Here is a 57,671-nt window from a genome sequence, read left to right on the forward strand (position 1 = left end):
AGATAATGCACTCCACTGTGTGCTTCGCACGCCCTTGAATGACACACTGGATAGTGATGATCGTCTACTGGTAAAAATGATAGGTTGACGCGAATCGACTATGAGCTGGGCTCCTTATAAAGCTCCGAGAAACCCGCTCACCCTGCCTCACCCTCCGGTCATGCGCGGTCTGGGTAGGAGCAGCCTTGTGCTGCGAAGAGGCCGGTAGCAGCCCTGAAGATTCCCGGTTTGGTCACGGGACTCTTCGCAGCACAAGGCTGCTCCTACACCGAAATGCGTATGCCGCTTACAGGTCATCCACGAACGGCAGCGGTAGTTCGGCCATTTGCAGGCACTGCAAACGGTACTCAAAACGCAACCACAGGTGGTCAAAGAAGTACGCCGCCGTTTGGCGTTTGCGCCGGTAGAACGGTTGCTCCACTTGCATCAACGCCAAGCGTGCCGCTCGGGCCCAGGCATGGCCGAGCAACACCATCGCTAACGCTTGCAGGAAGTCACCCGCTGCCCGGTAGGCATATTCCCTGTCATCATGCCGCACAAGCCCACGCACCCAAGCGCGTAATCCTTCACTGGCGACGTGCAACTGCTGCGCCCAACGCCTGCCTTCGGCGTCACTCGCCAAGCCCGCATCTTCCAGCACGTGGTCGAGCAGCGCTTCCAGCGCCTCGCCACGGTCGCCCAACACCTTGCGCACGAGCAGGTCGTTGGCCTGAATCTCGTTGGTGCCCTCGTAAATCATGGCCACGCGGCTGTCGCGCACGGTCTGCTCGATGCCCGATTCGGTGACGTAGCCGTAGCCGCCAAACACCTGCAACGCGTCACTGGCCAGCTGGAACCCTTGCTCGGTGAAAAAGGCTTTGACCACGGGCGTGAGCAAGCCGATGCGGGCCTCCAGGGTGTGACGGGCCGCCCCTTGCGACTGCTCGGCAAGGTCGAGCAGATGGGCACTCCAATAGCCGATGGCGCGCATGCCTTCGGTCAGCGCCCGAGACTGCCACAACACCTGACGCACGGCCGGTTGGAAGGCCACCGGGTCCGCTGCGGCAGCTTGAGCACCTTCAGGGCGCACCACCGCACGCATTTGCACACGCGCCTGTGCATAGGCCATGGCACGCTGCCCGGCGCTTTCGGCGTGGGCCAAGCCCTGCAGCCCGACGTAGGTACGGGCACTGTTCATCATCACGAACAACGCAGCCAAGCCGCAATGGGGCTCGCCGATGAGCCAGCCTTGAGCCTGGTCGAAGCTGAGGCTGCAAGTGGCGCTGGCGTGAATGCCCATCTTGTGTTCGATGCCGGTGCAATGAACGCCGTTGGGCTGGCCGTGCTCAGTCAACTTGGGGACCAGGAACAACGACAGCCCGCGGCTGCCCGCAGGCGCATCGGGCAGCCGGGCCAGCACCAGGTGCACGATATTGTCAGTGAGGTCGTGCTCGCCCCCCGAAATGAACACTTTGTTGCCCGTCAGCCGATAAGCCCCCGCTTCAGCCACCCGCGCCTGCGTGCGTAGCAGCCCCACATCGCTGCCTGCCTGGGGTTCGGTCAGGCACATGGTGGGTAGGCATTCACCGCTGACGATCTTGCCCAGCCAGGCCTGGCGCAGCTCGGCAGAGCCAAACGTGCGCAGGCACTCGTAGGCGCCATGGGCGATGCCGCTGTACATGGCCCAGCCATGGTTACAGGCGTAGATCACTTCGTGCAGCGCAGCCCCGAGCAGCAGCGGCAGGCCCTGGCCGCCGTCCTCCACTGCGCAGGTCAACCCTGGCCAGCCGCCCTCCACGTAACGCTGGTAGGCCTGGCGGAAACCTTTCGGGGTGGTCACTTTGCCGGCGTGAAAGCTACAGCCTTCGCGGTCTCCACTCATGTTCAACGGCAGCAACTGGTGTTCTGCAAAGCGCGCGCCCTCCTCCAACAGTTGGTGAGCCAGCGCGCTGTCGACGCCGGCGAATCGCTCGGATTCAGCCCAGGCCGCAGGCGCTTGCAGCCAGTGATCGATCACGAAACGGATGTCTTGCAGCGGAGCACGATAGGTAGACACGTGAACCTCCTTTTCAGGTCTTGGCCAGTGGGTTTTCCAACAGCAAGGCCATGCCCTGGCCACCGCCGACGCAGGCCGATACCACGCCATAGCGCTGGCCACTGGCGCGCAATTGCCGCGCAACGCTGATCACCAGGCGCAGGCCGGTTGCGGCCAGCGGGTGGCCAAGGGCGATAGCGCCGCCACAGGCATTCAGCCGCTCCGGCGCGATGCCCAGCGATTGCTGCACCGCTACAATCTGCGCGCCCTGGGCTTCGTTGATTTCAAAGCAGGCGATGGCGTCCAGCGCCAGGCCTGCACGCTCCAGCAGCAAGCGAATGGCCGGCACCGGCCCCAGCCCCATCACCTCAGGCGCGACGCCCACCACGCTGCTGGCCCGCAACCAGGCCATAGGCGTGCGCCCAGCCAGCTGGTCTGCCGAACACATCAGCACCGCCGCTGCGCCATCCACCACCGCACAGCTATTGCCCGCGGTTTGCACCCCCTGCGGGTAAATTGTGGGCAGTTGCTGCAAACGCTCGAACGCGGTCGCACGCGGGTGGCTGTCTTCGGAGACGGCTTCAACGCCACGCGGCAGGCGAATGCCGCGTGGCTGCAAGCCGGGCGCTTCGAACACTTCATTGCCAACGCTGACGCACTCGTCGGCAAACCACCCTCGCGCCCGCGCAGCCATGGCCCGCGCGAAGCTCTGGGCCGCCCAGGCGTCTACTGCCGCCCGGGGGATGTGACAGTGCCGGGCGATGTTCTCAGCGGTCTGGATCATGCTGATGCCAACAGCGGGGTCGAACAGGGCTTCCCAGAGAAAGTCTTTGAAGCCGACTTCGCCGCCCAAGCGAAAACCGCCACGGTGGGTGTAGGCCACGATCGGATTGCGTGACATCGACTCGGCCGCCACACACAGTACGGTGCCCGCCTCCCCCGCCTGGATTTGCTCACCCGCCTGGCGCAGCAGTTCAAAACCGGTCGCGCAGATGCGTTGCACCATCAGCGCCGGCACCGCCTGGTCGACGCCACAGTACAGCCCGATATGCCGGGGCAGCATGTAGGCGTCGAAGTCGGCCTGGGCCATGGAGCCGGCCAGTACGCTGTCGACGTCGCGCCCCTCCAGCCCGGCGCGCTGCAACACTGCGCGGCCGGCCTTGATGCCCAGGTCGGTCGGCGAGACCAACCCGAATGCGCCATTGAGGTCGACCCACGGCGTGCGGATACCATCGAGCAACGCGGTCGCCGCAAACGCGCGGAATTGCCCCCGGGCCGTCATTGCGCGTCTACACGTAACGGCCCCTGCCCGGCGTACAGGCTGTCGATCAGGCCCTGGCGCAGTTGCAGAACCGCACGCTGGTTGATCGAGCCTTTGTCGGTGATCTCGCCGCGGTCGATGGACGGCGCTTCGTCGGCCAGGCCCGCGAACTGGATAAAGCTGGCGTTGCCCGTGGCGCCTCGGTTGAGGCTGGCCAACAGGCTCGACAGCCAGTCCCGCACGGCAGGCGATGCCAGCACCTGGGCATCACTGGCGTGGTCGCCAAGCCCGGCCAACTGCCGGCACTCCGGCAACCGCGGGAAGATCAGCAAGCCCAGGCACTCGCGGTCCGGGCCCAGTACCACGACGTCCAGCACATACGGGGCACCCTGCAGGATCACCTGGGTGCGCATGGGCCCGACGCTGACGAACACCCCGGAGGACAACTTGAAGTCCTCGGCAATACGCCCGTCGAACATCAGCCCAAGCTGCGGGTTGTCGGGGTCGCACAGGCGCACGGCATCACCGCTGCGGTAGAACCCTTCGTCGTCGAACGCCGCTTCGGTTTGCTGGGATGAGCGCCAGTACCCCGGCATCACATGCGGCCCGCGAAACCTCGCTTCGAGTTTGCCGTCCACCGGCACCAGCTTGACCTCGCAGCCCGGAGCCGGCAGGCCGATGTAGCCGGCGACCGACAGCGGCCCCGTGGTGAACGTGCACGACGGCGAGGTCTCGGTCATGCCCAACCCCGCCATCATGCGGATGCGTTCGCCACAATGGGCCACGGCCACCGCGTCAAGCCGGTCCCAGATGGCCTGTGACAACCCGGCGCCGGCAAAAAAGAACAGCTTCATGCGTTGGAAAAAACGTTCGCACAGGCTGCTGTCCTGCTCCAGCGCCTTGACCAGTTCTTCCCAGCCCTTGGGCACGGTCAGGTACGCCGTGGGGGAAATGTCCTTGAGGTTGTGCAGCGTCTGGGCAAAGCCTTGCGGCGTCGGCTTGCCATCGTCGATATACAGCGTGCCGCCGTTGTACAGCACGATGCCCACATTATGGCTGCCGCCGAAGGTGTGGTTCCACGGCAGCCAGTCGACCAGCACCGGCGGCACTTCGGCGAATTCCGGAAAGGTCTGCAACAGCATCTGCTGGTTGGCGCAGAGCATGCCTTGAGTGGTTACCACGGCCTTGGGCAGCTTGGTGGAGCCGGACGTGAACAGGAACTTGGCCAGGCTTTGTGGGCGCAACGCGGCAAACGCTTGGTCGGCGCAAGGGTGTGCGGCGGTGGCCAGCAGTTCGGCGAACGGCGTGCTCGCCCGGCCTGGCAGTTCGCCCTCGCCCAGCACCAGTGTCACCGAGGGCTCGAACACCGCATCAATGGCTCTGCCATAGGCTGCGTCGGCCGCGAACACCAGGCCCGGTTGCAGGGTCTGGACGATATGGCGCAGCTTGCCAAAATCTTGGGACAGCAGTGAATAGGCCGGCGATACCGGGCAATACGGGATGCCGGCATACAGTGCGGCCGAGGCCAGTTGCACATGCTCAAGGTCATTGCCCGAGAGGATCACCAGCGGGCGTTCGGCGCTCAGGCCTTGATCCAGCAACCAGGTGGCGATGCATCGAACACGCTGCAACATGGCAGCGTAAGTAATGTGCTGCCACTCGCCATCGGCACCACGGCGGGCAACGAACGTTTGCTCGCCGCGCTGTTCGGCCCAATGCAGCAAGCGCTCCATCAGCCGTGCCGGGTAAGCAGCAAGGGGTTCCACTGGGTCGAGGTAGAGGATGTCGCCTTGCTGGCGCACCTGTACCTGAGGCTGCCCGATCTTGACGGCGCGCAAGGGCGCACGCTGGGCAACGGAGAGGGTTTCGCAAACCATGAAGGCTACCTCTGCCTTAGTGCGCCCGAGGGCCGAGAGGCCCCCAGGTGCATTCGCTATTGTTGTTGTGAGTGCGTGGGTTAGATCGGGTAGTGCCGGGCGCCCTGCTGCACGGTGACCCAGCGCAGCTGGGTAAAGGCGTCGATCGCCGCCGTGCTGCCGAAGCTGCCGTAACCACTGGCCTTGACCCCGCCAAAAGGCATCTGCGCCTCGTCATGCACGGTCGGGCCATTGATATGGCAGATGCCCGACTCCAGGCGCTGGGCAAGGGCCAGGGCGCGCTGGGTGTCACGGCTGAAAATCGCCGCGCTCAGGCCAAACTCGGAGTCGTTGGCCAGGGCCAGCAGCGCTTCGTCACCGCTGGCGCGCAGCACCACCGCGACGGGGCCGAACGACTCTTCGCGGTACAGCTTCATGTCGGCGTTGACCTGGTCGAGCAGCACCGGCTGCATAACGCTGCCCGTGCGCTCACCGCCCGCCACCAGGGTCGCGCCCTTGCTGACGGCGTCATCAACCAGCGCCTGTATGCGCTCACCGGCCCCGGCATCGATCAATGAACCCAGCGGCGCATCGGTTTGCGCAGGGTCCGCTGCGCGCAGGCTGCGGACTTTTTCACCGAGCTTGGCGACGAACACATCGGCCACGGCCTGGTCGACGATCAGCCGCTCGGTGGACATGCAGATCTGGCCCTGGTTGAAGTAGGCACCAAACGCTGCGGCATCGACCGCGGCATCCAGGTCGGCATCGGCCAGCACCAAGAACGGCGCCTTGCCGCCCAGTTCGAGCACCGCGGGCTTCAAGTGACGCGCCGCCAATTGCCCAACGATGCGCCCTACATGGGTAGACCCGGTGAAGTTCACCCGGCGCACCGCCGGGTTCGCGATCAGCCGCTCGACCACCGCCGGCGCATCGTGCGGGGCGTTGCTGATCACGTTGACCACGCCATCCCCCAAACCGGCCGCCTGCAACACCTGGCCGATCAGGCCATGCACCGCCGGGCTGGCTTCGGAGGCCTTGAGTACCACGGTGTTACCGCACGCCAAGGGCATGGCGATGGCCCGTGTGGCCAAAATCACCGGTGCATTCCACGGCGCGATGCCCAGCACCACGCCGCAAGGTTGACGCAGGGCCATGGCAAAGCTGCCGGGCACGTCGGAGGGGATAACGCTGCCCTGGATCTGGGTGGTCATCGACGCTGCTTCGCGCAGGATGTTGGCCGCCAGCATCACGTTGAAGCCGTACCAGTTGGCCTTGGCCCCTGTTTCCCCGGCCATGGCCAGGAATTCGTCACGCCGGGCGTCCAGCGCATCGGCCGCCCTCAGCAAGCGCGCGCGGCGCTCGCCTGGCCCCAGCGCAGCCCACGCGGGGAACGCCGCCTGGGCTGCTTCGACCGCCGCATCGGCGTCGGCCAGGGTGGCCGCAGCCACCACCGACACCACCTCGCCGCTGACAGGATGGCGACGCTCGAACGTGCCGCCGTCGCTCGCCGCACGGGCCTTACCGCCAATTAACAATGGCACCTCGAACATCGGGCATTCCTCTTTTCTGATTATTCGGGAATGAACGTCAAGATCACTCAGCGCTTGTAGGCTTGCAGGCCAGGCTTGATGCTCTTGTCGTCAAGGAACTGCTTCAAGCCCTGCGCACGCCCGTGCTCCGGGTCACGCAGTTGCGCCTGGTCGAGCTTGGCGTACAGGTAGTCTTCGTTCTGCTCCCAGGTCAACTCGCGGCAGCGCTTGAAGCCGTTTTTGGCGGCGCGCAGTACCACCGGGTTTTTGTCCAGCAGGTCCTGGGCCAGCAGTACCACCTCATCACGCAGTTGCGCCAACGGCACGCTTTTGTTGACCAGGCCCATTTGCGCGGCTTTCTGCCCGTCGAAGGTCTTGCCGGTCATGATGTAGTACAGCGATTCACGGTGGCCCACGGTGTCGGCCATGGCTTTGCTGACCAGGTTGCCCGGTGGGATGCCCCAGTTGATTTCAGACAGGCCGAAGGTGGCCTCATCGGCGCAGATGGCCAAGTCGCAGGCGACCAGCGGGCTGAAGCCGCCGCCGAAGCACCAGCCGTTGACCATGGCGATGGTTGGCTTGCTGTAGAAGCGCAGCAGCTTCCACTGCCATTCGGAGGCATCGCGGCGGATGCGCTCTTGAAGAATCTCCGGGCCGGCGTCCACCTCGCGGAAGTACTCCTTGAGGTCCATGCCGGCGGTCCAGGCGCTGCCTTCGCCGGTCAATACCAGCACACGGGCGTCGGCGTCCTGCTCGACGGTTTCCAGCACATCGCGCATTTCACGGTTGAGCGTAGGGCTCATGGCATTGCGCTTTTCAGGACGGTTGAAGCTGACCCAGGCGATGCCTTGCTCGACGGTGACTTTCACGGTCTGCCAGCGGTTGTCGTATTGGCCCATCACACACCTCTTGTACTGATTGTTCGTTGTGGTTGGCCGAACATTAGCCCGGCCATTTAGTTAAGTCAATTAACCATTAACAAAATTATCTATTTAACTTCGAAGGCGTCGTAGACGACGGCATTGCCCAGGCGCATGGCACTGCCGACGCCCACCGTGCGGTTGAGCCAGGCGTACTGAGGGGCCGAGGTTTCAAAGTGCATCGTGATGCGGAACTGGTACAGGCTGGGGTCGACATCCTCGCCGGCGGCGACTTTTTTCATCACCTCGGGCGGGCCGAAGCGATAGCCCTCGGTACGCAGGTAGATCAACGCGCCGTCGTCGGTCTGCAGCAGGTAACGGGTGTCGATGATCGCGACGCCCTCGGGGGTGACCACCTGCCAGTCCGCGCCATTGTTGAGGATGTTGCCCTTGAGCCGGGGGCCCTCGAAATGCCCACCCGTGATGGGGATGATTCGCCGTTTGCCTTGTCCGCTGGTGGCGCCCAATTCCCAGATCGGTGCCACCAGGTCAACGCTGAAGCGCGCCAGCGGCTCGAGCTTGAGCCGCGGCGGTTCATAGCTCGCGGCCTGGGCAAGTGCGGCGCAGCTGCTCAAGCACAGGGCGATAAGCCCTTTACGCAGGCTCATGGCGCCACCCCTTGCGAAGCCGCAGCCTCGGTGGGCGGTGCACGCCGCCCCAGCAGCGCCATCGCCGCCACAGCCGCTACCACCAAGCCCGGCGAGGCCGCCAGCAACAAGCCCCCTACCCCGGCGCCAGCGGCGAGAATCTGCCCTGCCGCCAAGGGCCCGGCCATCGACCCCAGCCGGCCCACGGCCACCGACGCGCCCACCCCCGTGGCACGCACGTGTGTCGGGTACAGCGTGGGGGCCAGTGCATACAGCACCAACTGGCCGCCGATGGCGCAATAGCCGGCGGTAAAACCGGCCAACAGGATCAAACCGAAGGTGGTGGACAGGCCCAGCCCCGCCAGGGAGGCGAGCATACCGGCGTAGGCGATCAACACCGCACGCCCAGCGTGCCCACGGTCCATCATGCGCCCGGTCAAAAATGACCCCGCCGCGCCGCCCAGGTTGAACAGGATTTGCACCGCGCCGGCCTGCGGCCGCGAATAGCCCTGGCCGATCAGCAACGAGGGCAGCCAGTTCAGCAGCATGTACAGCACGGTCAGGGTGAAGAAGCATGCCAGCCACAGCAACAGCGTGCGGCTCGCACGGCCGGGGCCGAACAGTTGCGCTGCCAGCCCGTTCTGCGTGCCGCTGGCGGCGGCCTGGGCGCGAAACGCCTGGGACTCCGGCAGCCAGACCATCAGCACAAAGGCAATCGCAATGGGCGCAAAACCGCCCACGTAGAACACCGTGCGCCAGCCCTCGCCCAGGCCCGCCATGCCAATCACCGAAGCGATGGCGCCACCTAGCGGCACGCCGCAGTAAGTCAGGCTGACCGCCGTGCTGCGCAGGCGCTCATGGGCGGCCTCACTGGCCATGGCGATAAGGATCGGCAGCGCCGCGCCCAGCCCCAGCCCGGTCATCAGCCGCGCCACCAGCAGCGATGGGTAGTCCCAGGCATGCGCGGTGGCCAACGAGAACCCCCCGAACAGCAACACGGCCAGGATCAGGATGCGTTTACGCCCCATGCGGTCCGCCAGCCAGCCGCCGACGAAGGCGCCTGGCAACAGGCCGAGTAAGCCGGCACTGAACACCCAACCCAGCATGGCGGGGGTCAAGGCGAATTCCTTGGCCATGTGGGGCGCGGCAATGCCGGTGGCTTGCAGGTCGAGCCCTTCGAGCAGCGCGACGAGAAAACACAGGCCGATCGTCAGTACCGGCCGGTGCGATTGTGCGATTGAACCACTCATGTGCAGCCCTCTTGTTGTTATGCGAATAGGAGTCAGAGCCTGAAGGTCGCACGTACCGACACCAGCGAGGCGTCGTCGCCCCCGGCATCGCGGATGGCGGCGCCGATGTCGTAGTACTTCAGGTCCAGGTCGAGCGTCAGGTTAGGCGTCGCCAACCAGCGGGTGTTGACGCGGTAGATGGTGCCCACGTGTCGGCCGGTGTCGCGGGTGTTGGCGAGGATGCTCATGCCGGGCATGTATACGCCGTCATGGGTGTTCTGCTTCCACACCTCGAAGATACCGGGTTCGAAACGCAGGGTGCGCCAGGGTGAAAAGCCAAAGGTCGGGCCAATGACGAGGATGTTGCTCAAGGTGGTCAGGCTGGCCTCGCCGTACACGCCGTTGCGCGGGTACAACGGGTCGAAGGTACCGACTTTGCCATCGCCCAGGTCGCCGTCACCGCTGGCCGCGTCCAGACGCATGGCCAGGCGTGGGGCCCAGGGGTGGTTGAAGGTGTAGCCGGTGTCGCTGGACACCGCCCAGGCACGAATGGAGGCGTTGCCCAAATGCCCACTCTGGCCGGCCAAGTCCCAACTCCAGTCCAGGGCCTGGTAACGGCCGAACAGGCGGGTGCCGAACGTGTAGCGCTGTTCATCACCGGTTTCACCCGCCAGGGCGCGGTCGTCGGTTTCCAGGCCAAAGGCGAACAGGTCGATGTTCCAGGCCTGGGTCAACGGCAGGGTGCCGTACAGGCCATAAAACTTGACCCCGTTGTTACTGCCGTCATCCCAGCTGTCCTCGCCGGTCTTCACCGGCCGTACCGCAAAGGCATCGAGCTTGCGCCCGTCCTTGAGGTTGAGGCTGGCGCGCAGGCCGTCGAAGGTCTGGCGGATGTTGGGGGAGTCGCGGTACGTGACGAACACCTGGTTGCCGAACGCCATCTCCTGGCGGCCGACACGGGCCGTGTAGCGCCCGCCGTCAATGTCATGGTTCAGGTCGATAAAGGCCTGGCGCACTTCGTTGCGGCTTTCGTCGTTCGGTGAGTACAGGTCCTTGCCGAACGCGCGAGTGTTCTCGACTTGCACAAAGGCACGCAGTGCGTCGTCGAACAGGTGCAGGTCGGCGTGGGCTTGCAGGCGCTGCATCAGGTAGGAATCGTCTTTGATCCCGCGCAGGCCGAAGAAGGGTTTGTCCAGTGAATCGGCGCGATAGCGCGCTTCCGCGCCCAGTTGCAGCCATGCGCTTTCGGACAGGCGATGGTAACGCAGGCCATCGAAAGGATCGCGGGCTTTACCTGGGTCATCCAAAAAGCGGTAATCCTCGACCCAGCGCGGCGCGCCAGGCCGCCCTGGGCGGCTGTCTTCCAGGGGGCTCGCCGCTTGTGAAAGCTGGGCGATTGATAACAGCGCCAGGGACAGACATGCCCCCGTCAGCGGCTTCGTCATCAGAATATCCTTTCTTGTTGTTGTGAAAATGGATAACTCTGTTAACGATTATTTTGTTTAACGATGATGGCGTCAATAGCCGTCAGCGCTTATCGCATACAACGAGGCGCGATCACTGTTCGCTGATCGAACAGTTTTTAAACCCGCTATTTAGGCGGTTTGCCTGAATGAGCCCGGACAGAAGCGTTTCAGCCAGTGTCGTCGCCGGCCTTCATTCCTTGACAATATAATTAAATAAAAAAATCATGTAGTGCACCCAACCCACAATAATAAAGAGAAACCCATGATCCCCTCCAAGCCCTTGCTCGCTTTCAGCCTGCTGCTGCTCGGCGCCAGCCAAGCGTTCGCCGCGCCAACCGTTAAACAACCCAACATTTTGCTCGTGGTCGCGGATGACCTGGGGTTTTCCGACCTGTCTGCGCTGGGCAGCGAGATTGCGACCCCGCACCTGGACAAGCTGCTGGCCGACGGGCGCCTGATGCTCGACTTCCATGCCTCACCCAGCTGCTCGCCCACCCGCGCCATGCTGATGTCCGGCAACGACCCGCACCTGTCCGGGGTCGGCATGATGGCCGAGTCGCGTGGGCGCCTGCCGGCGGGCAGCGAGGTGCAACCGGGGTATGAAGGGGTGCTGGGCGCCAATGTGGCCACGCTCGCCGAGTTGTTGCGCGATGCCGGTTATCGCACCTACATTGCCGGCAAGTGGCACCTGGGCATGACGCCCGCGCAGCAGCCGCAAAACCGCGGCTTCGACCAGGCGTACGTGTTGCTGGAGGGCGGCGCGGCGCACTTCAAGCAAACCAACATGGGCCTGCTGCCCAACTACAGCTGGAGCTTCCGCCACAACGGCGAGCCGGTGGAACTGCCCAACGACTTCTACTCGACCCGCTGGTTCACTGACCGCCTGATCGACGTCATCGACCAGGGCAAGGCAAGCCAAAAGCCCTTCTTCGCGTTCGCCGCCTACACCGCACCGCACTGGCCGCTGCAAGCGCCCGACGCGTACCTGGCGCAGTACCGTGGCCGCTATGACCAAGGCTACGAACAGATCGCGCGCGAGCGGCTGCAGCGCCAGCGCAAGGCCGGGCTGGTGCCTGCGGACTTCCCGATGGAGCCACAACTCGAAGGTGTGCCGAGCTGGGCGTCGCTGACCCCGGAGCAACGGCAACAGTCAGCACGCACCATGGAGGTGTATGCCGCGATGGTGGCGGCACTGGACGCCGAGGTGGGCCGCCTGGTGGACCACCTGCGTGAAACCGGCGAGCTGGACAACACCCTGGTGTTGTTCATGTCTGACAATGGCCCGGAAAACGCCAACCGCGTCGATCCGGAATGGATCAAACGCAATTTCGATAACCGCCTGGACAACTACGGCCGGCCTGATTCGTTCCTGATGATCGGCTCGGCATGGGCCCAGGTCAGCGCCCTGCCCAGCCGCCGCTACAAGATGACCACCTACCAGGGTGGCATCCGCGTACCGGCCTTCGTCCACTACCCGGCCACGATAAAACCCGGGCGCAGCGAAGAACTGGCCAGCGTGCGCGACATCATGCCGACCTTGCTGCAACTGGCCGGTGCTTCACTGCCTGGCATCAAGTACCGCGACCGTGACATCGTGCCACCGCAAGGCACCTCGGCCCTGGCTTACCTTGAAGGCCGGGACACGCAGATCCACCCCCGCGACGAGGCCATGGGCTGGGAAATCAACGGGAACGCCTCACTGCGCAAAGGCAACCTCAAACTGCTGTTCGACACCACCGACGCAGCACCGGCGTGGCGCTTGTTCGACTTGAGCAAGGACCCAGGCGAGCACCATGACCTGGGCGCACAACAGCCCCAGCAGGTGGCCGAACTGCTGCGCGACTGGAAAAGCTACGCCCAGCGCAACAACATCGTTATCACGACCGAGGGCCGGCCTGTTTCCCCCGCGCTGGTCAGCAAGCCATGACACCCCGGCTGCTCGGGGGCGCGGCACTCGCCCTCGGCGTGCTTGCCGCCGCCTATGCGGCATGGCCCGCAGCCCCTGCACCGGCGCTGCTGTGCAGCGGTTACAGCGGTGTACCCGCGCCCCGCGAGGGGCCGGGGCGCGACGGCATGGTGCGGCTGCCCGGTGGCACCTTCAGCTTCGGCTCAAGCCGCTTTTACAGTGAAGAAGGCCCACCGCACCCGGCCAAGGTTTCGGCCTTCTGGATCGACGTGCACCCGGTCACCAATGCCCAGTTCGCCCGCTTCGTGCAGGCCACCGGCTACGTGACCCAGGCTGAACAGGGCATCGACGCGCAAGCGGCCCCTGACCTACCTGGCACGCTGCGGGTGCCAGGGGCGATGGTGTTCAAGCAGGGTGCCGAGGTATTACGGCCGGGCTGGCAGTTCGTTGCCGGGGCGAGCTGGCGCCACCCGCTGGGGCCCGATAGCCATTGGCGTGAGCGGGCAAACCACCCGGTCGTGCAAGTGACCCTGCGCGATGCCCAGGCTTACGCCCAATGGGCCGGCCGCACACTGCCCACCGAGGCCCAGCTGGAATACGCCATGCGCGGTGGCCTGCAGGATGCGGATTTCAGTTGGGGCGCTACCGAGCAGCCCACGGGCAAACTCATGGCCAATACCTGGCAGGGCCAGTTCCCGTATCACAATCAAGCGCTTGATGGTTTCACGGGCACCTCCCCCGTCGGATGCTTCGTGGCCAATGGCTTTGGCGTGTTCGACGCGGGGGGCAATGTCTGGGAGTTGACCCGCAGCGGCTATCGCCCTGGGCATGATCAGGCCCGCGATGCCGCACTCGACCCACAAGGCCCGGCGCTGGACGACAGCTACGACCCTGCCCAACCCGGCACGCCAGTGGCGGTGATCAAAGGCGGGTCACACCTGTGCTCGGCGGACGCGTGCATGCGCTATCGGCCTTCCGCACGGCAACCGCAGACGGTGTACCTGGCGACGTCTCATGTCGGGTTTCGGACGGTGCGGCAAGCAGAGGGCGAGTGAAGTTGCCTATAGCGCTGCAGCCTGCGCCAGCCGCTGGGTGGCAAGGCGGATTTCATCCACATCCAACGAGGCAAACCCCAGCCGCAAGGCGTTCTCGCGGTGGCCAAACGGTGAAAACTGGCCGCCGCCACGCACCACCAGGTCCAGCCCCAGCGCGTTGGCCGCTAACTGGTCGACGTCGAGGGTGTCGGCAAACTTCACCCAAAGCGCCAACCCGCCTTCCGGCTCCTGCACCGCTATCTGCTCGCCAAAGGCATCGCGCAGGCAACTCAACAGGGTTTCCCGTCGCCGCCGATACTCCGTGGACACCCGGCGCAGGTGCTTTTTCAGTTCGCCGTCATTGATCAGGTCGGCCAACATCCGTTGCATCACCGCATCGCCCTGCCCCAGGGTCAGCACCGCTGTGCGCTCAAGCACCTCGATCACATTCGGTGGCGCCACGATAAAGCTGCAACGGAAGGTACTGCCCAACGACTTGGACAACGAGCCGATGTAGATCACGTGGCGTTGCGAACGGTCGCTGGCCAGCGGCAGATAAGGGCGCCCGGCAAAGTGGTACTCATGGTCGTAGTCTTCTTCGATCACGCAAAAATCATGCAGCCGCGCCAACTCCAGCAGTTGCTGCCGGCGTGCCGCATGCAGGCTGACCGTGGTAGGGAACTGGTGATGAGGGGTGAGGTACATCATGCGCACGTCGTGCACCCGGCACAGCGCGTCGATCTGATCGACCCGGCAGCCTTCCTCATCCAGGTCAACGGTGACCAACCGCGCGCCTAGCTGGCGGAAAATCTCCCACGCCGGCGGGTAGCTCAGGCGCTCGACCAGCACCACGTCACCCGGCTTGAGCAAAGCGCTTGCCGTGAGGTACAGCGACATCTGCACGCCTTGGGTCAGGCAAATATGCTCGGCCCCCACATTAAGGCTGCGGTTGTGGCGCAGCATGTCGGCCAATGCACTGCGCAGGTACTGGCTGCTGCTTTCGCAGCCATGGCGCACGGTGTTGGTGGTGAAACTGTTGCGCAAGGCCTTGCGGTAATACCGATGCAGCACGGCCTGGGGCAACAGGCGGTGGTCACAGGCGCCGTTATCGAAAAACAGCGCGCCAGGCCGATGTTGCAGCGCCGTCACCTGCTCGCTGTTGGTGAAGTAGGGAACGGCAGGCGCCTCGTGCAGCGCCAGGGCAAATGACGGCGGCGTGCTGTGGGCGGCCAGCGTGCCGGCAGCGAGCCGGGTGCTGACGAAGGTGCCCCGGCGTTGCACGCTCTCCAGCCAGCCTTTGGTAACCGCCTCTTCGTAAGCGAGGATCACCGTCTTGCGGTTGACATCAAGCAGTTGCGCCATTTCCCGCGTGCCGGGCAACAGCGTGCCGGGGCGCAGGCGGCCCTCGACGATCGCGGTCACCAGACCCTCGACGATCTTTCTGTACGAAGCCTGCGGCTGAGCCCCGTCGAGCTTGAGCAACGGCCGCCATTTGCGAAGCTGGACCATGTGAATTATCCAGAACTGGAGGTTCTTATGGTCCTAGTCTAACGCAACAATCAGGCCTCTCTCGCCCCCAATTCAGCCCTGAGGTGTGTATGCAGCAACGCCATGTCATTGAACTGTCGCCCTCGGGCAAACGCTTCGAAGCCGCAGAAGGCTTGCTGCTCGACGCCATGCTCGCCAGCGGCCTGTCGGTGCCCTTCTCGTGCCGCCGCGGGGCCTGCGGGTCGTGCAAGGTCCAGGTGGTGTCGGGCCAGTACCGGGACAAGCAGCGCAGCGCAGACATGCCCGCGCCCTGCTACCCCCTGGCCGCCAACGAGATGCTGTTGTGCCAGAGCCATGCCTGCAGTGACATGCGCCTGGAAATCCCAGGCTGGTCGCTAGACACGCCAACGCTGGCCATCACTGCCCATGTGCTGAGCCAGCGCGCGCTGAGCGTCGACATCAGCGAACTGGTGCTGCAGCCCACCCAGCCTCTCGAAGTGCGCGCCGGCCAATACGTCAGGTTCTGCCTGGACAATGGCGACAGCCGCTGTTTCTCCATCGCCAACCTGCCAGCGCAGGACCAGGGGCGCTTGGTGTTTCATATGCGCAAGGTCAGCGGCGGGCTGTTTACCGAACGCGTGCTGCCCACGCTGCAGGTGGGCGATGCGCTGCAGTTGGAAGGGCCGGTGGGCGCCTGCACCTGGCAGCACGAAGAACAACGCCCGGTCGTGCTGTTCGCCACCGGCACGGGCTATGCCGGCATCAAGCCGTTGTTGCTGACGGCGCTTGCGGGCCATGCCCCGGTTACGCTGTATTGGGGCGGTTCATCGCTGGCCGACTTCTATGACGGCGCGTTCCTCGACCAGGCCAGCCTTGCCCACCCACACTTTCGCTGGCACCGCGTGCTATCGGCCCAAGCCCGCGTGCAGCAGGTCGCGCTGACCCATGCCCACCGGTGGGCCGATACCCAGGTCTATGCCTGCGGCAACAGCGCGATGATCACCAAGGCCCGCGAACAGTGCCTGGCAGCGGGCGTGCAGGCTCACCGCTTTGTCGCCGAGGCTTTCGTTGCCAGCGGCGCATCGGCGCCGGCGGCTGCGTCGCTGAGCACGCTGGACCCGGTGCTGGAAAAAGTCGGCCCACGTTACTCGTTGGACGGCATGCTCGCAGCCCGCGAGCAATCGGTGCGGGCCCTGGCAGCCATTGTCAGCCAACTGAAAGTCGGCATGACCACTGCCGAGGCGTTGCAGATGGCGGCCGAGACGCTGCAGGCGATGGGCGCGTCGCACACCTGGCACCCGACCTATATCCGCTTTGGCGACGACACCATGCGCACACCCCGCCAAGGTATCGACCCACAGCGCCAACTGCGCGCCAGCGACATCGCCGTGGTCGACCTCGGCCCGGTGTGGGATGGCTACGAAGGCGACTACGGCGACACCTTCGTGTTTGGCGAGCACCCGCTGTATCACGCCTGCGTCAAGGCCCTGCACGAAGTGTTCGAAGAAACGCGCCAAGCCTGGTGTGCGGGGTTGACCGGCCGTGAGCTGTACGACTTCGCCGAACACAGCGCCCTCGCCAAAGGCTGGCAGCTGGAGCGCAACCTGGCCGGGCATCGCATTGCCGACTTCCCGCATGCCCTGTTCGGGCAGGACAAACTGGCCGAGTTGGACATCGTGCCGAGTGAGATGGTGTGGGTGCTGGAGATTCAGCTGTGCCACCCCACCGAGCCGGTTGGGGCGTTTTTCGAGGACATTCTGGTTGGCCAAAACAGCCCACTCATCAATGAACAAAGGTCATAAGTACATGCCGATTCAGCTTGCCCGATTAGCCTGACCCAACATCATGAAAACAAGGCAAACAACTGACTGCGAAAGTGAATGCCAAGCCGGTCAAACGCCCGGTTGCGGTAGGTTTTCACCGTGCTCTCCTTGATGCCCAGGTCGGCGGCGATGCCGGCGTGGGTCATGCCCTGAAGCAGGCGGATGCAGATGTTCAACTCTTGCGTGGTCAGGTCGGGGCAGCGCTGGAGCAGCTGCTGCCGAGGGTCCTTGACGGGGTTCAGGGCTTTCAGCGCCAGGTGCCCACGCAAGAGCTGCAACAACGCCGGGCTGAGCGCTTCGCACATCTGCAGTTCACGGTCGTTGAAATAGCCTTGGTCGTGGTGGCGGTAGAGGTTGAACTGCACCGGGCGCGCCTGCTCGTCCAGGTACACACTGGACAACCGTTCGATCATGCCGTTGCGCTGGTAGATCGCCTCGCGGTAGGGCCCGTGGCGGATGTCCTGTGCGACCAGGTGGCCGACTTGCCCAGGGGCCGCCTTCAAGGGTTCGAACAGCGGGTCGTAGCGATGGTAGTGCTCGATGTACGCCTGGCCGCACCGCAGCACCAGGTTGGTGTCCGGGTGGCGGGTGCCGGCCGCCAGTAGCTGCGGCCGCGCGCCGTCCATGCGCAGCACGGAAAAATGCTGGCAAGCCGCCCATTGGCCCAGGCAGTCCAGCAACGCACCGGGAAAACCGGGCGTCCCCAGCGTACGGGTCAAGTCGCTAAATGGGCGTATTTCCGCTGGCAAGGTCGATGCCTGTGGGGTGCTGAGACGAATCATGGCGGCACTCGGCTATTTATTGTTTTTTAATCGAGCGAACAGCGCCCGATAAATAGTTAACCTATTAACTATCAGTCTGCCGCCAATCATTGTCCTTGTCCACCTCACGGGTGACAGCCCTGCCAGACGCTCGTCCGTAAGCTGGCCCGACAACGACAATGAGCGCAAACACCCATGGACCTCCACCCCCTCGACCTGCGCGTCACGCGCTACGCAGCCGAAGCCAAGGACGTCGTTCTGATCGAACTGCGCGCCGCCGATGGCCGAGCACTTCCGCCCTTCAGCGCGGGTGCACACCTGGAAATCCGCGTCGCCGGCGACCTGCCACGGCACTACTCACTGCTCAATGCACCCCATGAACGCGACCGCTACCTGATCGCTGTGGGCCTGGCGCCTGACAGCCGCGGCGGCTCGCGCTTCCTGCATCAGCAACTGCGCCTGGGCGACACCCTCGCTTGCAGCCTTCCCCGCAACCATTTCCCGCTGGACGAGCACCTGCAACGTTACTGCCTGGTAGCAGGCGGCATCGGCATCACCCCGATACTGGCGATGCTGCGTTGGTGTCAGGCGCACGACAAAGACTGGCGGTTGGTGTACTGCGCCCGCAACCGGCAACGCGCCGCGTTCTATGAAACGTTGCGCGAACTGGACCCTGCGCGGGTGCACCTGCACTTCAACGACGAAGCGGGCGGCCATCTGGATACCGCTGGGCTGCTCGACACCCTGCGCGACGACGAGCACCTGTACGCCTGCGGGCCGGCGCCAATGCTCGATGCCCTGCAAGCCGCTGCAGGGCCACGCGCCGAACGCCTGCACATCGAACGCTTCAACGCCGCGCCGGCCAGCACCGAGGGCGACAGCGGCTTCACCGTGCACTTGAGCCGTAGCGACCGAAGCCTCTGGGTCGCGCCCCAGCAAACGATCCTCGAAGCCCTCGAGCACCATGGCATCGAGCTGCCGTTTTCGTGCCGCGCCGGCCTCTGCGGCAGTTGCGAAACCCGCGTCTGCGCAGGCGTGCCAGACCACCGCGACCTGATCCTCTCGGACGCCGACAAGGCCGAAGGCCGCAGCCTGATGATCTGCGTGTCGCGTGCCCTCGGCGACAGCCTGGTGCTGGACCTCTGAACCGCCCCACCCTTCTTGAAGGAGCAACCCCATGTCACTGCCAAGCAGCAACCTCATCGCGCATGCGCGCAAGGCCAGCGAACCGATGGCCAACCGCGAAACCCCATTCATCTACAACGAGTGGTACGTTGCCGCCTTCGACGATGAAGTCGGCCGGCATTTGTTGGCCCGGCGCCTGCTCGGCCGCCGCGTGGTGATGTACCGCACAGAAGCGGGTGAACCGGTGGCCCTGGAAGACCGCTGCGCGCACCGCTCGTTCCCGCTTTCGCGCAGTCACCTGCAAGGCGACACCATCGTCTGTGGCTACCACGGTTTTCGCTACGACGCCGCCGGCGACCTGACCGAAGTGCCGTCCCAGAAAAACTGCCCGCGCGGCATTGGCGTACGCCGCTACCCGCTGGTGCGCCAGGGGCCGCTGCTGTGGATATGGCTGGGCGAGCAAGCCCTCGCCGACCCGGCGCTAATCCCCCATCAGGCGTGGATCGACGACCCGGCCTGGGCCTGCACCTCCGGGTATTTCCATCACCCGGGCAACTACGTCAGCCTGCATGAGAACCTCATGGACCTGACCCACCTGAGCTTCCTGCATGCCAACACTATCGGCACCCCGGACTACGCCAGTGCCCCGTACAAACTGGACCTCAAGGAAGGCCATTACACCCTGATCCGCGAAGTGGTACCGACCACCCTGTCACCGGTCTGGGGCAAGACCACAGGCCTGGAAGGCTGTGCCAGTGCAGCCCGCATTGCCACCTCGGAGTTTCTCTCCCCGGCCCTGCACCGGGTCAGCGTGACCTTCTACGACAGCGCGCAACCGGCCGAGCAACGCCAGCAGTTTCACATTCGTACCGCGCACATCCTGACCCCGGAAACCGCCAACAGCCTGCACTACTTCATTGTCCATGGCCGCGACTTTGCGCAACACGACGAAGCCTTGGGCGACTACATGCACGAGCAGCTGTTCGCCGCCTTCAACGAAGACGTCGAAGGGCTCGGGGCACTGGAAGCCGCGCTCGACGACCGTGACGACCACCACTACGAGATTTCCGTGGCCAGTGACGCGCCGGCCGTCGCCACCCGCATGTACCTGAAGAAACGTGCCGATGCCGAACGCCTGCACACCAGCCGCAAGGCCGGCTGAAGGCAGCGCAGGCCGCCGTCCATAACAACAATAAAAGGGACAACACATGTTCAAGCCTGAACGGGGTATCACCTGCCTGCGCCTGGCCCTGCTGGCAGCACTGGCTTTGCCAGTGCATGCCCGCGCCGACTTCGTCGCCGACAGCCAGGGCAGCCTGGAGCTGCGCAACTTCTACCAGAATCGCGATTTTCGCCAGAGCGGTGCCAAGGCCTCGCAAGTCGGCAACTGGTCGCAAGCCTTCATGCTCCGAATGCAGTCCGGTTTCACCGACGGGCCTGTCGGGTTCGGGCTGGATTATCTCGGCCTGCTGGGGGTCAAGCTCGACTCAGGGCGTGGCCGCAGCGGCGACGGCACGCTGCCTTTTGGCTCGCAATCAGGCCGGCCGGTGGACGACTTCAGCCACATGGGGGTTACCGGCAAGCTGCGCGTGGCCAAGACCCGACTCGACGTCGGCATCCTCACCCCGACCTTGCCCGTGGTCTTCCGTGATGACATGCGCCTGATGCCCCAGACGTTCGATGGCGCGCTGCTGCAGTCGCAGGACGTCGAACGGCTGACCCTCACCGCCGGGCAACTCTGGCGCTCACGCACCCGCGAATCGTCAGGCAGCGACCGCATGTACCTGGCCGGTCGCAGCGCCGACTTCGACAGCGGCGCCTTCGATGTACTCGGCGCCAGCTATGACGTGGGCCACGGTTTGATCGCCAGCGTCTTTCGCGGCGAACTGCACGACGTCTACAGGCAAGACTACTACGGCCTGGTGCACACGCTGCCACTGGGGCCAGGGATGTCGCTGCTAACCGACCTGCGCTACTTCGACAGCAACAGCGCCGGCACTGCCAAGGCCGGCAGCGTCGACAACCGCAACTTCAACATGATGAGCACCTTCAGTGTTGGCGCGCACAAGGTTGGCGTGGGCTACCAGCGCATGTACGGCAATGACGCCTTCCCCACCCTGAACGGCTACACCCCGCCGTACACCGCCAACCTGGTCACGATCGGCACCTTCACCAGTGCCGGCGAGGTCTCCTGGCAGGCCCGCTATGACTACAACTTCGTCGCCCTTGGGCTACCCGGGCTGAGCTTCATGACCCGCTACGTGCGGGGCGACGAGATCCGCACCGGCGCTGCCGACGGCCATGAGTGGGAACGCGACACCGACCTCGCCTACGTGATTCAGGCCGGCTACTTCCAGGGCCTGGGCCTGCGTTGGCGCAACGCGGCCTATCGCTCCAGCTACGCCAGCGACATGGACGAGAACCGGCTGATCCTCAGCTACACCCTGAAACTCTGGTGAATCCCCCTACACCTGCCCTTCGAGGTACTTCCATGAGCCAGACCTTCGAGACTCTGCAACACACGCAGAGCACTGCCAGCACCCACCGCCAGGTCAGTTGGCGGATCATGCCGCTGCTGCTGATCAGCTACGTGTTCGCCCACCTGGACCGCATTAACATCGGCTTCGCCAAACTGCAGATGAGCAACGACCTGCAATTCTCCGACACCGTGTACGGCCTGGGGGCCGGGCTGTTCTTCGTCGCTTATGCGATGTTTGGCGTGCCGGCCAACCTGGTGCTCGACAAGCTCGGCCCGCGGCGCTGGATCGCCCTGATGATGGTGACCTGGGGGCTGCTCTCCAGTGCCATGCTGCTAATTGAAAGTGCCCAGGGTTTCTATGCCCTGCGTTTCGGCCTCGGGGTGGCCGAAGCCGGTTTCTTCCCGGGCATTCTGGTCTACCTGTACCGCTGGTTCCCGGCTGGGCGCAGGGCGTCGATCACGGCCCTGTTCACCCTGGCGGTGCCTATGGCCGGCGTAGTCGGCGGCCCGGTATCGGGCTGGATCCTCGAACACATGCAAGACACCGCCGGGCTGCGCGGCTGGCAGTGGATGTTCCTGATCGAAGGCCTGCCAGTCGTGGCGCTGGGCCTGGTGATACTGGCGCGGCTCGACGACCGCATCGAAGACGCACGCTGGCTCAGCGACGCGCAGAAGCAGGCGTTGCGGCAAACGCTGGCCGGCGAAGAAGCGCGCAAACAGATCAGTTCCTGGCGCGGCATCTTTGCCAATGGCCAGGTCTGGCTGCTGGTGGCGATCTATTTCGCGGTCATGCTGGCGGTCAACACCCTGGCCTTCTGGATGCCGACGCTGATCCACGGTTCGGGGGTTGCCCACGACAGCCAGGTTGGCCTGCTCAGTGCCCTGCCCTATCTGGCGGGCTGCTTCTTCATGATTGCCGTGGGGCGTTCTTCCGACCACCACAAAGAGCGGCGCTGGCACTTGTGCGTGCCGATTCTGATGTGCGCGTTGGGCTTGACCCTGACCGGCCTGCAGCCGCAGTCACCGCTATGGGTCATGGCCGGCCTGGCCATTGCCGGCATGGGCGCCAGCAGCGCATTGCCGATGTTCTGGCAGTTGCCACCCGCCTATCTGGCCGGCCCGATACTGGCGCCGGGGCTGGCGCTGATCAGCTCGCTGGGCAGTGTCGCCGCTTTCGTGGCGCCTTACCTGATCGGCTGGATGCGCGATAACACGCAAAGTGCCAGCCTGGCGCTGTACCTGTTGTCGCTGGTGATCGCCTTGGGGGCGCTGCTGGTGCTGCGTACCTCGGCTGCGGTGGTCAACCCACGCTGAGGCGAGGTACGCAGGCAGGCGTGGCTAGGCCGCGCCAGCCTTCAGCAACTATCCCTCTCAGGGACGAACTGCAGTCACTTCGATCTCAACACGCCAGGCTGGGTGAGCCAAGCCTGCAATCTGGAACGCGGAACGTGCAGGCAGGACTGGCTGCTTGGCGTCTGGGCCGAAGAACTGGGTGTAGCCGGCCATGAAGCCGTCGAAGTCCATCTTGCCGCCGTTCTCCGGGCCGCCTACCAGGAATACCTGCATCTTCACCACATCCTTCAGGCCCAGACCGAGGTCTTTGAGCTGCTTCTGGATGTTCTCCAGCACATTGATGGTTTGTGCTTTGGTATCACCGAAGGATTCCAGCGAATCCTTGGCTGCCTCTGGGTGAATAGCCGACGGAACGGAGCCGCTCAGGTAAACGACGGTCTTGCCTGCGGGTACTTCGACAGCTGCCGAAATGGGGAAACTGCCTGCGCTGTGGCGCACGACATCCTGTGCATGAACGCTCCCGGCACCAGCAATTGTCAGGGCCAATGCAGCAACGGTCTTGAAAGCGACCTTCATGTGTTTCTCCTAGTTGATTACCACGGGTGATGTGCACGCCTCGACGAGGCATGCACGGTCATTCCATTGTCGTAGCGGGGTTTAGAATCGATACAGGCTAAACGGTGTTGGGTCCAGCACTGGGGCTTTGCCCAGCAGCAGGTCGGCCGTCAATTCGGAAGACACCGGGCTTTCTGTCATGCCCCAACCGGTCGCGGTGTTGATGACCAGGCCAGAGTACTCTTTGACGGTCGAGATGATCGGGTTTTCGTCCGGGGCGATCGCCATGGCGCCGCTCCACTGATCGATCAGTTTCGACTCGGCGAAGGCTGGGAATTCGACCTTGAGTTTTGCCAGCGAGGCATTGAGCTCTGGAAGGTCAGGGGCCGCCGTCATCAGCCTGTTTTTCTCGAACGGCGACACTTCATCCAGCTTCCAGCTGGTTGGCTGAAGGAACGAATCGATCAACTGCTTGTTGAGCGAGACGTGAACCGGGAAGTCCGGGATGGCCAGCAGTGGCAGGTACTTGTAGCCATACATGAAGGACTCTTTGACCACCGGCGCAACCACGACGCGCGGCGAGGTGGCGTAGGTGCCGTCAGCCTGCTCGCGGAAGTAGATGTTCCCTGGCAACGCAACGTTACCGCCCGGTGCGCGAGGTGCCGCGCTGATGATCTGCTGGGACTGGTAGGCAGGCAAGGTCGGTACATCGACCCCCAGGTTCTGCATGAACAGCCTGGACCAGGCACCGCCGGCCACGACGACGCGAGAGGTCTTGATGGCGCCCTTCTCGGTCACCACGTCGGAGATGGCACCTGCTTGGGTTTCCAGCCCACGCGCGGCGCAGTGGGTGTAGATGCGCACGCCCATTTTCTTGGCGTACTCGGCCATAACGTACGAGGCACGCTCGGCGTCCAGGCTGCCCGAGTCTTCCTCGAAGCCTGCGATCTTCCAGCTGGACGAGGCACCGCGCAGGCGCTGCTCAAGTTCAGTGCCTTGAATGATGCGGGTCTTGAAGGGGATGTCGGAGCCAACCTCACGGGTTTTGAGGTCGATCCACTTTCTGACGCCTTCCAGGTCCTCTTCATCGAAAGGCACTTCGACACGGCCTTGGGTGCGGTAGCTGGTGTCAGCACCAACCTTGGCATTCATTTCGCGCCAGCGTTGCTTGGCAAGGTGGTGCAACTGGAAGGTCGCATCCGGCATCTTGTAGGTCATGACCTGGCCATAGAACCGGCAGGACTGCTCGCCGGCAATATCACCTTTCTCAACGATGACGACCGACAGGCCACGCTCGACCAGGTTGATCGCGGTGGTAAGACCGAGAATGCCCGCGCCGATGACGACCACGTCTGCTTGCTTGGGCAGCACACCCTCGGTGCCTTCGACAAAACCGAACCGCGGTTTGCCGGGGATCAACCGACCCTCGCGCGTCAGCATAGGGGTAAGAATCCCCGCACCTGCCGCAGCTGCCACAACGCCGCCGCCAATCAAAAACTTACGCCTGGTCATTCCCATGACACTTTCCTTTCCTAGCATTCAGTATCGGTTACATCAGCCCGAACAACGGGCGCATGCAAGGCCGACAGCCCACCTGGCCAACTATGCGGCCATTGTGTGAGGCTGACGGTTCAAATTGAGGGCGGCTATTCTGGTGATGCTGCACTGCGGGAGGAATCGCTGGGGGCAAATACTTAGTTCATGTATTTCGTAACTTTCACACAAAGGACATAAATAGTTGATATGGCGACGTGACGACTGCGTAAGTGGCGCTGTCCACACGTTGGCAATTAGCCGGCCACACCTTCTTTGAACTAATTGGTTAACCCTGCGCCCTAAGCCTGAGCAGCAAGACCATTGCCACTCACTAGAAAGGTTCGATCATTTATGAAACGTGAACAGATTGAAGGTGTTGCAGAGCAGGTAACCGGTAAAGCACAAAGCGCGGTGGGTCGGCTGATTGACGACCCTGCCCTGGAAGCTGAGGGTGATGGGCGCCAGGTCGCTGGCCAACTCACTAAAAGCTACGGTGACGCATTGAATAACGTTTCTACTTTTGTGAAAGAGAAGCCCATCGCAGCGCTGGCCATTGGTGCAGCCATCACGTTAGTTCTGAGCCGCCTGTTGCGGCGTTGAGCATGAGAGATCACGGGCCCTTAATGCCAGTCAGTTTTAGGCGTTATCGGGGGTAATTGGGGCTGCTGCGCAGCCCATCGCAGCGGTTCGGCGCCCCGACAAGCCAGCTCCTACAGGGATCGCGTATTTCTTGTGAGTCGCGCTAACCTGTAGGAGCTGGCTTGTCGGGGCGCCGAACCGCTGCGATGGGCCGCGCAGCGGTCCCCTAGGCCCTAACTGACTGAAACCCAAGGAAGAAAGAATGTCGGACCACTGTGGGATGCTTGCTCAACAAAAATACCAGCTGGCATCAAAAAAACTGCTCTTCGTTTTACTAGGGGTTTTCTCGCTCACGCAACTACCCCACGCCTTCGCAGAAAACGCCAATGGTAAAACCCTTTTCCTGCAAAGATGTGCGGTATGCCACGGAGCAGATATCAAGGGAACCGGGGCGTTAGCCACTAAAAGCAACCCTCCCACACCTGACCTTACAACGGCTGCCTTCAAGAAACGCCTGAACGACTACCCAGGCGTTATTGTGGCGTCAGTGATACTTCGGCCAAATGGAAACTTGATTCCAAAGACGCTGCAGGAGAACGGTGTGAAAATCCCGCCGCACGCCTGGAGCGTTCAGGATTTTCGCGATCTGAATCAATACATGACGGGTGTTATTTCAAGAACCCGTTGATCTTGAGCGCACCGGCTAGCGTACTTAAAACGCCGGCACCACATCACCGTGATAGCGATCGAGGATGAACGCCTTCACCTGCGGCGAGTTCAGCAACGCCCCCAGCTTTTGCACCGCAGGGTCGTTGGCCTTGTCCCGGCGCACATACAGGTAGTTGGCATACGGCGACTCAGCACTTTCGATAAACAGCGCATCCCTGTGCGGTACCAGCTTGGCCTCCAGCGCGTAGTTGGCGTTGATCAGCGCCATGTCTACCTGGCCCAGTACGCGCGGCAGCATGGCGGCTTCAAGCTCCTTGAACTTCAGGTGCTTGGGGTTGCTGGTGATGTCGGCGGCGGTTGCCATGATGTTGCTCGGGTCCTTGATGGTGATCAGCCCCTGCTTGGCGATCAAAAGCAGCGCCCTCCCGGAGTTGGTGGGGTCGTTGGGGATCGCGACGGTGGCGCCGTCCTGCAGCTCGGCGACCGATTTGATCTTGCTGGAATAGGCACCGAACGGTTCGATGTGCACAGCCACGACCGGTACCTGATCGCTGCTCGGGCGGTCTTTCTGGTACGCCTCGTAGTAAGGCTTGCTCTGGAAGTAGTTGGCGTCTAGTCGGCCCTCGTCAACCTGGCGGTCTGGCTGGATGTAGTCAGTGAACACCTTTACCTCGAGCTCCACCCCCTGCTTGGCCAATTCGGGCTTGAGGAACTCGAGGATTTCGGCGTGAGGCACGGGCACCACGGCGATCTTGAGCGTTTCGGCCTGTGCAGTACCGAGGGTGGCCGCCAGCAGGGCAAGCGAAAGTGCAATGCGCTTCACGAGAGTGTTCCTTCGAATCGTTTGAGGGTGAAAGAGGACAGGTCAAGGTCGGTGGAGCCGCGGGTACACCACTGTGCAAAGGCTTCGCCCAAGGCAGCCGAGTGTTTGAAACCGTGGCCAGAACAGGCCGACACCACCAGGGTGTGCTTGAGCGTGGGGTGTTGGTCGATGATGAAGTGCCTGTCCGGGGTGACGGTGTAAGCGCACACGGCCGACTTGAGGACTTTGTCGGTAACCCCGGCAATACGGCCTTGCACTTGCTGCTCGTACATTGCGCGAGCTTGTTCGGCAGACACACTGCGGTCCAGCAAGTCGGGCTGTGAAGCCGTGTGGTACTGGGCCGTGGCAATTTTCAAGCTGCCCTCGCCGGGCTGCGCAGGGAAGCCGTAGTTGATGTTGTTGTCGCCGCGCCCATGGGTGAGGATGAACGTGGGCGATGCGCCCTCCAGGCCTGCACCCGGCTCAAGCTCAAACCAGAACAGCATTTGCCGGTAGACACTCAGCAACCGGTCGAAGGGCTCACCCAACAACCCGCCCGCCCAGTTACCGGCGCTGAACACCAGCTTGCCGGCCTTGACCGTGCGCAGGTTGGTGGTAACCGTGACGCCGTGCTCATCCGAACTGATACCGGTCACCGTTTCGCCAGTGTGCAATGTGGCGCCGTGCTGCTCTGCCAGGCGCAACTGCACCTCGATGCAGCGCTCGGGGCGCACGAAACCGCCACCGGGCTCGAAGTAGCCGATCGCGTCATCGCGCACGTGTGCGAATTGTGGGAAGCGCTGGCGGATTTGCTTGGCATCGAGCACTTCGTGTTCGATGCCATAGGCCTTGGCCAACCCGATGGTGCGCAGGGTGAAGTCGCTTTTATCGTCGGGGTCGAAGTCGGGGCTGGACGTCAGTGCGAGCAGGCCAGACTGTTCGAACAACGACTCGCCGGACAGCGCTTCCAGTTCTCGCCAGAGCTGCTGGGCCCGTTTGACGATGGGCACATACTGCGCGCCCTCGCCTACAGAAAGCCGGGTGATGCGTGTATCGCCGTGGCTTGAGCCAAGGGTATGCGGGGGATGATAGCGGTCGATACCGACCACATCGACACCCGCCTTGGCCAACTGATACAAGGTGGCGGCGCCCATGGCGCCCAGACCGATGACGATGACTTCACAGTGCTCCACGGGCAGCGCTCGCTCAAAAAGGCGCTAGTTGAAAGCAGGCGGGCTCGGGAGACAAAGAATTAAAGGGTATATCGTTATGCCTATGTGTTCTCTGGAAGGCCTGAGCCAGAGCGGGTCCAGACTTTCAGGAGCCGGCTTGCCGGCTCCCATAGGCCTCACCTGAATCAATTCTTGACCCTGGTGCCTTCAATCCAGGTGGTTGATGCACACCACCTTGGGCTGGGTCATGTCCTCATAGGCAAACCGCACCCCTTCGCGGCCCAGGCTGCCGTACTTGAAGCCCCCAAACGGCATGGCGTCGAAGCGGTAATCGGAGGAGTCGTTGATCATCACGCCACCGGCCTCGATCCGCCGCGCCAGCTTCAGCGCCGTCGACAGGTCTCGGGTGAATACCCCTGCATGCAGGCTGTATTCCGGGGCATTGGCCAGGGCAACGGCCTGGTCGAGGGTGTCGAACGGCTCCAGGATTACTACGGGGGCGAACACTTCCTGCAGCCAGATACGGCTGTCGTGGCTGACCGTTTCCAGTACCGTAGGTGCGTACAGAGCACCTTGTCGGCGATGACCGCAAAGCAGCGTCGCCCCCTGCCCCAGCGCTTCTTCCACCAGTTGCTCGGTACGGCGGGCCGCCTGCTCGGTAACCATCGGGCCGACATCCGTGTCCGGGCTGGCGGGGTCACCCAGCTGCAAAGCCTTGGATTGCGCGACGAACTGCTCGCGGAAGGCTTCGTACACCGCGCGCTGCACCAGAATCCGTTGCGTGCCGATGCAGTTCTGCCCCGCCGCCCAGAAGGCCCCAGAGACACAGGACTCCACGGTCGGCCCCAGGTCACAGTCCTCCAGCACCAGTACAGGCGCATTGCCGCCCAGGTCCATGGCGAGCTTTTTGAGCCCTGCGCTGCGGGCGATCGATTCGCCGGTGGCAAAACCGCCGGTGAACGAAATCATGCGCACCTCACGCAACTCGACCAGCGCCTTGCCCAGTTCGACACCACCGGTTGCCGTGGTCACCACGTTTTCGCCAAGCCCGGCCTGCACCAGGCAATCGACCAGTTTCAACGCCGACAACGGCGCCAGCTCAGACGGTTTTAGGATCACCGCATTGCCCCCGGCAATCGCCGGGCCCAGCTTGTGCGCCACCAGGTTCAGCGGGTCGTTGTAGGGCGTGATTGCGACAATCAGGCCCAGCGGTTCGCGGCTGAACCAGCCTTGGCGGGCTTCGGACCCTTCATAGGCTTCGAACGGCACCACCTCCCCGGCATTGCGCCGGGCTTCTTCGGCGGACAGCTTCAGCGTGTTCACACAGCGCTTCACTTCCTTCTGGGCCTGACGCAGGGTTTTACCGGCTTCGGCCACGATCAAGTTGGCGAACGCAGCCGCATCGGCTTCGACCAACCGCGCCGCTTCTTCAAGAATGCGCGCGCGACGGTGCCGGGGCATCGCTGCACTTTCAAGGCACCCCGCCCGTGCGCGTGCCAGCAAGGCGGGCACGGCCGTGGCGTCCAGATTGGGCACACGCCCCACCAGACGGCCGTCGAAGGGGCTGAATACGTCGATGTGGCTCGGCGCTACAGCGTGAACACTGGCCATGCGAGATACGCTCATAAAGGCTCCGTTACTGACGCGGGGTGGTGTGCAGGGCGATGATGTCGGAGAGCAAGGCATAGGCAGTTTCGATACGCCCTGCGCCCGGCCCGGACACCGTGACCGCCCCCAGCAGCCCACTGTTGAACGACACCGCATTGACCGCGCCATTGATGCCGGCAAGCGGATGATCGAGCGGCAACAAACGCGCTTCGACACTCGCGGACACCGTGCCGTCAGCGCCCTTGCTGGCAGCGCCGATCAGTTTCCAGCACTGGCCCGTGGCCTGCGCCTTGACGATATCCGACGCACTGATGCCGCTGATGCCCGAGCACACCACGTCGCTGACGCTCAAGCGCGCATCCAGCAACTCGTTGGCCAGGATCACCACCTTCAGGCGCACGTCATAACCTTCGACATCTGCCGTCGGGTCGGCCTCTGCGTACCCCAGTTGCTGCGCCTGGGCCACCGCATCCGCGAACGACATGCCGTCTTTCATGCGGGTCAGCACGTAGTTGGAGGTGCCGTTCAGAATGCCTTCGAAGCCTTGAATCTGCGAACCTGCCAGGGCCTGCTTGGCCAGGCGGATCACCGGGGTGCCGCTCATAACCGCGCCTTCGTATTCGAACGCGACATTGTGGCGGCGCGCCAGCGCCTTCAGTTCAGCGCCGTGCAATGCAATCGGCCCCTTGTTGGTGGTCACCACATGGATGCCACTCTCCAGCGCCCAGCGGCAGAAGGTGGCCGCCGGCTCGCCATCGACCGGGTTGGTGAAGGTAGCCTCAGCGATGATGTCCGCGCCGGACTGCTTGATGACGGTCTCGTTGAACGCCTCGGCAGTGCCCCCTGCAATCAGGGCGAGCGCGCCCTTTTCGGCGGGCAAGGCTGCCAGCGCGGCAGCGTCCAGGCCATTGCGGTCGACCACCGAACCGAGGAACAGGTCGGTGACGCCGACGATCTTCAGGCTGAAGCCGAGGGTGGCCTGCCAGCTGTCATTATGCGTTGCGATCAACTGGGCCAGGCCTCTGTTGACACCGCCAAAACCGACCAGGGCAATGTTGTATTCAGTCACGAAGGCATTCCTTTTTGCTGTTGTTTGATGGGCCTAGCGTACGAGCCGGTTACGGGCAGTTGAATAGGCCAAAGTGCCGTATTTATTGGGCGTTCTGCCCACACGCGAAATGGCCACTTTACGGATGCCACAGGTAGCTCGCGTTCCCTGTCGGAGCGGCCTTGTGTCGCGAAAGGGTCGCAGAACGCCCCCCAGGTTTCAGCATCGCCGCCTGAATTGTGGGGGCTGCTCTGCAGCCCTTTCGCGACAAAAGGCCGCCCCTACAGAAAGGGGCACGCGCAGGGGAGAATGGGGGTTAGAAGACAGCGGAGAGAACAAACGAGGTAACGGTGTTTTCAACACCCGGCATGCCGGCGATTTCTTTCCAGACGGCGTGGACCCGTTCCGGGGTCGCCGCAGCAACCCTCAGCATCAAGTCGAACTCGCCACTGAGCACTTCGCACTGGATCACTTCAGGGAGAGTGCGCAATTTGGCCAGCACGTCGTCACCGCGCATGCGGTCGTAGCGATAGACGAAAATCGCCGCGCTGATCAACGATGAAGGGCGGCGGGAATCCCCCAGCCGAACGGTGTAGCCCTGTATCGCGCCATCGCGCTCAAGCCGTTCGATACGCTGGCGCACCGCATTGCGCGAGAGGTTGACCTTGGCCCCAAGTTCGGCATGGGCGATCCGCGCATTGGCAGTCAATTCGGCAAGAATGCGCTCGTCCAGCGGGTCGAGGATGCGTTTCATGCCGGCCTCGACTGCGCTGCCAGCAGGGCCTGGCACAAGCCATCAAGGTCCCCTCTGCACAAGGCTGGCGACCCGTCTTGCACCACGGGCTGCGGTGCAAGCTCACCCTCCCACACGCCCAACTGCGCCAACAGCGCAGCCGACTTGGCCGGCGCAATCTGGCCCAGGGTCACCATCGGTGCGCCCAGGCTGCGTCGATGCATGCGGCCGGCCAGCGCGCCGACAGCCGTGTGCGGGTCGACCAGCGCTGCGGCTTGCGTGCGCAGCTTGATGACTTCGCTGCGCACCTCGGCCTCATCCACCGCATAAGAGTCGAACAACACCCGCGCCTGAAGCCATTGCGCATTGCCGATGCTTAATTCACCGCAAGCCTCGAACTGCGCCATCAGTGCCGCAACGCTGCTGCCACTGCGCCCGTACAGCTCCCAGATGAAGCGCTCCAGGTTCGAATAGAGCGAGAAGTCCATGGCCGGTGACAATGTGCGCTGACTGGCGTGCGGCGCGTAGCGATTGCGGTGCAGAAACCGGTGGAGGGCATCGTTGCTGTTGGTCGACACGATCACCTGGTTGATCGGCAGGCCCATTTTCTGCGCAATGAAGCCGGCGTAGATCTCTGCGAAACTCGCTGCGGGCACACTGAACCCGACCGGGCGGGTGCCGCCCCCCAGTTGCAGCGCCGCGTGGAAGTAGAACACGATCTGGGCAAGTACCCCGACCCAGTTGGTGGAGTTGAAACACACCGGTATCAACCCTTCCAGCGGCCAGGCACGGAACAGCCGCGCCACCAGGGTCTGGCAGTCATCGAAACTGCCATCGACGGGTATCAGCTGAACACTGGCAGGGTCACCCGCCTGCAAGGCGGCCAGGCGGTCTGCCGGGATCTCGTTGCGGGGGTAGAGAATCGCCAGGCGCACCTTCGGCCTGGAAGCGAAGGCTTGGATGGCGGCAATGCCGGTATCGCCATTGGTGGCACCAACCACCAACGCCGCTTCGCCCGACTGCTCGAGAAAGTGGCTGACCAGCCGCGCCTGAAGCTGTGCGGCAAAGTCCTTTGAGGTATGGGTAGGGCCATGAAACAGCTGCAGGATCCATTCGTTATGGCCAATCTGCTGCAGCGGCGTGATGGCACGATGGCTGAAGGTCTTGTAGCTGTCGCTGAGCAGCGCACGTAATGCTTGATCATCGATGGCATCGCCGACGAAGGGCGCGATCACCCGCCAGACCAGCTCATCGAACGGCAGCCATGACCAACTGGCGATCTCCTCCGGGCTGATCACCGGCAAGTGTGCTGGCACATACAGCCCGCCATCAGCGGCAGGCCCCGACAGCACCACCTCACGGAAGTCCGCCCGTACATCACCGTTGCGGGTACTTACGTAGTGCATGAAAACTCCACAGGGTTACAAAGGCCGGTGCGCGTGTGCCACCAGCCAGGAAGAAAACAGCGCGGCATCGGGCGGCAATGGGCGGCCCTGCTCGCGTACCAGGTAAAACGACTCGCTCGCTTCGATGCGCTGGCTGAACGGCGCGACCAGTTGGCCGTCCCTGAGCAGGTCCTCGACCACCGAGGACCGCGCCAGCGCCACCCCCTGCCCCAGCTCGGCCATGCGGATGGTGGACACCAAGGTGTCGAACTGCAGCCCGCGCGAATAATCGACATCGTCCGCGCCCACCCGCTTGAGCCAATACCCCCAGCCCTCCTCATAGCCCAGCACATGCAGCAGCGGGTGGTGCCTGAGGTCGCGTGGTTCGCGAATGGCCGAGCGCGCCATCAGTGCCGGCGAACACACCGGCACCAACACGTCCCAGGTCAAGCGTTGGGCATGCAGGCCGGGCCATTCGCCATTGCCCCAGCGCACTTCCAGGTCGTCCTCGCCATCGGGCGCCTTGACCCAGAGGTTGCTGATGTAGCGGATATCGATGTGCGGGTGCTGGCGGCTGAAGTCCGGCAGCCGCGGGGCAAGCCAGTACTGCAGAAACGACAGGCTGCCACGCACCTTCACGGGGCCGCGCTTGTGCTGGCCGAAAATCTCGTTGGTGCCCACCGCCAGGCGGCTGATCGCATCCTGCACCACCGGCAGGTACGACTGCCCTTCTTCGGTGAGGCCCAGGCCCCTGGGCAAGCGCTTGAACAAGGCCACGCCCAGGTGGCTTTCGAGTTGCCGAATCTGCTGGCTTACCGCGCCTTGGGTCAGGTGCAGTTCCTCCGCCGCGTGGGTAAAGTTCAAGGCGCGTGCCGACACTTCGAACGACCGCAGCCAGTTGAGCGGCGGCAGGGATTTTTGCTTCATCGACACGACCTCGTTCACAGTTGAATCCGTGCATCATGAACCGGTTTGTTCAGGTCGCGCCAACACCCGCGCCTGCCGATGCCGCAGCCGCCAGGCGCTGTGCACGTTTGTTGCGGGTTACCCAGTAGACGAAGTAGCACCAGGCAATGAACGGGATACCGAAATACAGGGCAACACGCTGCTCCGGGTCGAAGGCAATGCCGACACACGCCAGCACGCAACAGGCAATCGCGCCCAGCGGCACCCACGGGTAGCCGCGCACCCTGAAGTGCAGGTCTTCGACCCGGCCGCCATTGGCCACATAGTGCCGGCGGAAGGCCATCTGGCTGGCGGCGATGCTCATCCACACCACCACCACCGCCAGGCCGGAAATCGACACCAGCGCCAAGTACACCGTGTCTGGCGCCAGCACGCTGCTGAGCAACGACGCCGCGGCGCCGGCCATGCTCAGCATGATGGCGTTGACCGGCGTGCCGCGTGGCGACAGGCGGGCGAAGCACTTGGGCATATGTCCCTGGTCACTGAGCGTCCACAGCATCCGCGAGGCCGCGTACAACCCGGAGTTGGCGGCCGACAGCAGCGCGGTGAGGATCACGAAGTTCATGATGTCTGCCGAGTACGGAATGCCGATCAGGTCGAAGACCATGACGAACGGGCTTTCGACCAGGCCTGCCTGTTCACGCGGCAGCAAGGTGGCCAGGACGATGATGGTGCCGACGAAGAACAGCGCCAATCGTACTACCGTAGTACGTATTGCCTTGGGCACGCTGTCCTGTGGGTCTTTTGCCTCACCGGCGGCAATGCCGATGAGTTCGGTGCCGGAGAAGGCGAACGACACCGCCAGCAACGTCATTGCGATCGGCAGCAAGCCGGTCGGGAACAAGCCTTCGCGGGTGAAGTTGGACAGCCCGATGCCCTGCACGTGCTGCACATCGAGCAGGCCAAAAATCGCCGCCCCGCCGATGGCGATGAAGGCGATCACCGTCAGCACCTTGACCAGCGACAGCCAGAATTCGGTCTCGGCAAACAGGCGTACCGACACCACGTTGCTGACCAGTACCGTGATCGCGAACAACGCACTCCAGATCCACACCGGCGTGTCGGGGAACCAGCGCACCATCAGGATACCCGCCGCGGTGAACTCCGAGCCGATCGCCACCGTCCAGGTCAACCAGTACAGCCAGGCCACCGTGTACCCGGTGCCAGGCCCCAAATAGCGGGTTGCATAACTGCTGAACGAGCCGGTTTCGGGCATCTGCACCGCGAGTTCACCCAGGCAGACCATCACCAGGTAGACCATGACCGCGCCGACGATATAGGCGATGACCGCGCCCAAGGGCCCGGCCTGGTTGACCGTGTAGCCTGACGTCAGAAACAGGCCAGTGCCGATCACGCCGCCCAGCGCCAGCATGACGATATGGCGCGTGTGCATCTCTTTCTTGTACCCGGCCGGGTGGCCCGACGCCGCGTTTGAGTGTTCGGTGGACATAGTTGAGTTCTCATGAAGTGGCTGGCACAGCAGCCGGCAGGCGACCCTGAGGCCGCCACCGTCGCTGTGTCAGCGGCTGTTATTGTTATGGCTTTCATGAATCATGAAGGGCGTGCCCGACGCCTCAGGTGGACACTTCGACGTGCCGGCCACAGGTGTCGCTGCCCTGCCCCTGCGCGCGTTCGACCTGCACAGCGGCGAACGCCTGGCGCAGGTCTTCCAGCAGGTCGGCGGTATCCTCGATGCCGACCGACACCCGCACCAGGCCTTCTGAGATGCCCAGTGCCTGGCGCTCTTCCAGGGTGTTTTCCACGTGGCTGGTTGTCCGTGCCGGCCCGTAGATGGTTTCCACTGCACCCAGGTTGCCGGCGCGGTGGGCGTAGCGCAGCTTGGGCAGCAACTTGACGACGGTGTCCATCCCGCCCACCAGCACGAAACTGACGATGGCGCCAAAGCCGCGCATCTGCGCACTGGCGATCGCGTGGCCCGGGTGCCCAGGCAACCCGGGGTAGTTGACCGACTCGACCAACGGCTCGCTGCACAGGTACTCAGCCAGAGCCTGGGCGCTGGCCTGCTGTTGGCGCAGGCGCAGCGCCAGGGTCTTGATGCCGCGAATGATCAAGTACGCGGAAAACGGGTCCAGTGAAGCGCCGTTGATTTCGCGGTAGTGACGCACCTGCGCCATCAAGGCTTCGCTGCCGCAGACCACCCCACCCAGCACATCGCCATGGCCGGAAAGGAACTTGGTCGCACTGTGCACTACCACATCGACGCCCAGCAGCAGCGGGTTCTGGTTCAGCGGCGTGGCGAAGGTGTTGTCGGCAACGACCAAGGCGCCCACACGCTTTGCTGCGGCCACCAAGCGGCGGATGTCGAGGATTTTCAGCGTCGGGTTGCTCGGGGTCTCCAGGTAGACCACATCGCAACCCCGGGCGATTTCACGCTCCATGGCGTCGGTGTCGAGGGTGTCGCACAGCGTCACCTCGACGCCCTGACGGGGCAGGAATTCTTCGAAAATCTTGTTGGTGCCGCCGTAGCTGTCGCGGGTCGAGACCACGCGTTTGCCATTGCACAGGAAGGTATGCAGCACACCGCTGATGGCCGCCATCCCGGTGCTGAAGGCCACGGCCGACTCGGCGTGTTCCAGTGCGCAGAGTTTGTCCTCGAGGACCGCAACCGTCGGGTTGCTCATGCGGCTGTAGATGAAGCCCGGCTGTTTGCCCAGCGCGATGTCGTACCAGGCGTCGATATCCTGGTAGCCGTAGGCGGCACTGGCGATGATCGGGGTCTGGGTAGCATTGAAGGGGTGCTCGACTTGTTCCCCCTCCCACACCACCCGCGTCCCGATACCCGGCTGCACGCCGTTAGCGACCTTTGCTTGGTTATTCATGTCATTGTCTCGCATCGATGAAACACGGCGGTGTTTCGACTGGTCTGCGAGGACTATAGAGCGCACCTGCGCCCATGAAAAACGATGCAATTGGGCCCTAAGGGGCGCTTATTTTAATGGCTTACCAAGCCGCCTGCGCCGGGCAAGCCATCCGGGTTTTAAGCATTACCCGGTGGGAGCAGCCTTGTGCTGCGAAGAGGCCGGTGAAAGCAACCAACATTGTTGTGTTTTCACCGGCCTCTTCGCAGCGCAAGGCTGCTCCTACCCAGATTTGGGGCGCAGCGCCACTGCACGTGACCTGCGGTTTGCGACAATCTTTAATGGCTTACCAAGCTGCCTGGGCAGGGCAAGCCATTCAGGGTTTATGCATTACCCGGTAGGAGCAGCCTTGTGCTGCGAAGAGGCCGGTGATAGCAACCAATATTGTTGTGTTTTCACCGGCCTCTTCGCAGCGCAAGGCTGCTCCTACACAGATTTGGGATGCCCCGCCACTGCACGTGACCTGTGGTTTGCGACAAACTTTAATGGTTTGCCAAGCCGCCTGCGCCGGGCAAGCCATTCGGGGTTTACGCATTACCCGGTAGGAGCAGCCTTGTGCTGCGAAGAGGCCGGTGATAGCAATGAACATTGTTGTGTTTTCACCGGCCTCTTCGCAGCGCAAGGCTGCTCCTACACAGATTGGGGGCGCAGCGCTATTGCACATGGGCCTGCAGCGCTTGCTGGTCGGCATGGTAGGAGGAGCGCACCAGCGGCCCGGACGCCACGCTCTTGAAGCCCATCGCCAAGGCCCGTTCGGCAAACCAGGCGAAGGTGTCCGGGTGCACGAAGCGCTGCACCGGCAGGTGGCTGCGCGACGGTTGCAGGTATTGCCCCAGGGTCAGCATGTCGACCTGGTGCTCGCGCATGCGCTGCATCACCTCGATCACTTCTTCATCGGTTTCACCCAGGCCCAGCATCAGCCCGGATTTGGTCGGTACGCTGGGCACACGGCGTTTGAAATTCTCCAGCAGGTCCAGCGACCACTCGAAGTCCGAGCCCGGCCGTGCCGCCTTGTACAGGCGCGGCACGGTTTCCAGGTTGTGGTTGAACACGTCCGGCGGCTCCTGCGCGGTGATGGCCAGGGCCACGTCCATGCGCCCGCGGTAGTCCGGCACCAGGGTCTCCAGCTTGACGCCCGGCGACAGCGTGCGGATTTCACGCAGGCAGTCGACGAAGTGCTGGGCGCCGCCGTCGCGCAGGTCATCGCGGTCCACCGAGGTGATCACCACGTACTTCAGGCGCAGGTCGGCAATGGCAATCGCCAGGTTCTTCGGCTCATCGGCATCCAGCGGTTTCGGCCGCCCGTGGCCGACGTCGCAGAATGGGCAACGGCGGGTGCAGATATCACCCATGATCATGAAGGTCGCCGTGCCACCGGAGAAGCACTCGCCCAGGTTTGGGCATGAGGCTTCTTCGCAAACACTGTGCAGCTTGTGCTTGCGCAGCAGCGCCTTGACCCGTGCGACCTCGGGTGACGTGGCAATGCCCACGCGAATCCAGTCAGGTTTGCGCGGCACCTCCTCGGTGGGCAGGATCTTCACCGGGATGCGCGCCACTTTGTCGGCGCCGCGCAGTTTCACACCGGCTTGCAGGGGCTGCGGACGCGTGGCGGCAGGCAGGGTCTGGTTCATGTTCATGCTCCGGCAATCAAGGCTTCAGCCACGGTAATAACGTTGAGCCACAAAGGGTGTGCGTACCACCTGCATCGGCACCCGCTTGCCTCGCACCAAGGCGAAGACTTCGGTTTCCAATGCCGCGTGCGCACTGTGCACGTACCCCATCGCCAACGGCCCGCCCAGGCTGGGGCCGAAACCGCCGCTGGTGACGCGGCCGACTTCCTGGTCGTTGGCATCGACGATCAGCGCCCCTTCGCGCACCGGTACACGCGCTTTGGGCATCAAGCCCACCCGTTTACTGGCCACGCCCTCGCGTTGCTGGGCAAAGAGGCGTTCGGCCCCCGGAAAACCGCCGGCCCGCACGCCCTCGGCACGTCGAGCCTTGGAGATGGCCCAGGTCAGGCTGGCCTCGATCGGAGTGCTGCGCGCGTCCATGTCATGGCCGTACAGGCACAGCCCGGCCTCCAGGCGCAGCGAATCGCGGGCGCCCAGGCCGATGGCCTCGACCTCAGGCTCGCCCAGCAGCGTGCGGGCGAGCATTGCCGCCGCCTCGGCCGGCACCGAGATCTCGAAGCCATCCTCACCGGTATAACCCGAGCGGCTGACGTAGCAGTCAACACCCAGCAGCTTCACACGGGCGAACTGCATGAAGGTCATGGCGCTGACCTGGGACGCCAGGCGCCCCAGCACCTTGGCCGCCGCAGGCCCCTGCAGGGCCAGCAAGGCGTGGCTTTCGAACAGCGATTCGACCTCGCACTGCCCTTCCAGATGCTGCTTGAGGTGCAGCAGGTCCTGGTCCTTGCAGCCAGCGTTAACCACCAGCAACAGTTCGTCACCGCCCAGGTTGGCCACCATCAGGTCGTCGAGGATGCCGCCGTCGTCGTTGGTGAACAGCGCATAACGCTGCATGCCCACCGGCAGGTCGAGGATGTCGACCGGCACCAGCGCCTCCAATGCCTTGGCAGCGCCGGCGCCGCGCAGGCGAATCTGCCCCATGTGCGAAACGTCGAACAGGCCGGCCTGCTCGCGGGTATGCAGGTGCTCCTTGAGCACCCCCAGCGGGTATTGCACCGGCATGGCGTAGCCGGCAAAGGGCACCATGCGCGCGCCGAGTTTCAGGTGCAGGTCATGCAGTGGTGTTTGTTTGAGTTGTTCTGTGGACATGAACGATTCCCCGTAGTCGATTCAGGCGCGATAGACCGGATATTCCGCGCACAGCCTGGCCACCGACGCGGCCACCTGGGCCTCGACATCGGCATCGCCAAGGTGGTCGAGGATGTCGCAGACCCAGCCGGCCAGGGCCACGCATTCAGCCACCTTGAAGCCACGGGTGGTGACCGCCGGGGTGCCGATGCGCAGGCCCGAGGTAACGAACGGCGACTGCGGGTCGTTCGGTACGGCGTTCTTGTTGACGGTGATGTGCGCGCGGCCCAGGGCGGCGTCGGCATCTTTACCGGTGAGGCCCTGACGGATCAGGCTGACCAGGAACAGGTGGTTGTCAGTGCCGCCGGAAACCACGTCGTAGCCGCGGTCGATAAATACCTGGGCCATGGCCTGGGCGTTTTCGATCACTTGTTGCTGGTAGGCCTTGAAGCCTGGCTCCAGCGCTTCCTTGAAGCACACGGCCTTGGCGGCGATGACGTGCATCAGCGGGCCACCCTGGGCGCCGGGGAACACGGCAGCGTTGAGCTTTTTCTCGATCTCTGGGTTGGACTTGGCCAGGATCAAACCGCCACGTGGGCCGCGCAGGGTCTTGTGGGTGGTGGTGGTGACCACGTCGGCGAACGGGATCGGGTTCGGGTACAGGCCCGCAGCAACCAGGCCGGCAACGTGGGCCATGTCGACGAACAGCAGCGCACCGACCTTGTCGGCGATGGCGCGGAAGCGCGGGAAGTCGAGGGTCTTGGAGTAGGCCGAGAAGCCAGCGACGATCATTTTCGGCGTGTGCTCGACCGCCAGGCGCTCGACTTCGTCGTAGTCGATCAGGCCGGTCTTGGTGTCGATGCCGTATTGAACCGCGTTGTACAGCTTGCCCGAGGACGACACTTTAGCGCCGTGGGTCAGGTGGCCGCCGTGGGCCAGGCTCATGCCCAGGAGGGTGTCACCAGCCTGCAGCAAAGCCAGGTACACCGCGCTGTTGGCCGAGGAACCCGAGTGCGGCTGGACGTTGGCGTAGTCGGCACCGAACAGCTGCTTGGCGCGCTCGATGGCCAACTGTTCAACCACATCGACGTGCTCACACCCCCCGTAGTAACGCTTGCCTGGGTAGCCTTCGGCGTACTTGTTGGTCAGCTCGGTGCCCTGGGCCTGCATCACTTGCGGGCTGGTGTAGTTTTCCGAGGCGATCAGCTCGATGTGGTCTTCCTGGCGTTGTACTTCGCGGCTGATGGCCTCCTGCAGCGCAGGGTCGAAGTCGGACAGGGTGAGGCTTTTATGGAACATGTGGGTGCTTCCTTATTGTTGGGGGCAGGCCAGGCCCGGACGGGGTCCGGGCCTGGGCAGTCAGGCGTCCTGGTAGACCGACATGGGCGGGCAGGCACAAGCCAGGTTGCGGTCACCGTAGACGTTGTCCACGCGCCCCACCGGCGGCCAGTACTTGTTCTCGCGCAGCGTTTGCAACGGGTACACCGCCAGCTCCCGGCCGTAGCGATGGGGCCATTCGCCCACGAGTTCGCTGGCGGTGTGTGGGGCGTTTTTCAGCGGGTTGTCGAGCGCGTCGAAGGTGCCATTTTCCACGGCGCGGATTTCCTCGCGGATGCAGATCATCGCCTCGCAGAAGCGGTCCAGCTCTTCCTTGGACTCGCTCTCGGTCGGCTCGACCATCAGCGTGCCAGCCACCGGGAACGACATGGTCGGGGCATGGAAGCCGAAATCGATCAGGCGCTTGGCCACGTCCTCGACGCTGATGCCGCTGCTGTCCTTGAGCGGGCGCAGGTCGAGGATGCATTCGTGGGCGACCAGGCCATTCTCGCCGGTGTACAGCACCGGGTAGTGCTCCTCCAGGCGCCGGGCAATGTAGTTGGCACTCAGAATCGCCAGCTGCGAGGCACGCTTGAGCCCTTCGCCACCCATCATGCGGATATACATCCAGGTAATCGGCAGGATGCTCGCACTGCCATAAGGCGCTGCGCAGACGGCACCTTGTTTATGTTCCAGGTGTGCGTGGCCAGGCAGGAACGGCGCCAGGTGCGCCTTGACCCCGATCGGGCCGACACCGGGGCCACCACCGCCGTGCGGGATGCAGAAGGTTTTGTGCAGGTTGAGGTGCGACACGTCGCCGCCGAACTTGCCCGGCGCGCAGAGGCCGACCATGGCGTTCATGTTGGCACCGTCCAGATACACCTGGCCGCCGTGCGCATGGATGATGTCGCAGATGCGGGTGATGCCCTCTTCGAACACCCCGTGGGTCGAGGGGTAAGTGATCATCAGCGCGGCCAGTTGCGCCCGGTGCTGCTCGGCCTTGGCTTGCAGGTCGGCCACATCGACGTTGCCGCGCTCATCGCAATTGACCACCACCACGCGCAGGCCGGCCATCTGCGCCGTGGCCGGGTTGGTGCCGTGGGCGGACGAAGGGATCAGGCAAACATCACGGTCCGCTTCACCACGGCTGGCGTGGTAAGCGCGGATGGCCAGCAGGCCTGCGTATTCCCCTTGCGAGCCGGCGTTGGGCTGCAGCGACATCGCGTCATAGCCGGTGGCCTCGCAGAGCATCGCCTGCAGTTCGTCCGTCAGTTGCCGATAGCCGAGCGACTGTTCGGCCGGGGCGAACGGGTGCAGGTTGGCGAACTCGGGCCAGGTGATCGGGATCATCTCGCTGGCGGCGTTGAGCTTCATGGTGCACGAGCCCAGCGCGATCATGGTGCGGTCCAGCGCCAGGTCCTTGTCGGCCAAGCTGCGCAGGTAGCGCATCAGTGCTGTTTCAGAATGGTAGCGGTTGAACACCGGGTGCTGCAGGAACGGGCTTTCGCGCAGCAGCTGCACCGGTAGGCAATCGCCACAGCCCTCTGCCAGGGCGACGAAGGCCGGAAGCGCCTGGCCCGGGGCGGCGAACACCTGCCACAAGGCCTCGACACTGGCCTGCTCGCAGGTTTCATCCAGTGACAGGCCGACCCGCTGGGCGTCGATCGGGCGCAGGTTCAGGCCGGCCCCTTGGGCAGCAGCCAGCACATCGGCCGCAGGCCTGGCAGTGACCACGCTGACGGTATCGAAGAAGTGCGCTTGTTCCACTGCGTGCCCGAGCTGCAGCAGCCCTTGCACCAGCACTGCCGTTAACCGGTGCACACGCTGGGCGATCTGCGCCAGGCCTTGAGGGCCGTGGTACACCGCGTACATGCTGGCGATGTTGGCCAGCAGCACCTGCGCGGTGCAGATGTTGCTGGTCGCTTTCTCGCGGCGGATGTGTTGCTCGCGGGTCTGCATGGCCAGGCGCAGCGCCGGCTTGCCAAAGCGGTCGATGGAGACACCGACCAGGCGGCCGGGCATGTCGCGTTTGAACGCATCGCGCGTGGCGAAGTACGCCGCGTGCGGGCCGCCAAAGCCCAGCGGCACGCCAAAGCGCTGGGCGCTGCCCAGCACCACATCGGCATCGAACTCGCCCGGCGGGGTCAGCAGGGTCAGCGCCAGAAGATCCGCGGCCACCGCCACCAAAGCGCCGACGGCATGGGCGCGTTGCACCAGGGCCCGGTGATCGGCGATAGCCCCAGTGCTGGCCGGGTACTGCAGCAACAGGCCGAAGTACGCCTCAAGGCCCTGGCCTTCCAGTGCCGCTTCATCACCGATGACCACCTCGATACCCAGCGGCTGGGCACGGGTGCGCAGCACGTCGAGGGTTTGCGGGTGGCAGTGGCGGGACGCGAAAAAGGCCGGTGCCTTGCTCTTTGCCAGGCGCTTGCAGAAGGTCATGGCTTCTGCCGCAGCGGTGGCCTCGTCGAGCAAGGAGGCGTTGGCGATCTGCATGCCGGTGAGGTCGCAGACCAAGGTCTGGAAATTGAGCAGCGCTTCCAGGCGGCCTTGGGAAATCTCTGGTTGATACGGCGTGTAGGCGGTGTACCAGGCTGGGTTTTCCAGCAGGTTGCGCAAGATCGGCGTCGGCGTGTGGCACGGGTAGTAGCCTTGCCCGATGTGGTTGCGAAACAGCTGGTTCTTCGCGGCGATGGCCTTGAGCGCAGCCAGGGCCTCGGCCTCGCCCTGCCCTTTGCTCAGTTCAAGCACGCTGGTGCCTTTGATGCTGCCTGGGATGACGCTGTCGACCAGGGCCTGCAGGGAGCCATGGCCGGTCAGCGCCAGCATCGCCTCGATATCGTGCTCACGCGGGCCAATGTGGCGAGCGATGAACTCATTATCCGTGGTCAATGGAAACGGTGCGTTGTGCATGTCGATACCCTGGCTCAGGCGTTGTCGGCCAGGAAGCGGTCGTAGCCGTCCTGGTCCATCAAGGTGTCGAGGTCGGCGAGATTGGCCACCTGGATACGGAAGAACCAGCCGTCCTGCATCGGCGAGGCATTGACCAGTTCCGGGTCGTCGGCCAGGGCCTGGTTGACCGCCACCACCGTACCGTTCAGGGGCATGCTGATGTTGCTGGCGGCCTTCACCGACTCCAGCACTGCGACTTCATTGCCCTCGCCGTACTCGCCCGGCTCTGGCAACTGCACGAACACCACGTCCCCCAGCGCCTCCTGGGCATAGGTGGTGATGCCGACAGTCAGTTCGCCAGTCGCTTCCAGACGCAGCCATTCGTGTTCGGGGGTAAAACGCAGCATGCTCATGGATCTTCCTCTCTTGTTATCAGGTAGGTCCCGGTACAGGACTGAAAACTACAAGAGCAAGGGCGATGCCAACTTGATTAAATCCTTTTATTTCAATGGCTTGAGATACAAGCCGGCGCCAATCCAGTCGGCCCAGGCGGAACGAATAAGCTCCAGTGCATCGCCCCGGCAGGCCTGCGTGCCGGGGCGTGCCAATGAACGCGGGGACCTCGCCGAACTGGAGTGCAATCACTCCAGTGGAACGCATTGACACCAGGGTGCTACGCCCGGGTAGCAATGCCGTATTTGCGCAAGCGCTGGCCGATGGCCGTGTGCGACGTCTGCAAGCGTGCGGCCAGTTGCCGGGTCGAGGGATAGGTTGCATAGAGCTTTTCCAGCAGGGATTTTTCGAACCCCTGCACGGCCGCTTCCAGGCTGATGATTTCGTGTACGTCGGCCTGCTGGCTGCTCAAGGCGGTGCCGGCCAACTCCAGGTCGTCGCAGTCGATCACCTCCCCTTCGCTGATGGCCGCGGCGCGGAAAATCACGTTCTGCAACTGGCGCACGTTACCCGCCCAGCGGTTGCCCAGCAGCAGCGGATGGGTCGCCAGCGCCAACCGGCAGGGCGAGCGCTGTATCTGCGCGCAGGCCTGGCGCAGGAAGTACTCGGCCAGCAGCAGGATGTCCTTGCCTCGCTCGCGCAAGGGCGGCACCTTGAGGTTGAGCACGTTGAGGCGGTAGTACAGGTCTTCGCGGAAGCTGCCTTCGACCACCATGCTTTCGAGGTTGCGGTGGGTGGCACAGACCACCCGCACATTCACCCGCACTTCACCGCCACCGCCGACGCGGCGGAAGCTGCCGTCATTGAGAAAGCGCAACAGCTTGGCCTGCAGGTAAGGCGACATCTCCCCCACTTCATCGAGAAACACCGTGCCGCCATCGCCCAGCTCCAGCAGGCCGGGCTTGCCGCCGCGCTGGGCGCCGGTGAATGCGCCAGCGGCGTAGCCGAACAGCTCGCTCTCGGCCAGGCTCTCGGGCAAGGCGGCGCAGTTGAGGGCCAGGAACGACGCATCGCGCCGGGCACTGAGGGCGTGGCAGGCGCGGGCGACCAACTCCTTGCCGGTGCCCGTCTCGCCCTGGATCAGCAGCGGCGCCTCAAGGCCAGCCACCTTGTGCAGGCGCACCTTGAGTTCCTTCAGCGCCGTGGAATCGCCCAGCAGCCCCTCCAGCCCTTCGGTGTGGTCGTGCAGCAACGACGCCAGGCGCTCGCCGATGCGGCTTGGCGGGTACAGGGTAAGCAGGCCGCCCACCAGGGCATCGGCACCGCCGCTGATGGGCGTGGCTTCCAGCAACAATGCCTGGCCCTGGAAGCCGACCTCGCACATGGGCAGGCGAAAGCCCTTGTCGATCAGGGTTTGGGCCAAGTCGGCCTCGGCAAACAGCCGCGACAACGGCTCGCCGGCCGGCTCGCGGCCAATGAGGTTGACCAGGGTGGGGTTGGCCAGCAGTACATGGCCGCCGGGGTCCACCGCCAGCACCGGGTCACTCATCGACGCCAGCAGGGCCTCCAGTTGCAGGCGCCGGCGGTGGCCAGGCAGGAAGTCGACCAACTCGACCGCCTGCACCCCCACCACGCGCAACAGCGCACCGTAGAGCTCGTCCAGCACGGCCTGTGACAGCGCCGGGGCGTCGATGTAGACGTTGGGCGGGATCATTTCCACCGCGTCCAGGTTGAGGTTGCGCGCCCCTAGCAGTGCCAGGATTTCCTGGGTGATGCCGACGCGGTCGATGAAGGTGACGTGGATTCTCATCGTGATTCCCTGGTTGGCGAAACGACAACAGGGGGACGGCGCACCCGGCGCTGTCCCCCTGGTTAGAACGTGAAGGCGGCAGTTACTCCGCTTCGAGCGACAACGCGGCGTGCTCCTGTTTTTTCTGGCGAATGGACCGGTAGGACAGGCCCAGCACGGCAAACCATACGGGCACGGCGAACAACGCCATGCGGGTGTCCGCCTCCAGGGCCAGCAGGCCGAGGATGAAAACGAAGAACACCAAGCAGACCCAGCACATGATCGTGCCGCCCGGCATCTTGTATTTCGACGCACGGTGCAGGTGGTCACGCTGTTTGCGGTACGCCAGGTACGACAGCAGGATGATCGACCAGACGAACATGAACAGCAGGGCCGACACCGTGGTAATCAGCGTGAACGCGTCGAGCATGTTCGGCACCAGGTAGATCACCAGGGCGCCAGCGGTCAGGCAAATACAGGAGAAGATCAAGCCGTTGGAGGGCACTGCACGGCGTGACAACGCGCTGAACCGGCCCGGTGCATCACCCTCCACCGCCAGGCCATAGAGCATGCGGCTGGTCGAGAACACGCCACTGTTGGCCGAAGACGCCGCAGACGTCAGTACCACGAAGTTGATGATCCCCGCTGCAGCAGGCAGCCCGGCCAGCACGAACAGTTCGACGAAGGGGCTCTTGTTGGCCACCACTTCTCGCCACGGGGTCACGGCCATGATGGCAATCAACGCCAGCACGTAGAAGACGATGATGCGCAGCGGGATGGAGTTGATGGCCCGTGGCAGGTTGCGTTCCGGGTTCTTGGTTTCGGCCGCGGTGGTGCCGACCAGTTCGATGCCGACGAAGGCGAACACCGCAATCTGGAAGCCGGCGAAGAAACCCATGGCGCCGTGGGGGAACATCCCGTCGTCGTTCCACAGGTTAGCCAGCGAGGCGACGTTACCGGTGGGCGACTGATAAGCTGCCGCCACCATGTACACCCCGGTGCAGACCAAGGCGCAGATGGCCACGATCTTGATCATGGCGAACCAGAATTCCAGTTCACCGAACATCTTCACCGTCATCAGGTTGAGCGACAGCAACACACCGACGCAGGCCAGTGCCGGTAACCACAAGGGAATATCTGGGAACCAGAACTGCGAATAGGCGGAGATGGCGATAACGTCGGCAATACCGGTGACGATCCAGCAGAACCAGTAGGTCCACCCAGTAAAGAACCCCGCCCACGGGCCCAACAGGTCCGCCGAAAAGTCGATGAATGACTTGTACTGCAAGTTGGACAACAACAGTTCGCCCATCGCCCGCATGACGAAAAACAGCATGAAGCCGATGATCATGTAGACGAAGATGATCGACGGACCAGCCAGGCTGATGGTCTTGCCAGAGCCCATGAACAGGCCCGTGCCAATGGCGCCGCCGATGGCGATCAACTGGATATGGCGGTTGGACAGGTTACGTTTGAGTTCGTGGGTGTCACCCTCAGGCGGACAGTGACCCTGCGGCAGGTTATTCATTGTTATTTACCTTGCTAGTTTAATTGTTTTTATAACGTCACAAGTTCAACTTTCTAACCGGACATGCGGTGCAACAGCCGGCCGAACGCAAGGGAAAGAGCAAGGACTATGCCAAAGGCTAGAGCCCTTTAAATACGGGGGTCTGTGTGGGTATTAACGTTTATTGCTGTAATGAAGCCACTCCAGGCAGTGGCGGTAATGGCGCGGTGTACGACACCGAAGCGTCGTATACCGTGCCCTGCCCTGTGCTGTATCGATATCACTACAATGGAGCGCTATCAGTCCAGGTTTATCTGCCTCATCCGCCCCATGGCCAGCGCTGTACCTGTGGGAGCGGGTTTACCCGCGAAGAATCCGACGCGGTGTATGGCACCGGCTTCGCCGGTGTTCGCGGGTAAACCCGCTCCCACAGGGACCGCGTAGGCTCACCCACGCTTGATCACGCACGTACCTCGCGCCGCGGCGCGCGGCTGCGCTGTTGTTCTTCCCACCCGTCCACCAAACCGACCGGCACATCGACCGGCGCCAGCGGCTCACGCCCGCGCACCAGGTCGGCGGCACGTTCGGCCAGCATGATGGTCGGTGCGTTGAGGTTGCCGTTGGGCTCGCTCGGGAACACCGACGAGTCGATCACCCGCAGCCCCTGCAGGCCATGCACACGCAGCGTCGAATCAACCACTGCCATGTCGTCCTCACCCATGCGGCAAGAACCGCACGGGTGCATGGTGCTTTCCATGTTGGCACGCACGAAGGCATCGATCTGCTCATCGGTCTGCACCTGCGGCCCAGGTGCCAGCTCCTCGCCGCGGAAGCGGTCCATGGCCGGCTGAGCGATGATCTCGCGGGTCAGGCGCACGCAGCGGCGGAAGCCCTCGCGGTCCTCCTCGCTTTGCAGGTAGTTGAAGCGGATTTCCGGGTGCTGGTAAGGGTCGGCCGACAGGGCCCGCACATGGCCGCGGCTCTTGGGCTTGTTCGGCCCGGTCAGCACCATGAAACCGTGGCCCTTGAACGGCTTGTCACCGTCGTAGCGCATGGCCGCCGGCAGGAAGTGGAACTGGATGTCCGGCCAACGCAGCCCCTTGGACGAGCGGATAAAACCACCCGCCTCGAAGTGGTTGCTGGCGCCCAGGCCATCCTTGAACAGCAGCCAACGCAGGCCGATCATCGCCTTGCCCAGCAGGCTCATCTTGCCGTTGAGGGTCACGGGCTCCTTGCACGCGTACTGGATGTAGATTTCCGAGTGGTCCTGCAGGTTTTCGCCCACACCCGGCAGGTCGTGCAGCACCTTGATGCCGGCCTTTTTCAGCACCGCCTCTGGGCCGATACCCGAGCGCTGCAACAGGTGCGGCGAGCCGATCGGGCCGGACGATACCAACACCTCACGGTTGCAATGCACCGTGTGGGTCTGCCCGCCCTCGTCATACTCCACGCCCACTGCGCGCTTGCCGTCGAGCAGGATGCGCCGGGTCATGGCGTGAGTCACCACGGTCAGGTTCGGCCGGTTCATCGCCGGGCGCAGGTAGGCATTGGCGGTGGACCAGCGCACCCCGTCCTTCACGGTCATGTGCATGGCGCCGAAGCCTTCCTGCATGTAGCCATTGCAGTCGGCGGTCTTGATGTAGCCGGCCTCGGCGCCGGCCTCTACCCAGGCACCGTACAGCGGGTTCTGCATGTTGTTGCCGTTGTTGGTGGCCAGCGGCCCTGCGCCGCCGCGGTAGTCATCGCCACCAAACTTGAAATGCTCGGCGCGCTTGAAGTACGGCAGGCAGTTGCGGTAGCTCCAGTGCTTCGCGCCCAGGCGTTCCCATTCATCGAAGTCGCAGGCATGGCCACGGATGTACACCAGCCCGTTGATCGAGGACGATCCCCCCAGCACTTTGCCCCTCGGGCAGTGCAATCGGCGGCCGTCCAGGTGGGCTTCGGCGGCGGTCTCGTAGCGCCAGTTGTACTTCTTGGTATTCATCGGCAGCGAGAACGCACTGGGCATCTGGATGAGCACGCTGCGGTCACTGCCGCCGAACTCCAGCACCAGTACCGAGGTGCCGGCATCTTCGGTCAGGCGGTTGGCCAGGACGCAGCCGGCAGAGCCTGCGCCGATGATGATGTAGTCGTATCGTTTTTTCATTGTTCTAGTCCTGTACGCGAAGGCCTGCGGCCTCGATGTTGCGTTCATTGCCCTTGGGGTAGCCGCCCCAGCCCAGGCGTGTGGCCAGCAGGCGGGTCAGGCCGTAATGCACCAGCCCGGCCAGCAGGCAGGACGGCAGCGAGGCGGTGGCGAAGGTGAAGAAATCGGTATGGGCCAAGGTCTGCGGGTTGAACACCACCACGTAGATGGCAAACCCTGCCACCAGCGCCAGCAGCGCGATGGGGTTGAAGCCTTTGCAGAAGCGCAACGGCGAGCCGCTTTGCTCGGCATACAGATGCCGCAGGTTCAGGCGTTGCTTGCGCAGGAAGAAGTAATCGGCGATGCCGATGCCGGCCAGCGCGCTGTTCAGCGCCGACGTCCACACCAAGAAGATGAAGAAGCCGTCGTAGATACCCGGGAGGCACACCACGATGACCACCGGGATGATGCAGAACAGCCCGATCAGCATCCCCCAGCCCAGGCTGCGCAAACGCTCCCCGGCCAACTGACGCAGGCCGATGACGGCTGTGTAGAGGATGTTGACCATGCCCGTCAGGTTGGCCAGCGCCAGAAAGCTCAGGGCGATCACGCCGAAGGTCATGCCGCCGGCCAGCCGCATCCAGGCGGTGGGGTCGCTGCTGCCCAAGGTGGTGGCGGCGAACAGGCTGACCGACTCACCCAGCGACGCGGCGCCGAAGATGCCCACCAGGTTGGGCCAAAACGCCGTACGCTGGTTGCTGCACAGGCGCGACAGGTTGCCGATGTAGGGCCACCAGGAGAACCCCGCAGCGATGTTGATTTCAACCGCGATCATGAAGTTGACGTGCGGGTTTTCGAACGGAGGCTGCAAGGGCGGCATGGCCAGCAGTTCGCCGAAACTGTAGCGGCGGGAGATGAAATACATCAGCGCCAGCATGATCAGGATCAAGCTGGGCGCGATCACCGCGCTCAGGCGGCGGATCATGTCTGGCCCGCGCATGGCCACCAGCGCCGCCAGCACGATGGCCAGCAAGGCCCCGGCGGTCACCAGCCAGTCATTGCTGTCGGGCTGGCTGTGCTGCACGAGGGTTTCCAGGTTGTCCAGCGCACGCCCGCACATCAGCCCCAGCACCGCCAGCCAACCCATGGTCAGGATCACCACCGAAAGGGTATAGACCAGCCGGCTGCCATTGAGGCCAAACATGCTGCGCAGGAAAGTGAACTGCTCGACGCCGTACTTGCCGCACGGCAGGCAGGTGGACGAGGCCGCGAGCACCACGCCGATGATGTTGCCGATGATGATCGCGGCAATGCCTTGCAAGGGCCCGACGAACAGCGCGGTGGCACCGCCGATCAAAAACACCCAGGTGGCCACCGCCAACGCCGAGTTGGCGTAGGCATAACCCCAGAAGCCCCAGACCCGCTCACCCGGCAGCAAGGGTGTATCGCCGCGTTCGGCGGCCAGGCGAAATTCCTGCTCTCTGGAGCGGCTCATGGCTGGCCCCCCAGGCAATACGCGCCCACCACCATGACCAGGGTCAGCACGGCCAGGGCAACAACATCCGCCGCGCTCAGCGCGCCGGGCCAGTGCGCCCTGCCCTCCAGTTCTTCATAGGCGCGCAGGCGCCGTTCCAGGTCTTGTGCACGCTCGGTATCCACTTGGCTGTTCATTGGCATCACCTCGACGGGTTCTTGTTCTTGAAATTCGATGCGTTCATGTGGCCCGCGTCGCTCGCCAAACCAGGCGACGCGGGCCAGCCCTGTACCTCAGGGCAAGGTGATCCAGACCGCCTTGGTCTCCAGCAAAAACTCCAGTTGTTCAGCGCCCATGTCCTTGCCATAGCCCGATTGTTTGTAGCCACCAAACGGCATGGAGGGGTCCAGCGTGCTGTGGGCGTTGACGTAGACGGTGCCAGCGCGCAGGCGCGGGATCAGCCCGTGGACCTTGCCCAGGTCGTTGGAATAGATGGCCGCGGCCAAGCCGTATTCCGAATCGTTGGCCAGCGCCAGGGCCTGCTCCTGGGTATCGAAGGGCAAGGTCACCAGCACCGGGCCGAAGATCTCCTCGCGGACGATGCGCATGTCGTTGTTGCAGTGGGCGAAGATGGTCGGCTGCACGTAGAAGCCCGGGCCTTCGACCGGCTCGCCACCGTAGTACACCTGCGCCCCTTCGGCCTTGCCCAGGGCGATGTATTCCAGTACCCGCTGCTGTTGCTGGCGCGACACCATGGGGCTGATGAAGCAGTCAGGGTCCAGGCCCGGGGCAATCTTCAGCGTGGCCGTATAGCGGGCCAGCGCTTCGAGGAAGGCTGGGTAGACGCTGCGCTCGACATAGGCACGGGTACCGGCATCACACACCTGCCCCGAGTTGAAGAACACACCGTTGGCGACCGCCTCAGCCGCCGCGTCAATGTCGGCATCGGCGAACACGATCACCGGCGACTTGCCGCCCAGTTCCAGGGTCAGGCGTTTCATCTGGTCCATCGCCGCCTTGCCCACCGAGCAGCCCACCGGGGTAGAGCCGGTGAAGCTCAGCTTGTCGATGCCTGGGTGGCTGGACATCGCCGTGCCCACCACGCTGCCGCGACCGGTGACGATGTTCAGCACACCGTCAGGGATGCCCGCCGCCTGCACCAGCTCGGCAAAGCGCAGGGCCGACAGCGACGTCAGCTCCGCCGGCTTGACCACCACGGTGCAGCCGGTCGCCAGCGCCGCGCCGAGCTTCCAGGCCATGGTTTGCAGCGGGAAGTTCCAGGGCACGATGGCCCCCACCACGCCGACCGCTTCCTTGCGGGTGTAGGCCAGGTAGTTGCCCGGCAGCGAAGGCTCGACGGTGCGCCCATGAATCTTGCTGGCCCAGCCGGCGAAATAGCGCAGCGTATCGACGGTACCTTGGATATCCACCGTGCGGGCCTGGGCGACCGACTTGCCCATGTCGATCGACTCGATCTGCGCCAGCTCGTCGGCATTGTCCTCTATGAGGTCGGCCAGGCGATGAATCAGGCGCTCACGTTCCAGGGGCTTGAGCTGGCTCCAGGGGCCGCCATCGAATTGCGCACGGGCGGCACGCACCGCGCGGTCGAGGTCGTCCTGCGTGCCCATCGGGATGCGCGTCAGCACGCCTTCGGTGGACGGTTCGATGACCTCGGCGCTGGCACCGTCACTGGCCTCGAGCCAGGCACCGCCAATGAACATGCGCTGGGGCTTGCAGAGAAAACGCTGGGTGGCCTCGGAAACGCCGAAGGCCTGCAGGTAGGCTTTTACCTTGTTGTCCACGGTACAGTCTCCGGATCAGCGGGCGTTGGCACGCGCGTGGAAGATGAAGCCGATGCTGTTCATCAGCAATTGCGCGGCCAGAATCGAGGTCACGCCTGCCGGGTCGTAGGCCGGGGCCACTTCCACCAGGTCCATGCCGACAATCCGCCCCTGGCTGCGTCGGGCCAACGCCTGGATGATCTCCAGCACTTCGTAGTAGAAGAATCCGCCATGGCTCGGGGTGCCGGTGCCTGGGGCGATGGACGGGTCGAAGCCATCGATGTCGATGGTGATGTAGTAGTCGCGGCCTTCGGGGATCTTTGCCAGCACACCTTCGCAGCCCAGGCGACGCACGTCGCGTACCGAGAGGATCTGCGAGCCGGCTTCGCGTGCGGCATCGTAGTCGTCGCGGTTGGAGGACGACACGTTGCGGATGCCCATCTGGGTCATGCCGACGATGTGGTCCAGCTCCGAGGCGCGGCGCAATGGGCTGCCATGGCCGTAGCGCACGCCATGGCGCTCGTCGACGAAGTCGAGGTGGGCATCGAAGTGCACGATGTGGATCGGCCCACGCCCTTCGAAGGCCTTGATGACTGGCGCATGGATCGAGTGGTCGCCGCCCAGCACGATCGGCATGGCACCCGCCGCGAGAATCTGGCGCACGGCCGACTCGATGTTGGCATTGCTGGTGGCCATGTCGGTGTGCACGATATCGGCGTCGCCGACATCGACCATGCGCAGCTGGTCATCGGTCAGGTAGGTGGCGTCATCTTCGAAGTCGTAGGCACCGGCATGGCCGAACGAGAACAGGGTCGATGCCTCGCGGATGCCGCGCGGTCCGAACCGTGCGCCCGAGCGCCATTGGGTCCCCATGTCGTTGGGCGCGCCGAGGATCGCCACATCGGCGTCGATGGCATTCCAGTCGGTGCAGATGGGTGACTTGGCGAAGGTGCAATGCCCTACGAAGGGCAGGTTCAGGCGGCCGGATTCATAACCGTGCTTTGCCATGTTCGGGTTTCTCCACTTATTGTTCTGGTCAGGAGACGGGGCGACTGCTCGACCGCCGTTGCAGCCACTATGGCGGCAGGCCAACGCGGGAAAAATGCGCAAGTGCAGATGCATACATCGGCCAACCCGAAGTAATCGCCCGCTGCCAGCGGCCAGGCGAAATGCCGGGTGTGCACCGGCAGTCATTTGCAGGTGCCGGGCATTGCAGTGATCACAGGGGCGTGGTTAGCTTGAAAAAAAACAATGGCCGGACGCTCATATCAGCCAGCGCGATGTGACGCACCGCCAGGAGGCCCCAGTGATCCAGCTCCACGACGTCGATCTGAAGCTCCTCAGGGTATTCACCACCATCGTCAGGTGCGGTGGCTTTTCTGCGGCGCAGGCCGCCCTCAACGCCGGCCAATCGACCATCAGCGAACAGATGACGCACCTGGAAACCCGCCTTGGGGTCAAGCTGTGCCAGCGCGGGCGCAGTGGCTTTCGCTTGACCGAACAGGGCGTGGCCATCCACGAAGCCACCTTGCGCCTGCTCAGCGCGGTGGAAAGCTTTTGCATGGATGCCGACGTGCTCAAGCAGCACATCAGCGGCAAGCTCAACCTGGGCATCATCGACTCCACCCTGACCGACACCGCCTCGCCTCTGCCGCGCACCACCCAGCGCTTTGTTTCACGTGGGCACGATGCCCACCTGCACATCTACATCGGCGCCCCGGCCGAGCTGGAAGAGCGTGTGCTGGACAGCCGGCTGCACCTGGCCATCGGCCATTTTCCGCTGCGCGTGCCGGGGCTTTCGTACCTGCCGCTGTACGACGAAGCCCTGGGGCTGTACTGCGGCCGCCGCCATCCGTTGTACGCCAGCAAGGCGGCGAACGGCCGGTTGCTTGAAGAGGTTCGCCAGTGCCATATCGTGGTGCGCGGCTATATGCAGCAATACGACCTGGAGCAACTGGGCATCACCAAGGCCGCCGCGACCGTGGAGAACATCGAGGCGGCCGCGATCCTGATCATTTCCGGTGCCTATATCGGGTTTCTGCCGGTGCACTTCGCCGAGCAGTGGGTGAAGACCGGCGAAATGCGCCGGCTGGGCGCCAATACCCTGGACCTCACCTCGCCCTTCGACGTGATCACCCGGCGCGGGGTGTCACCGCCGCCGATCTTGCGGGCGTTCCTCGAAGACCTGAACGCCTGCATGCACCAGGCTGGGGGCGTTTGAGCCCGCAGGCTCAGGCAATAACCCGGGCAACCTGCTGCGCGCGAACAAGCCCGGTCGTCGCCAGGCCCTGAAGCCTTGCCACCAGCACGGCGCGGGCGGTTGGCGAGGTGGCAGGGTCGATAATCCGATACTGGCGATCGCACCAGCCGCTGATCTCCTGTAGCCAGCCGGCCTGCAAGACGGGCTCGGCGTCCAGGCGTTGCAACAGGTAGGCCACTTGCTGCCAGCCAGACAACAAGTGGAGCACCGCCAAGCGACGCGGCGCCGGGCATTCATGCCAATGGCGGTCCAACCAGGCGCTTGCCTCGACATTGACGGTCGCCCAGGGCAGCTTGCCCAATTGCACGATGGTGGCGGCGAACACCTTGTCCGAAGGGTCGCCCAGCAGGCCGAACAGCTCACCCGCAGTGGCCTCCCCTGCCTGGTGCACCGCAGCAAAACGCACAAAGGGATAGCGCGATTGCAAGGCGGCCCTCCACCACGCGAGGGGGAGTTCCACCTGCAGTTCTGCGCCAAGGCCAAGCACGCCCAGCCAATCGCGTTTTGTGGTGGGCATTTCACCGGCCAGGCGCGCCGCCAGCACCGCCGCAGCGTCAACCCCGTAGCGCGGCGCCTGCCAACGCGCAAGGCTGCGGATCGCGGGCGATGCATCCAGCAAGACTTGGCGCAGTAACGGCTGCGGGTCATCCAGCAAGGGCAGCAATGCCCGCAGCACACAGACCCGCACCTTGGCAGCCGCATGTGGCAAGGCGTGCACTAACAGCGGCACGGCTTGCGTAGCGGGGAGCGCCTGGCACGCAGCAACCGCTGCCAGGCGAACGGTCAATTCGCGGTGGGCCAAGGCATCACGCAGCAGGGTTGCAGGCTCGGTGTCGGCTTCCAGCAAGCGCGCAAACAGAAAACGCGCGGTCTTGCCTTGCCGGGTCAGAAAATCAAGGTGGACCTCACGCCGAACCTGAGCTCTCTGCAACACTGCACACACCTGTTCCAGGGTGGCAGCATGATCGACCCGCCGGCGCGCAGCCAGCGCCACCACTGATTCCAGGGCGCTCAACAATGACGTCACATGGGCGCTTGTGAGGTACGGCTGAATGCCCGCCTTGGCCAGTTCGCGAACCTGCGGCACCCAGTCATTCAACCGCTCGATCAGCGCCTGCAAGGCTTGCGGCGTTTGCTCGGCGCACAGCGCCCGTACCGCGACTTCTCGCACGAAGCCGTTGTCGTGATGGCTGAGGGTGATCCACGTATCGCCATCACGGGCAGACGCGATCAGTTCGAGGGCTTCATTACGCCGCTGCTCGGCCCAGGACCCTGCCGGTACCTGCCTTGCCTTCAGCCGACCCAACCAGTTGCTGATGGAGCTTACATTCATTCCCTTGTATTCCATGTGCGTGCAGTGTGGGCTTCAGACGCTATTGGAAGGCTCAGGTTTCACGGCAGCTGAATTCGGAGCCTGGTTCAATCTGCTTCTGCAGCCAGCTGCCCCTCGATCCAGTCGATGAATGCCCGCACGTGTGGTCGTCTCAACTGCTCTTTGCGGGCGACCAGGTAGTAGGCGAAACGTGAAGGCCAGGGCCGGTCCACGGCCACCACCAGGCTGCCGTCACGCAGCCCCTCTTCGGCGTGTTGCGCCTGTACCAGGGCGATACCTTGACCACTCGCGGCCGCGCTTAGCAACAGCAGTTCTTCGTCAAAACTCGGCCCGCGCCGGCTGCGGCTGTCGGGCTCGAAGCCGTGGGCCTGCAACCACAGCGTCCAGTCGGCACGGTCGGCATCCTGCAGCAGCGGGTACTGCAAGCAATCCTCAGGCGCATGCAGTGGCGGGCCGCTGGCGAGCAGTGCCGGGCTGCACACCGGCAACAGCACCGGCGCCAGCAAGGGTATCGACTGCAGCCCCGGGTAGTCGCCCAGGCCATGGCGCAAGGCGATGTCGACACGGTCACGGTGCAAGTCGACCAACGCCGCCGTGGCCTCGACACGGACCTCGATGCCGGGGTGCAGCGTACTGAAACTGGCCAGGCGCGGCACCAGCCAGCTAGAAGCGAAGGACGGTTGCGTGCTGATGGTCAGGGTGCTGGCGCGGGCCAGGGCTTCAAGGTCGAGCAGTGCGCGCTCGATGTCACCAAAGCCACGTGATACGCCTGGGTACAGGCTCGCCCCAGCCTCGGTGAGTTGCACGCCATGACGGCTGCGGGTCAACAGAGTGACGCCTAGGCGGTCCTCCAGCAGGCGAAGCTGCTGGCTGATGGCCCCAGACGAAACCCCCATCCGCTCGGCGGCGGCTTTCAAGCTACCCAGGCGAGTGGTTTCGCTGAAGGCGCGCAAGGCAAGCAGTGGCAGGACGGCGCCCATTACATTCCTCACTTTAGAAAAACTAACGCTTAGGGTAGAAGCAATCGTTTTTGTATCTTGCTTCATCTGCATAGCATAGCGCTCAGGCCAAACAACTTGTGTTAGTTTTTCTGAGGTTATTCGATATGCCTGACCCGTCACTGGTGCTCTATACCGACAGCTCGCCCAACGGCTTCAAAGCCACTATCGCCCTCGAAGAGATGGGCCTGCCCTATCGCCTGGAACATGTTCGCATCGAGCACGGCGAGCATCTGCAAGCAGGCTTTCTGGCGCTCAACCCGGCAGGCCGCATTCCGGTGTTGGTCGACCACGGCGCCAACATCGTGCTGTTCGAGTCGGCCGCCATCTTGCTGTACCT

At 63.7% G+C, this 57,671-nt stretch carries 46 protein-coding genes (1 of these 46 only partly in view); 11 read left to right on the forward strand and 35 right to left on the reverse strand.

Translation table 11 applies throughout. The features are described from left to right. Window positions 1-286: 286 nt before the first annotated feature. The 8 genes from AC5PZ0_RS19525 to AC5PZ0_RS19560 all read right to left on the reverse strand — a co-directional run bounded on the left by AC5PZ0_RS19525 (window position 287) and on the right by AC5PZ0_RS19560 (window position 10,841). Entirely contained in the window at window positions 287-2,035 is a 1,749-nt protein-coding gene (locus tag AC5PZ0_RS19525; protein WP_493855546.1) for an acyl-CoA dehydrogenase family protein, read from the reverse strand. Between the two features lie 13 nt (window positions 2,036-2,048). Continuing rightward, window positions 2,049-3,296 (reverse strand): thiolase family protein, encoded by a 1,248-nt coding sequence (locus AC5PZ0_RS19530; RefSeq protein ID WP_493855547.1) that lies wholly within the window; start codon window positions 3,294-3,296, stop codon window positions 2,049-2,051. Next, window positions 3,293-5,152, reverse strand: coding sequence for a feruloyl-CoA synthase (locus AC5PZ0_RS19535; RefSeq protein WP_493855548.1), 1,860 nt, complete (start codon window positions 5,150-5,152; stop codon window positions 3,293-3,295). The genes AC5PZ0_RS19530 and AC5PZ0_RS19535 overlap by 4 nt, the downstream gene beginning before the upstream one ends. An 80-nt stretch (window positions 5,153-5,232) precedes the next feature. Beyond that, window positions 5,233-6,681 (reverse strand): aldehyde dehydrogenase, encoded by a 1,449-nt coding sequence (locus AC5PZ0_RS19540; protein WP_099429655.1) that lies wholly within the window; start codon window positions 6,679-6,681, stop codon window positions 5,233-5,235. Between the two features lie 47 nt (window positions 6,682-6,728). Beyond that, the gene (locus AC5PZ0_RS19545) at window positions 6,729-7,559 is read right to left on the reverse strand and encodes a p-hydroxycinnamoyl CoA hydratase/lyase (RefSeq protein ID WP_033698578.1); all 831 of its coding nucleotides are present in this window, start codon (window positions 7,557-7,559) and stop codon (window positions 6,729-6,731) included. A gap of 89 nt (window positions 7,560-7,648) precedes the next feature. Further along, window positions 7,649-8,188, reverse strand: a complete 540-nt coding sequence (locus tag AC5PZ0_RS19550) for a DUF3237 domain-containing protein (RefSeq protein ID WP_493855549.1) — start codon at window positions 8,186-8,188, stop codon at window positions 7,649-7,651. Then, the gene (gene mhpT, locus AC5PZ0_RS19555) at window positions 8,185-9,417 is read right to left on the reverse strand and encodes a 3-(3-hydroxy-phenyl)propionate transporter MhpT (protein ID WP_099429657.1); all 1,233 of its coding nucleotides are present in this window, start codon (window positions 9,415-9,417) and stop codon (window positions 8,185-8,187) included. Before mhpT ends, AC5PZ0_RS19550 begins: the two co-directional genes overlap by 4 nt. A 32-nt stretch (window positions 9,418-9,449) precedes the next feature. Then, window positions 9,450-10,841 carry an alginate export family protein gene (locus AC5PZ0_RS19560; RefSeq protein WP_099429658.1) on the reverse strand — a complete coding sequence of 464 codons (1,392 nt, stop codon included), beginning with the start codon at window positions 10,839-10,841 and terminating at the stop codon, window positions 9,450-9,452. 283 nt (window positions 10,842-11,124) lie between these two features. Between AC5PZ0_RS19560 and AC5PZ0_RS19565 the strand changes: the two genes are divergently transcribed. Further along, a complete protein-coding gene (locus tag AC5PZ0_RS19565; RefSeq protein ID WP_027596360.1) occupies window positions 11,125-12,789 on the forward strand; it encodes an arylsulfatase in 1,665 nt (554 codons plus the stop codon). Beyond that, window positions 12,786-13,823, forward strand: coding sequence for a formylglycine-generating enzyme family protein (locus tag AC5PZ0_RS19570; RefSeq protein ID WP_493855550.1), 1,038 nt, complete (start codon window positions 12,786-12,788; stop codon window positions 13,821-13,823). The genes AC5PZ0_RS19565 and AC5PZ0_RS19570 overlap by 4 nt, the downstream gene beginning before the upstream one ends. 6 nt (window positions 13,824-13,829) lie before the next feature. On the opposite strand, the gene pdxR is transcribed toward AC5PZ0_RS19570, so the two are convergent. Continuing rightward, a complete protein-coding gene (pdxR, locus tag AC5PZ0_RS19575; protein ID WP_099429660.1) occupies window positions 13,830-15,311 on the reverse strand; it encodes a MocR-like pyridoxine biosynthesis transcription factor PdxR in 1,482 nt (493 codons plus the stop codon). An 89-nt stretch (window positions 15,312-15,400) separates the two neighbouring features. Between pdxR and AC5PZ0_RS19580 the strand changes: the two genes are divergently transcribed. Further along, window positions 15,401-17,092, forward strand: coding sequence for a M24 family metallopeptidase (locus tag AC5PZ0_RS19580; protein ID WP_493855551.1), 1,692 nt, complete (start codon window positions 15,401-15,403; stop codon window positions 17,090-17,092). A gap of 41 nt (window positions 17,093-17,133) precedes the next feature. Here the strand turns inward: AC5PZ0_RS19580 and AC5PZ0_RS19585 are convergent, their stop codons facing one another. Beyond that, the gene (locus tag AC5PZ0_RS19585; RefSeq protein ID WP_099429662.1) at window positions 17,134-17,895 is read right to left on the reverse strand and encodes a helix-turn-helix transcriptional regulator; all 762 of its coding nucleotides are present in this window, start codon (window positions 17,893-17,895) and stop codon (window positions 17,134-17,136) included. A 174-nt stretch (window positions 17,896-18,069) separates the two neighbouring features. Here AC5PZ0_RS19585 and AC5PZ0_RS19590 point away from each other — a divergent pair, with 174 nt between their 5' ends. The 4 genes from AC5PZ0_RS19590 to AC5PZ0_RS19605 are packed head-to-tail and all read left to right on the forward strand — an operon-like array spanning window position 18,070 to window position 22,792. Further along, on the forward strand, window positions 18,070-19,020 hold the full coding sequence (locus tag AC5PZ0_RS19590) for a PDR/VanB family oxidoreductase (protein WP_454243504.1): 951 nt from the start codon (window positions 18,070-18,072) through the stop codon (window positions 19,018-19,020). 31 nt (window positions 19,021-19,051) lie between these two features. Then, window positions 19,052-20,161 carry a Rieske 2Fe-2S domain-containing protein gene (locus AC5PZ0_RS19595; protein ID WP_099429664.1) on the forward strand — a complete coding sequence of 370 codons (1,110 nt, stop codon included), beginning with the start codon at window positions 19,052-19,054 and terminating at the stop codon, window positions 20,159-20,161. A gap of 46 nt (window positions 20,162-20,207) precedes the next feature. Next, window positions 20,208-21,458, forward strand: coding sequence for an OprD family porin (locus AC5PZ0_RS19600; RefSeq protein WP_493855552.1), 1,251 nt, complete (start codon window positions 20,208-20,210; stop codon window positions 21,456-21,458). Window positions 21,459-21,490: 32 nt separating this feature from the next. Continuing rightward, on the forward strand, window positions 21,491-22,792 hold the full coding sequence (locus AC5PZ0_RS19605) for an MFS transporter (protein WP_493855553.1): 1,302 nt from the start codon (window positions 21,491-21,493) through the stop codon (window positions 22,790-22,792). 57 nt (window positions 22,793-22,849) lie between these two features. Here AC5PZ0_RS19605 and AC5PZ0_RS19610 read toward each other — a convergent pair whose 3' ends face one another. Both AC5PZ0_RS19610 and AC5PZ0_RS19615 read right to left on the reverse strand, forming a co-directional pair. Further along, a complete protein-coding gene (locus tag AC5PZ0_RS19610; protein ID WP_033694339.1) occupies window positions 22,850-23,347 on the reverse strand; it encodes a RidA family protein in 498 nt (165 codons plus the stop codon). A gap of 81 nt (window positions 23,348-23,428) precedes the next feature. Continuing rightward, window positions 23,429-24,820, reverse strand: a complete 1,392-nt coding sequence (locus tag AC5PZ0_RS19615) for an NAD(P)/FAD-dependent oxidoreductase (protein ID WP_202883856.1) — start codon at window positions 24,818-24,820, stop codon at window positions 23,429-23,431. 393 nt (window positions 24,821-25,213) lie between these two features. Here AC5PZ0_RS19615 and AC5PZ0_RS19620 point away from each other — a divergent pair, with 393 nt between their 5' ends. Together AC5PZ0_RS19620 and AC5PZ0_RS19625 are read left to right on the forward strand one after the other, a co-directional pair. After that, window positions 25,214-25,462, forward strand: coding sequence for a CsbD family protein (locus AC5PZ0_RS19620; RefSeq protein ID WP_027596354.1), 249 nt, complete (start codon window positions 25,214-25,216; stop codon window positions 25,460-25,462). 259 nt (window positions 25,463-25,721) lie between these two features. Then, the gene (locus tag AC5PZ0_RS19625; RefSeq protein WP_493855619.1) at window positions 25,722-26,129 is read left to right on the forward strand and encodes a c-type cytochrome; all 408 of its coding nucleotides are present in this window, start codon (window positions 25,722-25,724) and stop codon (window positions 26,127-26,129) included. A gap of 24 nt (window positions 26,130-26,153) precedes the next feature. Here AC5PZ0_RS19625 and AC5PZ0_RS19630 read toward each other — a convergent pair whose 3' ends face one another. The 21 genes from AC5PZ0_RS19630 to speB all read right to left on the reverse strand — a co-directional run bounded on the left by AC5PZ0_RS19630 (window position 26,154) and on the right by speB (window position 53,748). Beyond that, window positions 26,154-26,933: a MetQ/NlpA family ABC transporter substrate-binding protein gene (locus tag AC5PZ0_RS19630; RefSeq protein ID WP_493855554.1), complete on the reverse strand. Its 780-nt coding sequence runs from the start codon at window positions 26,931-26,933 to the stop codon at window positions 26,154-26,156. Next, on the reverse strand, window positions 26,930-28,105 hold the full coding sequence (gene solA, locus AC5PZ0_RS19635; RefSeq protein WP_493855555.1) for an N-methyl-L-tryptophan oxidase: 1,176 nt from the start codon (window positions 28,103-28,105) through the stop codon (window positions 26,930-26,932). The genes AC5PZ0_RS19630 and solA overlap by 4 nt, the downstream gene beginning before the upstream one ends. Before the next feature lie 186 nt (window positions 28,106-28,291). Continuing rightward, window positions 28,292-29,710: an aldehyde dehydrogenase family protein gene (locus AC5PZ0_RS19640; protein WP_265968240.1), complete on the reverse strand. Its 1,419-nt coding sequence runs from the start codon at window positions 29,708-29,710 to the stop codon at window positions 28,292-28,294. Between the two features lie 10 nt (window positions 29,711-29,720). Next, a complete protein-coding gene (locus AC5PZ0_RS19645; protein WP_493855556.1) occupies window positions 29,721-30,761 on the reverse strand; it encodes a homoserine dehydrogenase in 1,041 nt (346 codons plus the stop codon). A gap of 295 nt (window positions 30,762-31,056) precedes the next feature. Beyond that, complete coding sequence (locus AC5PZ0_RS19650) at window positions 31,057-31,494, reverse strand: Lrp/AsnC family transcriptional regulator (RefSeq protein WP_027596349.1); 438 nt, start codon at window positions 31,492-31,494, stop codon at window positions 31,057-31,059. Continuing rightward, a complete protein-coding gene (thrC, locus tag AC5PZ0_RS19655) occupies window positions 31,491-32,879 on the reverse strand; it encodes a threonine synthase (RefSeq protein ID WP_493855557.1) in 1,389 nt (462 codons plus the stop codon). The genes AC5PZ0_RS19650 and thrC overlap by 4 nt, the downstream gene beginning before the upstream one ends. Before the next feature lie 15 nt (window positions 32,880-32,894). Continuing rightward, a complete protein-coding gene (locus tag AC5PZ0_RS19660) occupies window positions 32,895-33,785 on the reverse strand; it encodes a LysR substrate-binding domain-containing protein (protein WP_027596347.1) in 891 nt (296 codons plus the stop codon). Window positions 33,786-33,834: 49 nt separating this feature from the next. Further along, window positions 33,835-35,274 (reverse strand): amino acid permease, encoded by a 1,440-nt coding sequence (locus AC5PZ0_RS19665; RefSeq protein ID WP_027596346.1) that lies wholly within the window; start codon window positions 35,272-35,274, stop codon window positions 33,835-33,837. A gap of 124 nt (window positions 35,275-35,398) precedes the next feature. Then, entirely contained in the window at window positions 35,399-36,664 is a 1,266-nt protein-coding gene (locus tag AC5PZ0_RS19670) for a cystathionine gamma-synthase family protein (protein WP_454243495.1), read from the reverse strand. A 692-nt stretch (window positions 36,665-37,356) separates the two neighbouring features. Then, the gene (gene lipA, locus AC5PZ0_RS19675; RefSeq protein WP_493855558.1) at window positions 37,357-38,334 is read right to left on the reverse strand and encodes a lipoyl synthase; all 978 of its coding nucleotides are present in this window, start codon (window positions 38,332-38,334) and stop codon (window positions 37,357-37,359) included. 24 nt (window positions 38,335-38,358) lie between these two features. Beyond that, window positions 38,359-39,483, reverse strand: coding sequence for a glycine cleavage system aminomethyltransferase GcvT (gcvT, locus tag AC5PZ0_RS19680; protein WP_493855559.1), 1,125 nt, complete (start codon window positions 39,481-39,483; stop codon window positions 38,359-38,361). Window positions 39,484-39,504: 21 nt separating this feature from the next. Then, entirely contained in the window at window positions 39,505-40,761 is a 1,257-nt protein-coding gene (gene glyA, locus AC5PZ0_RS19685) for a serine hydroxymethyltransferase (RefSeq protein WP_493855560.1), read from the reverse strand. A gap of 60 nt (window positions 40,762-40,821) precedes the next feature. After that, window positions 40,822-43,692 carry an aminomethyl-transferring glycine dehydrogenase gene (gene gcvP, locus AC5PZ0_RS19690; RefSeq protein WP_493855561.1) on the reverse strand — a complete coding sequence of 957 codons (2,871 nt, stop codon included), beginning with the start codon at window positions 43,690-43,692 and terminating at the stop codon, window positions 40,822-40,824. Window positions 43,693-43,706: 14 nt separating this feature from the next. Beyond that, the gene (gene gcvH / locus AC5PZ0_RS19695; RefSeq protein WP_027596340.1) at window positions 43,707-44,084 is read right to left on the reverse strand and encodes a glycine cleavage system protein GcvH; all 378 of its coding nucleotides are present in this window, start codon (window positions 44,082-44,084) and stop codon (window positions 43,707-43,709) included. A 260-nt stretch (window positions 44,085-44,344) separates the two neighbouring features. Then, window positions 44,345-45,874, reverse strand: a complete 1,530-nt coding sequence (gene gcsR / locus AC5PZ0_RS19700) for a transcriptional regulator GcsR (RefSeq protein ID WP_027596339.1) — start codon at window positions 45,872-45,874, stop codon at window positions 44,345-44,347. Between the two features lie 82 nt (window positions 45,875-45,956). Next, window positions 45,957-47,381, reverse strand: a complete 1,425-nt coding sequence (cycA, locus tag AC5PZ0_RS19705; protein ID WP_493855562.1) for a D-serine/D-alanine/glycine transporter — start codon at window positions 47,379-47,381, stop codon at window positions 45,957-45,959. 439 nt (window positions 47,382-47,820) lie between these two features. Then, window positions 47,821-49,506: a choline dehydrogenase gene (gene betA / locus AC5PZ0_RS19710; RefSeq protein WP_493855563.1), complete on the reverse strand. Its 1,686-nt coding sequence runs from the start codon at window positions 49,504-49,506 to the stop codon at window positions 47,821-47,823. Between the two features lie 4 nt (window positions 49,507-49,510). After that, window positions 49,511-50,980 carry a cytosine permease gene (locus tag AC5PZ0_RS19715; protein ID WP_099429686.1) on the reverse strand — a complete coding sequence of 490 codons (1,470 nt, stop codon included), beginning with the start codon at window positions 50,978-50,980 and terminating at the stop codon, window positions 49,511-49,513. Continuing rightward, the gene (locus AC5PZ0_RS19720; protein ID WP_027596335.1) at window positions 50,977-51,156 is read right to left on the reverse strand and encodes a hypothetical protein; all 180 of its coding nucleotides are present in this window, start codon (window positions 51,154-51,156) and stop codon (window positions 50,977-50,979) included. Before AC5PZ0_RS19720 ends, AC5PZ0_RS19715 begins: the two co-directional genes overlap by 4 nt. 96 nt (window positions 51,157-51,252) lie before the next feature. Next, window positions 51,253-52,761, reverse strand: coding sequence for an aldehyde dehydrogenase family protein (locus AC5PZ0_RS19725; protein ID WP_493855564.1), 1,509 nt, complete (start codon window positions 52,759-52,761; stop codon window positions 51,253-51,255). Window positions 52,762-52,776: 15 nt separating this feature from the next. Then, window positions 52,777-53,748 carry an agmatinase gene (speB, locus tag AC5PZ0_RS19730; protein WP_027596333.1) on the reverse strand — a complete coding sequence of 324 codons (972 nt, stop codon included), beginning with the start codon at window positions 53,746-53,748 and terminating at the stop codon, window positions 52,777-52,779. Between the two features lie 298 nt (window positions 53,749-54,046). On the opposite strand from speB, the gene AC5PZ0_RS19735 reads away from it, so the two are divergent. Then, window positions 54,047-54,961 (forward strand): LysR family transcriptional regulator, encoded by a 915-nt coding sequence (locus AC5PZ0_RS19735; protein ID WP_027596332.1) that lies wholly within the window; start codon window positions 54,047-54,049, stop codon window positions 54,959-54,961. 10 nt (window positions 54,962-54,971) lie between these two features. Here AC5PZ0_RS19735 and AC5PZ0_RS19740 read toward each other — a convergent pair whose 3' ends face one another. After that, entirely contained in the window at window positions 54,972-56,333 is a 1,362-nt protein-coding gene (locus AC5PZ0_RS19740; protein ID WP_493855565.1) for a HEAT repeat domain-containing protein, read from the reverse strand. 86 nt (window positions 56,334-56,419) lie between these two features. Next, window positions 56,420-57,313, reverse strand: a complete 894-nt coding sequence (locus AC5PZ0_RS19745; RefSeq protein WP_493855566.1) for a LysR substrate-binding domain-containing protein — start codon at window positions 57,311-57,313, stop codon at window positions 56,420-56,422. Between the two features lie 125 nt (window positions 57,314-57,438). Here AC5PZ0_RS19745 and AC5PZ0_RS19750 point away from each other — a divergent pair, with 125 nt between their 5' ends. Then, window positions 57,439-57,671, forward strand: the beginning of a protein-coding gene (locus AC5PZ0_RS19750) for a glutathione S-transferase family protein (RefSeq protein ID WP_493855567.1). It continues 403 nt past the right edge of the window; 233 of the gene's 636 nt are visible here — the first part of the coding sequence; it begins with the start codon at window positions 57,439-57,441; the stop codon falls past the right edge of the window.

The sequence above is a fragment of the Pseudomonas sp. 5.2 genome (genome assembly GCF_059025405.1).

What these genes read in the sequence shown, in the direction of transcription:
- cycA (WP_493855562.1), bottom strand. Translation starts at nt 47,381, where the DNA reads ATGAATAACCTGCCGCAGGGTCACTGTCCGCCTGAGGGTGACACCCAC.
- betA (WP_493855563.1), bottom strand. Translation starts at nt 49,506, where the DNA reads ATGAAAAAACGATACGACTACATCATCATCGGCGCAGGCTCTGCCGGC.
- AC5PZ0_RS19565 (WP_027596360.1), top strand. Translation starts at nt 11,125, where the DNA reads ATGATCCCCTCCAAGCCCTTGCTCGCTTTCAGCCTGCTGCTGCTCGGC.
- AC5PZ0_RS19570 (WP_493855550.1), top strand. Translation starts at nt 12,786, where the DNA reads ATGACACCCCGGCTGCTCGGGGGCGCGGCACTCGCCCTCGGCGTGCTT.
- gcvT (WP_493855559.1), bottom strand. Translation starts at nt 39,483, where the DNA reads ATGTCCACAGAACAACTCAAACAAACACCACTGCATGACCTGCACCTG.
- pdxR (WP_099429660.1), bottom strand. Translation starts at nt 15,311, where the DNA reads ATGGTCCAGCTTCGCAAATGGCGGCCGTTGCTCAAGCTCGACGGGGCT.
- gcsR (WP_027596339.1), bottom strand. Translation starts at nt 45,874, where the DNA reads ATGAGAATCCACGTCACCTTCATCGACCGCGTCGGCATCACCCAGGAA.
- AC5PZ0_RS19585 (WP_099429662.1), bottom strand. Translation starts at nt 17,895, where the DNA reads ATGATTCGTCTCAGCACCCCACAGGCATCGACCTTGCCAGCGGAAATA.
- AC5PZ0_RS19640 (WP_265968240.1), bottom strand. Translation starts at nt 29,710, where the DNA reads ATGAGCGTATCTCGCATGGCCAGTGTTCACGCTGTAGCGCCGAGCCAC.
- AC5PZ0_RS19745 (WP_493855566.1), bottom strand. Translation starts at nt 57,313, where the DNA reads ATGGGCGCCGTCCTGCCACTGCTTGCCTTGCGCGCCTTCAGCGAAACC.
- speB (WP_027596333.1), bottom strand. Translation starts at nt 53,748, where the DNA reads ATGGCAAAGCACGGTTATGAATCCGGCCGCCTGAACCTGCCCTTCGTA.
- lipA (WP_493855558.1), bottom strand. Translation starts at nt 38,334, where the DNA reads ATGAACCAGACCCTGCCTGCCGCCACGCGTCCGCAGCCCCTGCAAGCC.
- AC5PZ0_RS19605 (WP_493855553.1), top strand. Translation starts at nt 21,491, where the DNA reads ATGAGCCAGACCTTCGAGACTCTGCAACACACGCAGAGCACTGCCAGC.
- gcvP (WP_493855561.1), bottom strand. Translation starts at nt 43,692, where the DNA reads ATGCACAACGCACCGTTTCCATTGACCACGGATAATGAGTTCATCGCT.
- AC5PZ0_RS19720 (WP_027596335.1), bottom strand. Translation starts at nt 51,156, where the DNA reads ATGAACAGCCAAGTGGATACCGAGCGTGCACAAGACCTGGAACGGCGC.
- glyA (WP_493855560.1), bottom strand. Translation starts at nt 40,761, where the DNA reads ATGTTCCATAAAAGCCTCACCCTGTCCGACTTCGACCCTGCGCTGCAG.
- AC5PZ0_RS19535 (WP_493855548.1), bottom strand. Translation starts at nt 5,152, where the DNA reads ATGGTTTGCGAAACCCTCTCCGTTGCCCAGCGTGCGCCCTTGCGCGCC.
- AC5PZ0_RS19530 (WP_493855547.1), bottom strand. Translation starts at nt 3,296, where the DNA reads ATGACGGCCCGGGGGCAATTCCGCGCGTTTGCGGCGACCGCGTTGCTC.
- AC5PZ0_RS19660 (WP_027596347.1), bottom strand. Translation starts at nt 33,785, where the DNA reads ATGAAGCAAAAATCCCTGCCGCCGCTCAACTGGCTGCGGTCGTTCGAA.
- AC5PZ0_RS19620 (WP_027596354.1), top strand. Translation starts at nt 25,214, where the DNA reads ATGAAACGTGAACAGATTGAAGGTGTTGCAGAGCAGGTAACCGGTAAA.
- mhpT (WP_099429657.1), bottom strand. Translation starts at nt 9,417, where the DNA reads ATGAGTGGTTCAATCGCACAATCGCACCGGCCGGTACTGACGATCGGC.
- AC5PZ0_RS19590 (WP_454243504.1), top strand. Translation starts at nt 18,070, where the DNA reads ATGGACCTCCACCCCCTCGACCTGCGCGTCACGCGCTACGCAGCCGAA.
- AC5PZ0_RS19665 (WP_027596346.1), bottom strand. Translation starts at nt 35,274, where the DNA reads ATGTCCACCGAACACTCAAACGCGGCGTCGGGCCACCCGGCCGGGTAC.
- AC5PZ0_RS19610 (WP_033694339.1), bottom strand. Translation starts at nt 23,347, where the DNA reads ATGAAGGTCGCTTTCAAGACCGTTGCTGCATTGGCCCTGACAATTGCT.
- AC5PZ0_RS19650 (WP_027596349.1), bottom strand. Translation starts at nt 31,494, where the DNA reads ATGAAACGCATCCTCGACCCGCTGGACGAGCGCATTCTTGCCGAATTG.
- AC5PZ0_RS19540 (WP_099429655.1), bottom strand. Translation starts at nt 6,681, where the DNA reads ATGTTCGAGGTGCCATTGTTAATTGGCGGTAAGGCCCGTGCGGCGAGC.
- AC5PZ0_RS19545 (WP_033698578.1), bottom strand. Translation starts at nt 7,559, where the DNA reads ATGGGCCAATACGACAACCGCTGGCAGACCGTGAAAGTCACCGTCGAG.
- AC5PZ0_RS19715 (WP_099429686.1), bottom strand. Translation starts at nt 50,980, where the DNA reads ATGAGCCGCTCCAGAGAGCAGGAATTTCGCCTGGCCGCCGAACGCGGC.
- AC5PZ0_RS19740 (WP_493855565.1), bottom strand. Translation starts at nt 56,333, where the DNA reads ATGAATGTAAGCTCCATCAGCAACTGGTTGGGTCGGCTGAAGGCAAGG.
- AC5PZ0_RS19550 (WP_493855549.1), bottom strand. Translation starts at nt 8,188, where the DNA reads ATGAGCCTGCGTAAAGGGCTTATCGCCCTGTGCTTGAGCAGCTGCGCC.
- AC5PZ0_RS19560 (WP_099429658.1), bottom strand. Translation starts at nt 10,841, where the DNA reads ATGACGAAGCCGCTGACGGGGGCATGTCTGTCCCTGGCGCTGTTATCA.
- AC5PZ0_RS19595 (WP_099429664.1), top strand. Translation starts at nt 19,052, where the DNA reads ATGTCACTGCCAAGCAGCAACCTCATCGCGCATGCGCGCAAGGCCAGC.
- AC5PZ0_RS19580 (WP_493855551.1), top strand. Translation starts at nt 15,401, where the DNA reads ATGCAGCAACGCCATGTCATTGAACTGTCGCCCTCGGGCAAACGCTTC.
- AC5PZ0_RS19600 (WP_493855552.1), top strand. Translation starts at nt 20,208, where the DNA reads ATGTTCAAGCCTGAACGGGGTATCACCTGCCTGCGCCTGGCCCTGCTG.
- thrC (WP_493855557.1), bottom strand. Translation starts at nt 32,879, where the DNA reads ATGCACTACGTAAGTACCCGCAACGGTGATGTACGGGCGGACTTCCGT.
- gcvH (WP_027596340.1), bottom strand. Translation starts at nt 44,084, where the DNA reads ATGAGCATGCTGCGTTTTACCCCCGAACACGAATGGCTGCGTCTGGAA.
- AC5PZ0_RS19625 (WP_493855619.1), top strand. Translation starts at nt 25,722, where the DNA reads ATGCTTGCTCAACAAAAATACCAGCTGGCATCAAAAAAACTGCTCTTC.
- AC5PZ0_RS19670 (WP_454243495.1), bottom strand. Translation starts at nt 36,664, where the DNA reads ATGAATAACCAAGCAAAGGTCGCTAACGGCGTGCAGCCGGGTATCGGG.